Origin of the sequence: Streptomyces sp. So13.3 (assembly GCF_005860785.2) — a bacterium.
Taxonomy (GTDB): Bacteria; Actinomycetota; Actinomycetes; order Streptomycetales; family Streptomycetaceae; genus Actinacidiphila; species Actinacidiphila fildesensis.
In genome coordinates, this window is record NZ_CP048835.1 from 228,994 (window position 1) to 286,664 (window position 57,671).

49 protein-coding genes and 2 pseudogenes are annotated in these 57,671 nt (G+C 69.5%); 22 read left to right on the forward strand and 29 right to left on the reverse strand.

Annotation, left to right across the window (positions count from 1 at the left end):
- Positions 1–338: 338 nt before the first annotated feature.
- Positions 339–866 carry a helix-turn-helix domain-containing protein gene (locus tag C8250_RS01090; protein WP_138351659.1) on the reverse strand — a complete coding sequence of 176 codons (528 nt, stop codon included), beginning with the start codon at positions 864–866 and terminating at the stop codon, positions 339–341.
- A 101-nt stretch (positions 867–967) separates the two neighbouring features.
- On the opposite strand from C8250_RS01090, the gene C8250_RS01095 reads away from it, so the two are divergent.
- The gene (locus C8250_RS01095) at positions 968–2,374 is read left to right on the forward strand and encodes an MFS transporter (RefSeq protein WP_244808932.1); all 1,407 of its coding nucleotides are present in this window, start codon (positions 968–970) and stop codon (positions 2,372–2,374) included.
- Positions 2,375–2,695: 321 nt separating this feature from the next.
- Here C8250_RS01095 and C8250_RS01100 read toward each other — a convergent pair whose 3' ends face one another.
- Positions 2,696–3,388 (reverse strand): hypothetical protein, encoded by a 693-nt coding sequence (locus C8250_RS01100; protein WP_138351661.1) that lies wholly within the window; start codon positions 3,386–3,388, stop codon positions 2,696–2,698.
- A gap of 363 nt (positions 3,389–3,751) precedes the next feature.
- Here C8250_RS01100 and C8250_RS01105 point away from each other — a divergent pair, with 363 nt between their 5' ends.
- Entirely contained in the window at positions 3,752–4,276 is a 525-nt protein-coding gene (locus tag C8250_RS01105; RefSeq protein ID WP_138351662.1) for a transposase, read from the forward strand.
- A gap of 755 nt (positions 4,277–5,031) precedes the next feature.
- On the opposite strand, the gene C8250_RS01110 is transcribed toward C8250_RS01105, so the two are convergent.
- On the reverse strand, positions 5,032–7,989 hold the full coding sequence (locus C8250_RS01110; protein WP_138351663.1) for a transcriptional regulator: 2,958 nt from the start codon (positions 7,987–7,989) through the stop codon (positions 5,032–5,034).
- A gap of 112 nt (positions 7,990–8,101) precedes the next feature.
- Here C8250_RS01110 and C8250_RS01115 point away from each other — a divergent pair, with 112 nt between their 5' ends.
- The 4 genes and pseudogenes from C8250_RS01115 to C8250_RS01130 all read left to right on the forward strand — a co-directional run bounded on the left by C8250_RS01115 (position 8,102) and on the right by C8250_RS01130 (position 11,380).
- The gene (locus C8250_RS01115; RefSeq protein ID WP_138351664.1) at positions 8,102–8,299 is read left to right on the forward strand and encodes a hypothetical protein; all 198 of its coding nucleotides are present in this window, start codon (positions 8,102–8,104) and stop codon (positions 8,297–8,299) included.
- 766 nt (positions 8,300–9,065) lie between these two features.
- Entirely contained in the window at positions 9,066–10,028 is a 963-nt protein-coding gene (locus C8250_RS01120) for a hypothetical protein (protein ID WP_138351665.1), read from the forward strand.
- 63 nt (positions 10,029–10,091) lie between these two features.
- Positions 10,092–10,429: pseudogene (locus tag C8250_RS01125) on the forward strand (transposase family protein); the annotation flags it as partial.
- Between the two features lie 306 nt (positions 10,430–10,735).
- Positions 10,736–11,380, forward strand: a complete 645-nt coding sequence (locus C8250_RS01130) for a dihydrofolate reductase family protein (RefSeq protein WP_138351666.1) — start codon at positions 10,736–10,738, stop codon at positions 11,378–11,380.
- Between the two features lie 162 nt (positions 11,381–11,542).
- On the opposite strand, the gene C8250_RS01135 is transcribed toward C8250_RS01130, so the two are convergent.
- Positions 11,543–11,719 carry a hypothetical protein gene (locus C8250_RS01135; protein WP_187144679.1) on the reverse strand — a complete coding sequence of 59 codons (177 nt, stop codon included), beginning with the start codon at positions 11,717–11,719 and terminating at the stop codon, positions 11,543–11,545.
- A gap of 81 nt (positions 11,720–11,800) precedes the next feature.
- Here C8250_RS01135 and C8250_RS01140 point away from each other — a divergent pair, with 81 nt between their 5' ends.
- Positions 11,801–12,493, forward strand: a complete 693-nt coding sequence (locus C8250_RS01140) for a DUF899 family protein (RefSeq protein WP_138351667.1) — start codon at positions 11,801–11,803, stop codon at positions 12,491–12,493.
- Positions 12,494–12,633: 140 nt separating this feature from the next.
- Here the strand turns inward: C8250_RS01140 and C8250_RS01145 are convergent, their stop codons facing one another.
- Positions 12,634–13,755: an NADAR family protein gene (locus C8250_RS01145; RefSeq protein WP_138351668.1), complete on the reverse strand. Its 1,122-nt coding sequence runs from the start codon at positions 13,753–13,755 to the stop codon at positions 12,634–12,636.
- Between the two features lie 531 nt (positions 13,756–14,286).
- On the opposite strand from C8250_RS01145, the gene C8250_RS01150 reads away from it, so the two are divergent.
- Positions 14,287–15,249, forward strand: a complete 963-nt coding sequence (locus C8250_RS01150; RefSeq protein WP_244808933.1) for a helix-turn-helix domain-containing protein — start codon at positions 14,287–14,289, stop codon at positions 15,247–15,249.
- A 253-nt stretch (positions 15,250–15,502) separates the two neighbouring features.
- Positions 15,503–16,048 (forward strand): hypothetical protein, encoded by a 546-nt coding sequence (locus C8250_RS01155; RefSeq protein WP_138351670.1) that lies wholly within the window; start codon positions 15,503–15,505, stop codon positions 16,046–16,048.
- A 127-nt stretch (positions 16,049–16,175) separates the two neighbouring features.
- Here the strand turns inward: C8250_RS01155 and C8250_RS01160 are convergent, their stop codons facing one another.
- Together C8250_RS01160 and C8250_RS01165 are read right to left on the reverse strand one after the other, a co-directional pair.
- On the reverse strand, positions 16,176–16,760 hold the full coding sequence (locus tag C8250_RS01160) for a hypothetical protein (protein ID WP_138351671.1): 585 nt from the start codon (positions 16,758–16,760) through the stop codon (positions 16,176–16,178).
- Positions 16,761–16,980: 220 nt separating this feature from the next.
- On the reverse strand, positions 16,981–17,136 hold the full coding sequence (locus C8250_RS01165) for a hypothetical protein (RefSeq protein WP_187144680.1): 156 nt from the start codon (positions 17,134–17,136) through the stop codon (positions 16,981–16,983).
- Positions 17,137–17,187: 51 nt separating this feature from the next.
- Between C8250_RS01165 and C8250_RS42905 the strand changes: the two genes are divergently transcribed.
- On the forward strand, positions 17,188–18,543 hold the full coding sequence (locus tag C8250_RS42905; RefSeq protein ID WP_198358021.1) for a hypothetical protein: 1,356 nt from the start codon (positions 17,188–17,190) through the stop codon (positions 18,541–18,543).
- Between the two features lie 61 nt (positions 18,544–18,604).
- Positions 18,605–19,330 (forward strand): amidohydrolase family protein, encoded by a 726-nt coding sequence (locus tag C8250_RS01170; RefSeq protein ID WP_203218418.1) that lies wholly within the window; start codon positions 18,605–18,607, stop codon positions 19,328–19,330.
- 219 nt (positions 19,331–19,549) lie between these two features.
- On the opposite strand, the gene C8250_RS01175 is transcribed toward C8250_RS01170, so the two are convergent.
- Positions 19,550–20,872 carry a lipase family protein gene (locus C8250_RS01175; protein ID WP_138351673.1) on the reverse strand — a complete coding sequence of 441 codons (1,323 nt, stop codon included), beginning with the start codon at positions 20,870–20,872 and terminating at the stop codon, positions 19,550–19,552.
- Positions 20,873–21,403: 531 nt separating this feature from the next.
- Here C8250_RS01175 and C8250_RS01180 point away from each other — a divergent pair.
- Positions 21,404–21,706 (forward strand): hypothetical protein, encoded by a 303-nt coding sequence (locus C8250_RS01180; protein WP_138351674.1) that lies wholly within the window; start codon positions 21,404–21,406, stop codon positions 21,704–21,706.
- Positions 21,707–21,861: 155 nt separating this feature from the next.
- Here C8250_RS01180 and C8250_RS01185 read toward each other — a convergent pair whose 3' ends face one another.
- The 10 genes from C8250_RS01185 to C8250_RS01230 form a co-directional block, all read right to left on the reverse strand.
- Positions 21,862–22,686 carry an alpha/beta hydrolase gene (locus tag C8250_RS01185; RefSeq protein WP_138351675.1) on the reverse strand — a complete coding sequence of 275 codons (825 nt, stop codon included), beginning with the start codon at positions 22,684–22,686 and terminating at the stop codon, positions 21,862–21,864.
- 255 nt (positions 22,687–22,941) lie between these two features.
- Complete coding sequence (locus C8250_RS01190) at positions 22,942–23,784, reverse strand: hypothetical protein (RefSeq protein ID WP_244808934.1); 843 nt, start codon at positions 23,782–23,784, stop codon at positions 22,942–22,944.
- A 133-nt stretch (positions 23,785–23,917) separates the two neighbouring features.
- Positions 23,918–24,643 (reverse strand): DUF6882 domain-containing protein, encoded by a 726-nt coding sequence (locus C8250_RS01195; RefSeq protein WP_138351676.1) that lies wholly within the window; start codon positions 24,641–24,643, stop codon positions 23,918–23,920.
- A 164-nt stretch (positions 24,644–24,807) separates the two neighbouring features.
- Positions 24,808–25,212 (reverse strand): hypothetical protein, encoded by a 405-nt coding sequence (locus C8250_RS01200; protein ID WP_138351677.1) that lies wholly within the window; start codon positions 25,210–25,212, stop codon positions 24,808–24,810.
- Positions 25,213–25,256: 44 nt separating this feature from the next.
- Positions 25,257–25,427, reverse strand: coding sequence for a hypothetical protein (locus C8250_RS01205; protein WP_164292174.1), 171 nt, complete (start codon positions 25,425–25,427; stop codon positions 25,257–25,259).
- A 43-nt stretch (positions 25,428–25,470) separates the two neighbouring features.
- Positions 25,471–25,965: an OsmC family protein gene (locus C8250_RS01210; protein WP_138351678.1), complete on the reverse strand. Its 495-nt coding sequence runs from the start codon at positions 25,963–25,965 to the stop codon at positions 25,471–25,473.
- Between the two features lie 177 nt (positions 25,966–26,142).
- Entirely contained in the window at positions 26,143–27,255 is a 1,113-nt protein-coding gene (locus C8250_RS01215; RefSeq protein ID WP_138351679.1) for an alpha/beta fold hydrolase, read from the reverse strand.
- 139 nt (positions 27,256–27,394) lie between these two features.
- Complete coding sequence (locus tag C8250_RS01220) at positions 27,395–27,967, reverse strand: RICIN domain-containing protein (protein WP_138351680.1); 573 nt, start codon at positions 27,965–27,967, stop codon at positions 27,395–27,397.
- Positions 27,968–28,275: 308 nt separating this feature from the next.
- On the reverse strand, positions 28,276–29,265 hold the full coding sequence (locus C8250_RS01225) for a mechanosensitive ion channel family protein (protein ID WP_138351681.1): 990 nt from the start codon (positions 29,263–29,265) through the stop codon (positions 28,276–28,278).
- A 7-nt stretch (positions 29,266–29,272) separates the two neighbouring features.
- Positions 29,273–30,295 carry a hypothetical protein gene (locus C8250_RS01230; protein WP_187144681.1) on the reverse strand — a complete coding sequence of 341 codons (1,023 nt, stop codon included), beginning with the start codon at positions 30,293–30,295 and terminating at the stop codon, positions 29,273–29,275.
- Positions 30,296–30,885: 590 nt separating this feature from the next.
- On the opposite strand from C8250_RS01230, the gene C8250_RS01235 reads away from it, so the two are divergent.
- Complete coding sequence (locus C8250_RS01235) at positions 30,886–31,371, forward strand: hypothetical protein (RefSeq protein ID WP_138351683.1); 486 nt, start codon at positions 30,886–30,888, stop codon at positions 31,369–31,371.
- A 191-nt stretch (positions 31,372–31,562) separates the two neighbouring features.
- Here C8250_RS01235 and C8250_RS01240 read toward each other — a convergent pair whose 3' ends face one another.
- A complete protein-coding gene (locus tag C8250_RS01240; protein ID WP_138351684.1) occupies positions 31,563–32,963 on the reverse strand; it encodes a PLP-dependent aminotransferase family protein in 1,401 nt (466 codons plus the stop codon).
- A gap of 47 nt (positions 32,964–33,010) precedes the next feature.
- Here C8250_RS01240 and C8250_RS01245 point away from each other — a divergent pair, with 47 nt between their 5' ends.
- Complete coding sequence (locus C8250_RS01245) at positions 33,011–34,165, forward strand: MFS transporter (protein ID WP_138351685.1); 1,155 nt, start codon at positions 33,011–33,013, stop codon at positions 34,163–34,165.
- 106 nt (positions 34,166–34,271) lie between these two features.
- On the opposite strand, the gene C8250_RS01250 is transcribed toward C8250_RS01245, so the two are convergent.
- Together C8250_RS01250 and C8250_RS43195 are read right to left on the reverse strand one after the other, a co-directional pair.
- Entirely contained in the window at positions 34,272–34,874 is a 603-nt protein-coding gene (locus tag C8250_RS01250; RefSeq protein WP_138351686.1) for an RICIN domain-containing protein, read from the reverse strand.
- A 261-nt stretch (positions 34,875–35,135) separates the two neighbouring features.
- On the reverse strand, positions 35,136–35,432 hold the full coding sequence (locus C8250_RS43195) for a MarR family transcriptional regulator (protein WP_232485488.1): 297 nt from the start codon (positions 35,430–35,432) through the stop codon (positions 35,136–35,138).
- A gap of 71 nt (positions 35,433–35,503) precedes the next feature.
- Here C8250_RS43195 and C8250_RS01260 point away from each other — a divergent pair, with 71 nt between their 5' ends.
- Positions 35,504–36,253 carry a zinc-binding dehydrogenase gene (locus tag C8250_RS01260; RefSeq protein WP_244808935.1) on the forward strand — a complete coding sequence of 250 codons (750 nt, stop codon included), beginning with the start codon at positions 35,504–35,506 and terminating at the stop codon, positions 36,251–36,253.
- A 44-nt stretch (positions 36,254–36,297) separates the two neighbouring features.
- Here C8250_RS01260 and C8250_RS44405 read toward each other — a convergent pair.
- Positions 36,298–36,480, reverse strand: a pseudogene (locus C8250_RS44405) (aldo/keto reductase); the annotation flags it as partial.
- 234 nt (positions 36,481–36,714) lie between these two features.
- On the opposite strand from C8250_RS44405, the gene C8250_RS01270 reads away from it, so the two are divergent.
- The 5 genes from C8250_RS01270 (at position 36,715) to C8250_RS01290 (ending at position 41,688) form a co-directional block, all read left to right on the forward strand.
- Positions 36,715–37,992: an ABC transporter substrate-binding protein gene (locus tag C8250_RS01270; RefSeq protein WP_138351688.1), complete on the forward strand. Its 1,278-nt coding sequence runs from the start codon at positions 36,715–36,717 to the stop codon at positions 37,990–37,992.
- Complete coding sequence (locus C8250_RS01275; protein ID WP_138351689.1) at positions 37,989–38,915, forward strand: sugar ABC transporter permease; 927 nt, start codon at positions 37,989–37,991, stop codon at positions 38,913–38,915. The genes C8250_RS01270 and C8250_RS01275 overlap by 4 nt, the downstream gene beginning before the upstream one ends.
- Positions 38,915–39,745, forward strand: a complete 831-nt coding sequence (locus C8250_RS01280) for a carbohydrate ABC transporter permease (RefSeq protein WP_187145235.1) — start codon at positions 38,915–38,917, stop codon at positions 39,743–39,745. The genes C8250_RS01275 and C8250_RS01280 overlap by 1 nt, the downstream gene beginning before the upstream one ends.
- A 34-nt stretch (positions 39,746–39,779) precedes the next feature.
- Positions 39,780–40,967: a sn-glycerol-3-phosphate ABC transporter ATP-binding protein UgpC gene (gene ugpC / locus C8250_RS01285; protein ID WP_138351691.1), complete on the forward strand. Its 1,188-nt coding sequence runs from the start codon at positions 39,780–39,782 to the stop codon at positions 40,965–40,967.
- A gap of 442 nt (positions 40,968–41,409) precedes the next feature.
- Positions 41,410–41,688, forward strand: a complete 279-nt coding sequence (locus tag C8250_RS01290; RefSeq protein ID WP_244809771.1) for an antibiotic biosynthesis monooxygenase — start codon at positions 41,410–41,412, stop codon at positions 41,686–41,688.
- Between the two features lie 1,313 nt (positions 41,689–43,001).
- Here the strand turns inward: C8250_RS01290 and C8250_RS01295 are convergent.
- Complete coding sequence (locus tag C8250_RS01295) at positions 43,002–44,300, reverse strand: hypothetical protein (protein WP_138351694.1); 1,299 nt, start codon at positions 44,298–44,300, stop codon at positions 43,002–43,004.
- 194 nt (positions 44,301–44,494) lie between these two features.
- On the opposite strand from C8250_RS01295, the gene C8250_RS01300 reads away from it, so the two are divergent.
- Together C8250_RS01300 and C8250_RS01305 are read left to right on the forward strand one after the other, a co-directional pair.
- Positions 44,495–45,754: a hypothetical protein gene (locus tag C8250_RS01300; RefSeq protein ID WP_138351695.1), complete on the forward strand. Its 1,260-nt coding sequence runs from the start codon at positions 44,495–44,497 to the stop codon at positions 45,752–45,754.
- A gap of 270 nt (positions 45,755–46,024) precedes the next feature.
- Positions 46,025–46,417 carry a tetratricopeptide repeat protein gene (locus C8250_RS01305; protein WP_187144682.1) on the forward strand — a complete coding sequence of 131 codons (393 nt, stop codon included), beginning with the start codon at positions 46,025–46,027 and terminating at the stop codon, positions 46,415–46,417.
- A gap of 797 nt (positions 46,418–47,214) precedes the next feature.
- On the opposite strand, the gene C8250_RS01315 is transcribed toward C8250_RS01305, so the two are convergent.
- The 6 genes from C8250_RS01315 to C8250_RS01340 form a co-directional block, all read right to left on the reverse strand.
- On the reverse strand, positions 47,215–47,871 hold the full coding sequence (locus tag C8250_RS01315) for a 4Fe-4S single cluster domain-containing protein (protein WP_187144684.1): 657 nt from the start codon (positions 47,869–47,871) through the stop codon (positions 47,215–47,217).
- 1 nt (position 47,872) lies between these two features.
- Positions 47,873–49,150: a hypothetical protein gene (locus C8250_RS01320; protein ID WP_138351699.1), complete on the reverse strand. Its 1,278-nt coding sequence runs from the start codon at positions 49,148–49,150 to the stop codon at positions 47,873–47,875.
- 11 nt (positions 49,151–49,161) lie between these two features.
- A complete protein-coding gene (locus C8250_RS01325; protein WP_138351700.1) occupies positions 49,162–51,453 on the reverse strand; it encodes a protein kinase in 2,292 nt (763 codons plus the stop codon).
- On the reverse strand, positions 51,450–53,354 hold the full coding sequence (locus tag C8250_RS01330; protein ID WP_138351701.1) for an AAA family ATPase: 1,905 nt from the start codon (positions 53,352–53,354) through the stop codon (positions 51,450–51,452). The genes C8250_RS01325 and C8250_RS01330 overlap by 4 nt, the downstream gene beginning before the upstream one ends.
- A gap of 205 nt (positions 53,355–53,559) precedes the next feature.
- Positions 53,560–54,219 (reverse strand): DUF6338 family protein, encoded by a 660-nt coding sequence (locus tag C8250_RS01335; protein ID WP_138351702.1) that lies wholly within the window; start codon positions 54,217–54,219, stop codon positions 53,560–53,562.
- A gap of 7 nt (positions 54,220–54,226) precedes the next feature.
- The gene (locus tag C8250_RS01340; RefSeq protein WP_187144685.1) at positions 54,227–57,220 is read right to left on the reverse strand and encodes a CHAT domain-containing protein; all 2,994 of its coding nucleotides are present in this window, start codon (positions 57,218–57,220) and stop codon (positions 54,227–54,229) included.
- Positions 57,221–57,671 lie beyond the last annotated feature (451 nt).

Below are 57,671 nucleotides of genomic sequence, written 5' to 3' on the forward strand. Positions count from 1 at the left end.
ACGAGCACCCTCGGCCGGCCGTCATCCCCGACCCGAAATCGCCGAGCAGCCCGACATGATCGCCCGCCAAGTCCCAGCCGGTGAGGGCCCTTGCGCAGACCGAGCACAGCGCGTGGGTCAGCCGCCGTCGCATGAGGCGGTCAAGGTGTCGGTCGTACCGTAAGCGGACCTCGGCAACGGCCAGAGCGCCACCACAGGCAGCAACCACGCGTGCTACCGCGGGAGCCGCGATCGCGCGGACCAGGACGTGTCAGTGACCTGAGAGCGCTCCCCTTCAAAGGGGCTGCGCTGCCTATCCGGCCAATCGAGGCGACTCTCACGCCTGATCGCGGCCGAGTTCAGGAGCCTTCGATCGGCCCGGCCCGATCCCATCCAGGCGCCCGCACGTCGATCGTGAGGCGTCCCGACCCGGCCTCCCCACCGCAGGTCCGGCACGTCGACGTGAGATCGAGGTCGTGCTCGGCGTCGTGCTCGGAGCCGGGGCCGCTGCGATGCCGGAAGACGACCGGTGGAGTGTCCACCGCCCAGCGATCGCCCCAGGCCAGCAGCGTGTGCATCACCGGTGCGAGATCGCGGCCGGCTTCCGTGAGGTGGTATTCGAAGCGCAAGGGGCGCTCGCTGTAGGCGCGGCGCTCGACCACGCCCGCCTCTGCCAGTGCGCGCAGTCTGGCGGCGAGGCGGTCGCGGGGGGCGCCGGTGTTGCGGACGATCTGGTCGAAGCGCCGGTTGCCGTAGAAGATCTCGCGGATCGCCAGGAGGGCCCAGCGTTCGCCGACGAGTTGTAGCGCGGCGGCCGCGGAGCACGGCCGGCCGGGCACCTCGGGGTGCGGAACCGAACTCTCGCCCTGCTTTGTGTCGGCGGTCATGTCCCCATCCTCTCCTGCGTCCGTTGCGTTTTCAAACCCACACGACTAGCCTCCGATCCATGATAGTTGGACTTTCAAACCCACCAAGGGCGTCCCGAGCCGTGTTCGCGACGGTCGCGGCCGCGGTCTTCATGTCGAACCTCGACCTCTTCATCGTCAACGTGGCCCTCCCGGCGATCGGCCGCTCGTTCGACGGCAACGGCCTCGGCTCCCTCTCCTGGGTCCTCAACGGCTACGCGATCGTCTTCGCGGCGCTCCTCGTGGTCGCCGGCCGCGTCGCCGACCGCTCCGGCCACAAGCCGGTCTTCCTGACCGGGTTGGCGGTGTTCACCCTCGCCTCGGTCGGCTGCGCACTCGCTCCCAACGTCGGGACGCTGGTCGCGACACGGCTCGTGCAGGCCGCCGGCGCTGCGCTGCTGATGCCGACGTCCCTCGCGCTGCTGCTCGACACGACGGCGCCCGAGAAGCGCGCCGGGGCGGTGCGGGCCTGGGCGTCGATCGGCGGGATCGCCGCCGGACTCGGACCGGTGGCCGGAGGGCTGCTGGTCGAGGCCGGCTGGCGCTGGGTGTTCATCGTCAACGTGCCAGTGGGGATCGCGGCGTTCGCGCTCGGCGTCAAGGTGCTGCCGTCGCCCGCACGCGCCGGGGCGAAGAAGAGTCCGCTGCCGGACCTGTTCGGCGCCGCCCTTCTCACAGGATCGATCGCAACGCTCTCGCTCGGCCTGGTCAAGGCGCCCGACTGGGGTTGGACGAGCGCCGGCACCCTCGGCAGCCTGGCTGCCGCGGTGCTGCTCGGCGTCTGCTTCGTCCTGCGCTCGGCCCGCCATCCCGTGCCGATCGTCGAGCTGCCGCTGCTCCGGGTTCCGGCGTTCGCATCCGCCGCGGCCGCCCTGACACTGTTCAGCGTCGCGTTCGCCGGAATGCTGCTCGGCGCGGTGCTGTGGTGCCAGGGTGTGTGGGGCTACTCGGCTCTGGCAACCGGCTTCGCCATCGCTCCGGGTCCCTTGCTGGTCCCACCGGTCGCGTTGCGGATCGGGCCCGCCGTCGCCAGATTCGGTGCGGGCCGCATCGCGCTGGCGGGAAGTGTCCTGTTCGCGGCCGGCATCCTGTGGTGGGCCGCGACGCTCGACACCGGCTCGGCCTACGCGGCCTCGCTCCTGCCCGGCATGATGCTGACCGGCCTCGGCGTCGGCATGACCATCCCGGTCCTGACCGGAGCGTCGGCGGCCGCCCTGCCGCCGGCCCGCTTCGCCACCGGCTCGGCCATCACCTCGATGGGCCGCCAGATCGGCGCGGTCCTCGGCGTCGCGATCCTGATCGGCATCCTCGGCACCCCGGCCCCCGGACACGCTGTCGCCGCGTTCCAGCACGGCTGGTACGCGATCGCCGCGGCGTCCCTGCTCGCCGCGTGCGCGACGCTCCCGCTCGTCCGCAAGCCGCGACCGGCCGCCGCCCAGGCGGCCGATGTCGCAGAGGCCGCGGAAGCCACGAAGGCCGGCGCCGCCTGAGGACCAAGTCCCGTCCGTCGATGGACGGACGGGACTCGCACTCGCCCGAAGGCCGCCAATGGGGTCCCGAAAGGGGCCGCCGCTGGTAGGCGGTGTGGCGGCAGGGGCGTAGCAGGTGGAGTCGCGCGAGGTGGCCCGGCACCGCCCCGGATTGACCCGGTTGGCTCCCGACCCTGCTCGACTTGGTCCATGGCGTGGAAACCCGATCCGGTATGGCGGCCGGATGTCGAGGTGGCGTTCAACCGAACTGGGCAGGACGGGCGCGCTGGCGCGGTTGTGCAGAACCGGACCACAGAGCTTTACGCGGCCGGGCCCGGGCCATCAGATCTGGGTCGGTGCGCTTCCGCTGGGTGGGTCAGCGACATGGGTGGTCCGGGCCCGCCGCAGCGCTCCCCTCAGCCTGACCAGCGCGGCGGCGGTTCCGGCGCCAACGGGAACGACCGGCCAGTACGCGATGCCGTTCCCGAAGGCCGCGCACACGATGAGCACGAAGATCGCCACCACTCCGACGAGGAACCCGGACCCGCACGGCCCCAGCCGCTGCTGCCGCTCCAACCGCACCCGGCCGCCGAGGCCGGCCAGGTACGCGGCCGCGGCCGTGGAGAGGGCGATCAGATACCCCATGATCAACGGATACAGCACGACCAGCGCGATGTCCCATCCCCCTGGATGCCAGCCGGGCCACACGTCACATCCGTCGATCTCCACGACCCGCCCGTGCCACAGGCCCGCCTCGACCCGCTGTCCCTTGTGGAGGTCGTTCACGGAATCGTCCGGGACGCCGTCCACCGCCTTCGTCTCGTCACCGACCCGCAGCTCGATCGTGTACTTGGTGGTGAAGGTCCAGTCGCGGCTGCCCCCGTCCTGCCCTCCGCCGTCTCTCCCCCTCGTCGTATGGGACGTCAACTTCGTGATGGTGGCCTCGGCCGTGTGCAGCGTTCCGTTCGACCGTGCGTGCGCGACGCCCGTCTCCTCGTAGGTGCGCATGGCGAGCAGCAGGATCAGGGCAGCCATGACCAAACGGAACACCCAGCGCAGCACATGGCCTCGCACTGTCCTGGGCCGCCTCGTGCCCGGTCTCGTTTGCGACGTCGTGTCCCCGGTCTGCTCCTGCGTCATCGGCCCCCCTCGCCTTCCGGTCGGGGACGGACGAAAGCCGCCCCACCGGATCACACGCCGCACCGCCGGCCATGGTTGCGGTCGACCACCCGGTCGTGACCGCGTCACGGATGGTGGATGTCCCAGCCCCGTCGACCCGGTGGGTGAGGGGTTCGGGGTCGACCGGTCTGCGTCGCACTGAGCGGAATCCCGCGACGGGAGCAGCCGATACGCGCCGATCCGAACCGCACGTCCGGCTCCCGGCGGTGACCAAGTCCCGTGACCTCCGGATGCACCAGCGTCACCCGACTGCACAGCGAGTTGGTTGCCGAGCACGCTCCTGTCACGTACGGCATGGTCCGCGCCCACATTGCCACCTTGCGCGGGACTACGTCCGGGGTACCGACCCGACCGCCGACGGTGCGGCAGGTGACCGGCTGGCTCACCCGGCACCCCATGACCCTGACCGAGGAAGACCGCGCCGGCCTGAAAGATGTTCTGACCCGCTGCCCCGAACTGGACAAGGCCGCCGGACACGTCCGCGACTTCGGCGAGATACCCACCGACCGCCGCGGCTCCACACTGCCCACCTGGATCGACGCAGTCGATGCCAGCCGGCTGCCCGGCCTCACCGGATTCGCACTCCACCTGCTCCGAGACCCCGACGCCGTGACAGCCAGGCTCACCCTGGACTGGAGTTCCGGCAGCATCGAGGGCGCCGTGGACCGCATTAGGAAGATCAAGAGGCAGCTCGACGGGCGAGCTGGTTCCCACCTGCTCCGGAAGATGATCCTGCTGCAGTAGCGCGGCAATATCCTCTTGCTGATGCGGGTTGGGCGGGCTAGAACCTCGTGTGATCACTTTTGTGTGTGCCGCCTGCGCCCGCCCTCTGACCAGAGCTGTGCAGCTGTCCGAGACCCTGGTCAGGCCAGCGTTCGACGGTCGAATCGGACCCGACGGGTATCGTCGGGCCCCGGCCACGATGCACATGGGGCACTACGCCCTGGAGCCAGAGCCATGGGGAGCCCCGTTCCTGCCGACCGACGAACCCGTCGCGGTGTTTCCTGGAGGGCCAAGTGTCGGCGATCCTGACGGAGACGGGTACCTGATATCCGCAGGCCCCCGAAACACGATCGTTCTCCATCCCGACGACGCACCAGATCTGCTGCCCGACCTTGAGGGGGATCACGCAGGCTGCTGCGGCTGGACTGGCCAGGGCGGCATGAACCAGCTGTGCCCATGTGGTGCTGCGGTGGGAACAGAGATCAGCGAATGCAGCACCCCGTACGAGCTCCACCTCGACCCAGCACAGGTCCATGCGTGGGATGCCAGCATCGTCGGACCACAGTCAAAGTTGGGTGAGGCAGAACATTAGGCATGGATCCGAGGCTCAACCTCCCACATCATCGAACACCACGATGACTCTCCGCGATCGCTCCCCAAGATCTGTGCCAGAACCCAAAACTGACCTCCAAAGCCACCAGGTGGAGGAAGGCCCGAATACTGGATGTACTCGGGCTTCCGGCAACGCGGCGAGGTGCGGTGCCAGGCGTAGCGGGTCAGGCAATCTCCGAGAGAGACGGCCGACCGCGACGGCGCTTCCGCTTCGCCCGCAGTCCGTCCAGCAGCTTCCGCGCTGCCGTGTCGCCTCCGTCGGCGGCCTGTTGGGCGAGGCGGTCCGCCTCCTCGTGGTTGCCGGCTTCCTCGCGCATCCTGACGAGCCGGCCCAGCGCGTACGGATCACCTTCGGCGGCTGCCTCCTCGAACAGTTCCTCGGCTCCGTCACCGCCACACCTACCGGAGGCCCTCTCGCGCATGTCCGCGAGCTCGACCAGGGCTTGGGTACTGCCGGCCTCTGCCGCCTGTCGCGCAGCCCGTTCGGCGCCGTCGCGGTCCCCGGTCTCCTCGCGCAGGAGGGCGATCTCCTGCAGTGCCCTCGTCCGGACGCTCTCAACCCGGGCCGCGCGCAGAACGAGCTCCTCGGCCCGGTCCCGGTCCCCCGCCTTCTTCCGCTTCTCGGCCAGTCGGAACAGCGAGTAGGTCATGCCCGCGTCGGCCGCCCGCTGCGCGTAGTGCTCGGCGCCAACGTGATCGCCCAGGTCCTCGCGTAGCAAGGCCATCCCGTCCAGGGCCGCGACGCTGCCCGCGTCGGCCGCTTCGCGGAAGAGGTTCTCAGCTGCGACGACGTCGCCGGCCGCTTTGCGCACTGCCGCGAGCCGCCGCAGCGCGTCGGTGTCACCGGCGTCCGCGGCCTGCCGCACGAGCCGTTCCGCTTCGGCCCTGTCCCCCGCCTTCTCCCGCAGTGCGATGAGCGAGTAGAGGGAATAGGTGCAACCGGCGTCGGCCGCCTCACAGAACAGGGCCTCGGCCGTCGTGAGATCGCCGGCGAACTCGCGGTCCATGGCCAGCCGGCGCAGCACGCCCGGCTGGTCGCTGTCGGCGGCCAGCCGGGCGAGGACCAGTGCCTCCGCGAGGTCTCCGGCCCGCTCCCGGCTGACGGCGAGCTTTTCGAGGGCGTAGTCGTGACCCGCAGCGGCGGCCTGACGCAGCAGGTCCTCGCACCCGGCGGGGCCTCCCCTTTCCGCGCGCAGCATCGCGAGTTCGTACAGGACGAAGCCGCGGTTCGCATCGATGCCCTGCCGTGCGAAGCGTTCGGCCTCCTCGCATCGCCCGGCCCGTTCGCGTTCCCGGGCCAGCCGCAGAAGGCCGTCGCGGTCACCCGCCTCCGCAGCCCGCAGGTACAGAGTTTCGGCGGCCGCCCGGTCCCCCGACTGCTCGAACTGCTCGGCCAGACGGCTCAGGGATTCCGTGCTGCCCGCTTCGACGGCCCTGGCCAGCAGCCGGCGGGCCCAGAGCGCACGGTCGCGGTGGCCGGCGGCCCGGGCCAGGAGGCGCAGTTCGTCGGGGTCGCCGAGGTGCTCGTGCGCGGCCGCCCAGAACGACGTCGGGGGGCACAGCCGTCGGCGCGCGCCGGCTCCATGCTGCTCGAGATAATCCGCCAGTCGGCAGGCCGGTGCCGGCGGACCGTTCACCGCCGGTGAACCGCCAGGTCCGCCCGTTCCGTCCGGGCCCTCGCGGACCGTACGGGGGCGGGCCCGGCGTAGGGGGGCGAGGTTGCCGTGGACGGGCTCGCCCGTATCGGCGAGGGCTTGTTCGAACCAGTGGTCTTCGAGGGCGTCCCGCTCGTCGTCGGTGAGGTAGTCCTCGGCCGCCTCGACGAGGAACGCCAAGGGAACGTGCAGGCCGACGCCCAGGCGCCGCGCGTCCATGGCCGCTTGCAGCAGTGCGCGCGCCGGAGGCGAGGCGCTGCGATAGCGGCGCAGCAGCTCGGGCGCACCCGCCAGGAACTGGGCCAGCCGCCCGTCGCCCGCGTGTTGCAGGGCATGGGCGAGTTGTTCGTCGCCGGCGGCGGCCAGGGCCTCGGCAGCCTTGATCGACTTCCGGTCGAAGGCATCGGGCAGGACGATCTGCCGGTCGGCGAGCAGCTGTCGCGCCTGCGGGTGCGGGTCCGGCCCGACGCTTCCGGGAAGGACGCAATAGGCCCGGGAGTACGAGGACCACAAGGTGCCCAGGACCAGGACGGGGGCGCGGGCCGGGTCGGTGAGCAGCAGGTGCAGGGCTGCGGCGAGCCGTTCGCCCGTTCCGCTGCCGGCTCCGAGGTAGTGCTGGGCCTCGTTCAGCCACACCACCGTATGCGGCACAACTCGTTCCGTCTGTGCCAGTGCCGCCTCAGGATGCGACGGGTAGCGGGGGTCCCACACCAACCAGCCCTGTTCCGCGAGGGGTTGTACAGCTTCCCAGCACGCGCGGGTCTTGCCCGTCGACGAGGAACCGACCAGCACGGCCATCCGGCTGCGGCCGGCTGCCGCGGCGGCGACGAGATCGGCCAGCGCCGCGTCGTGCGGCCGGCGTACGTAGCCGGGCAGCCGGGGTTCCGTCCGCGGCTGGCGGTCGGTCCGGCGTGGCGAGTGGTAGTCGCTCGCGTGTCGTGGGGCGTCCACGGCAGGGTGGACACCGAGGTCGTGCGGACGGCACTGCGCGATGGGCCGTCCGACGACGCCGACCACCGGACGTTCGTCGGCGCGGGCGGCCTCGCGTTCGTCGGCATGGTCAGGCTGGTGACCAGCGCGCACCGGCCTTGGGCCGGCCGCCGGGAGCCCGGCCGCCGAGCGTCCAGCCGCTGGGAGCCCGGCCGCCTGCGTCACGCTCGCGGATGGCACCCCCGCCGCACGCGTGGCGAGGGCATGCAGCTCCATGAGGGGGCGGGGCTGGAGCCCGAGGGTCCGCGCCACCGCGTACACGGTCTCCGCCGAAGGTGGCGGTGCCGAGCAGCTGAAGGCCGCGCTGACGGTGGTTCGTCCCAAGCCCGCAAGCCCGGCGAGCGCCGACTTCGCGAGGCGCTTGGCGATCCGCGCTGCCTCCAGGCGCGCGCGCAACTCGGTCAGCGCGGCGGCCGGTTCCCGGAATTCCTCCGCGCTCACGCCCCCCGACCCGCCCTCGCCATGCCGACTGTTCATCGCTGTTCATCTTCGTCCGGCCGCACACCGCTGAACACGACTTTGCCCATATTGGGCTGCACCGCCAAGTCGGCGGGCGACTTCCACCACCACGCCGAAGGGGACCGCCACCGTGTCCGATCACAGCGCCCTGCTCCTCCTCACATGCGCCCTGACCATCCTGGTCGCCGCACTGACCGGGGCGGCAGCCGGCTACCTGGCCCGCCGGGACCACGCGACCTACCCCGCGGCCCTCACCCGCGGAGCCGCGGCCTTCGGAGCAACCCTCCTCCTGACCGCGACCGTCGCCTCGGCCCTGACCCACCGGTGAACCGATACCCCGCCCGACGCCCGCCCCCCGAGCGCCGGCGGGAGACCATCGGGCCGGACTGCGGCGGCTACGGCCCGCGCAGCCGCGGCTGGGGAGGGCGTCAGGCTCCGGTGTGATCCAGGCGAGGTTCACGCCCAGCCGGACGTTGTCCCCGTCGTCGGCCCGGGGGTCCGATGGATCGGCCGGCGCCGCAGTCCCAGATCCGTTCGACCGGCCCGACGTGGTGGGTGTGGGGCGGCGCCGGACCCGCACCCGTTGTGGCTCCCCGTCAGCATCGTCGAGAACATCCGCGGACCATGCGCCTTCACCGGCGGTACACCAAACACGCGACCCCGCTCAAGGAAGTCCCGGGGAGGCTCCCCGCGGGCCGGACCATGACCTTCCTGACGTTCGTACTCCCGGAGCGCAACCGCCTCCCGATGGACGCCCAGATCAGCCGTGGCGGCCGGGCCGTGTGCTCCAAGGCGTTCGAATCGAGTCCTGTCGAGCACTCAGAGCCGTCCCGTAACTGATGGCTACGGGTGAAGCGGCTGAGCGCCCCTCGAGTTGGCGGGTCGTGCACTCAGTCCCTTCACGTGGCGACGTTGCACTCCTCGTAGGGCTCGCTCACCGCACTGTGCGGGAGGGCTCGTCGTGGTGGTCCTTCGGTACTCAGTTGTCACTCGCCGCCTCCCCCACCCGGGGGAGGCAGATACGTCCGGCGGCGGACGTGGCCGGGCCGGTAAGGCCGGAGGCTGGGATTCCTGCTGATGGAAGGGGAGTTCGGGTGGAACGCTGGGATCGGGTCGGGCGGAACGCGGCGTATGCGGCGGCTCTGGCGCTGTCGCCGTACTTGCTGATCAAAGTCTCGTGGGTGGTCGGCTCCCTAGTGGGGGTGCTGCCGATCGGTAATGGCTTCAGTTTGGCGGAGTGGGTGGTGCTCAACATCGTCACGGTCGGTATGGCGGCGATCGGGATCGCTCTGGCCCTCGCGCTGGTGCGGCCATGGGGGATGCGGATACCGGGGGTGCTCGTCGCGTTCTGTTCCTGGGTGGGGTCGGGATTCCTCGTCTCGGTGCTGCCTTTCGTTCTCTTCAATGCCTTCCTGAGTGTGGGCGGTGACTCGCAGGGTGGCGGTGACGACCCGGCCATGCCGGTCTGGGAGGGCCTACTCGTCCAGTTCAGCTTCGTGGGAATGGGGCTGGGACTGGCTGTCGCCGTCCCGGCGTATCTGCGGCGCCGCTGGCCGGATGCGTTCGCCGGGCGCGTCGGTGACGGTCCGCGTACGCCGCCGCCGTGGGCGGCTGTCGTCGGCGCTGCGGTCGGCCTGGTCTGGCTCTACTGGGCCGCCGGAGGCACCCTGGGAATCACCCACCCGGCCGAGCGGAACACCGACGGCTACGTCTTGGCCGCTGTATGGGGATTCTGGGACCTGGCCGGATCCGCTGCCGTCTGGACGGTCGCCCGGGCGCGTCCTGCCGGGTTGCCGCGCTGGATCCCACTGGTGTTCGGGTGGGTCGGATCGGGCTCACTGTTCGCATGGAGCGCCTGGAAGGTACCCCTCATGCTGTACGTAGCGGTGGCCGATCCTGCCGATATCATGCCGCCGGAGAACCCCACCGTCGCGATGGTGCTGAATCTCTGCGCTGTGGTGGCAGGCGCGGGGATGATGCGGACACTCGTCCGCGCGCGTATCCGCGTCCCCGAGTCCCATGCCCTGCCCGAGGTTGTCATTGGGCTCAAGGGCTGAGTGCCTCAGAGGGGCGACCGGCCGCCTCCTGAAGCGCCCGGTCGAGGGTGGGACGATCTTGCTGTGATTGGTGTGATCACGGTATCGGAGCCGTCTTGGACTGCGCCGTTCGGCGGGTTGAGCCCGTGCCTGTTCGGCAGACTGGTGACCGCGCCGCGGCGGAAGGGTGCTGATGCGGTCCGCAAGGGCCGGCCGTGGAGTCTTCCCCTGGAGGACCGGGCACTGCTGGTTACGGCCTACTGGCGCACGAACCTGACGATACGCCAGCTCGCCCAGCTGTTCGGGGTGTCCAAATCGGCAGCGGACCGCACTATTGACCACCTCGGGCCGATACTCGCGCTCCGGCCCGCAAGCGGTTCGCAAGGGCCACTGTGCTCATCGTGGACGGTACCCTGGTCCCCATCGCGCGACCACACCATCGCAGCATGCGTACCCCGTTCCGGAACAAGGATCAACCGCTCCCCGCCAGCCGGACACAGTCCAAGGAAGCGAGTTGAAGAACACCTGCTCAAGCCTCGATGACCAGGTGGACCTTGGAAGGCTCCACCAGGGACACACCTCACGACGGTGAGCCTGCCCAAACCGCACAAACCTCACAGGTCGGTACGCTGGTGAGCAGAGTTTCTGACCGGTCACGAACGTAGCGATGAGTTTGCTTGGCCCGGGGAGTCCCACCACTGTTATCGCCCCCACCACAGGAGGAACCCATGGCGCAGCTCTTGAGAGTCCAGAACTTCGGCGTCTCGAGTGACGGGATCGGTGCCGGTGAGGACCAGACCCTCGAGAGGCCGTTCGGTCATGTCGATCCCGGGAGGCTGTTCGCATGGGCCGGTGCCACGGCGAGCTGGCCCATGCGCACCGACCCCGGGGGGAGCCGGGGCCTGGACGACTACTTCACGCGGGACTTCCCCCGCAACATCGGCGCCGAGATCATGGGCCGCAACAAGTTCGGGCCCCAGCGCGGGCCCTGGCAGGACCATGAGTGGCAGGGCTGGTGGGGTGACGAGCCGCCGTTCCACACCCCGGTATTCGTTCTGACCCACCACACGCGTCCTTCGCTCACCCTGTCCGACACCACGTTCCACTTCGTCGACGGCGACCCTGCCACGGTCCTCGAACAGGCCCGTGAGGCGGCGCAGGGCAAGGACGTCCGACTCGGCGGCGGGGCCACCACCATCCGGCAGTTCCTCGACGCCGACCTCGTCGACACCCTGCACGTGGCTGTCTCACCGGTGAAGCTCGGGTCCGGAGTACGACTCTGGGACTCCCCCGATGAACTGCTCGACCGGTTCCACCTGGAGGTCGTTCCCAGCCCGAGCGGGGTGACGCACCACCTGTTCTGGCGCAAGTGACCGGTCCACCACGACACCCCCTCACAGCTGTGAAAAGGTCCCAGCACGCAGTCGCCAGGGCGGGGTGTGCGGGGTCCTAGGAGAACCTGTCCCGGTCGAAAGGAGCATCCCGCAGGCAGCTCCACAGGTGCCGCGGCGGCAGGGGCGGGGGGACAGTGGTCTCTAGTCGGAGGGATTCGGGTGCCGCTCGCGGGCCGCGGTGGCGCTGACCTCGCTCAGGGCTGCTGCCACCAGGTCCCGGGCCCACTCCAGGCGAATGAGCAGATCTTCGGACGACGAACCGACGGGCGACTGGTCGGTTCGTCGTCCGGTGGTGGTGCCAGGGTCCCGGCGGGTCAAAGCGTCGAGGGGCGACCGATGAGTTTTGGCCGGACGGGGAGTCGGTACTTCCAGAAGGGCACCCGACCGCTCGGAGGAACCATGTCCACCAGCAACAACGCCTTGCCCCCTGTCGTCGACGCCTCCGCTTGGGAGAAGGAGCTGGCCGCTCTGCGCGTGCGGGAGAAGGCCGCCACCCGCGAGCTCGACGCCATCGCGGCCCAACGCCGCCGGCTGCCGATGGTGGAGATGCCCAACTACGTGCTGGAGGGGGAGGAGGGCCCCGTCCGGCTCGCCGAGATCTTCGGCGATCACCCGCAGCTGATCATCTACAGCCACATGTGGCATGAGGGCGCTGAGTGGCAGTGCGGGGGCTGCACCGGCTTCACCTCCCAGTTCACCCGGCTCGCGGGCGTCGAGAAGTTCGACGCCCGGTTCGTGATCGTCACCCAGGGTCCGATCGACGAGGCGCTCGCCTACCGGCGCAAGGTGGGTAACACCATGACGTGGTACTCAACGGCGAACAGCACGTTCGGCAGCGATATCGGTGCCCCGCCCAACGGCGGGTTCGCGGTCAACGTGTTCCTGCGCGACGGTGACACGGTCTACCGCACCTGGCACACCGACGGCCGCGGCACCGAGCAGCTGAGCTACCTGTTCGCCCTCGTCGACCTTCTGCCCTACGGCCGCCAGGAGGAGTGGCAGGACTCCCCCGAAGGTTGGCCCCAGTCACCGACCTACAGCCGCTGGGCGACACCGCAAGAGATCGCGGCGGCGTACGGCGGCGACCGCTGAGGCGCCGGGAGTTCAGGACGACGAGGGAGCGCGCGTCATCTTCCGTCGCCCGCCACCGCCATCACCAGTGCCGTCTGCCCTTGATGAGCCGTACCACGGCGCCTGTCACGGGGACTGGGAGCGTAAGCAGCGCACTCCGGTCACAGTCCCGAGATTCCGGTCCGCCGCGCATGCAGTTCGGAGCGGACGAGTTCGAGGAGGCGGCCCGTCCAGTTGCGGCCCTGGCCGGCGTTGTCGCCCCAGAATGCCGAGTCCGCGTCGTCGTAGATCACGGTTGTGTCGTCCGTTGCCAGGAGGATCTCGGCAAGGTCGGGATGCTGGTCGTACTTGGCGCGCAGCAGGCTGGTCATGACGGCGGTCCGTGCTTGCTCCCAACCCTCTCGGCGCGGTGCCGCGGTCGCGAGCTTGCGAGCTGTGGAGAAGGTGTCCGCCGTCACGATCATGGCTCGGGCTTCGGGTTGGGCGACTGACAGAGCCCAATAGGCATGGGCGACGGAGGGGTAACTGATCTCCCCTACGACGATCGAGGCAGGGTAGTCGTTGCGAAGGGCCTGCCTCCCCGGGTCGGCCACCGGTTTGTTCGGATACGAGTGGTAGAGCTTCAGTGCCGGAGCGTGCGAAGCTACCGGTCCGTCCGCAGGGACTCGCGTGGGCCGTTCGGCGATCCACCGGGCCCGGTCCTCGAAGTAGGCGACGGCTGAGTCGTAGTCCTCCTGTGTGATCGGCTGATCGAGCGGGATATAGGTCTCACCGCCGGGGCCGGCCACCAGGACCCGCAGCGGCCAGTCCTTCAAGTCCATGTCACCCAGCGCGTAGCGGCGCAACGACACCGGGATGGACAGGAACGCGGCGCGGGCTCCGGCCCGGTTCTCCTCTGTTCGGTCGGCAAGGAAGGTGTCGACAGCGGCGAGGCAACGGCCAGTCGAGTCCGGACGCCCGTTCAGCTGGTCGATGGTGTCCCCTACTTCGGCAACCACCAGTTCGGGAGTGAGCCAGGTGCGTGGCTGGCTGATCTTCCACCCGCCCAGATCGTGCGCGGATGCCTCGGCACCGTCGGGGATGCCGGTGGCCACCCAGCCGCTCCGGAGCTTGTCCTGGAACTCCTCGACGGTGACCAGGCCCCAGCAGTCGATGAGCCCGTCGGCGTAGATGAACAGGTCAGTGAGGAAGTAGGTCCCGCCGTTGCAGATGAAGGCGTGTCGCCAAGTGCCGGGTATGCGGACGCCGTCCGCGGTGCGATAGGTGATCCGGTTGCCGGTCATCCGGTGATTGTGCCGCAGGGATCACCGAGCGGTCGGTCATTTTCCTCCGGGATGGCAGCGCGACTTGCCAGGGACAGACCCTGCCGATGCCCGCGGCCTCAGCGCCTACGCAGGTTGCTGTCCCGTCACCTGCACATCGGGCAAGAAGTCGAACATCACCCGACGCTGGGTGAAGAACGACCATCTCAACCGCGGGCCTGAACTGCCTCAACCAGTCTCGGCCGGCGCGATTTCGGCGGCGGCGTCAGAGGTGGCCGACGGTTTTCAGGCGGCGGCGAGAAGGCGGGGTCCGTTCGTCGTGTTCGACCGCAACCGCCGGTGGGCGCGGCACCGGGATGGCTCCGTGATCCCATCCGGCCGAAAAGGGGAGCGAGTTCGGCCAAGGAGCCACTGTGGCCGTGGTGCCATTCCCGCGTGGTCGCAAGCTGATGCGGCAGGGACGATCACCGAGACGAGGACGACATGGCCTATGCGGAGATTGACACGGCCGGTCTGCCACCGGAGCACAGGTTCGAATGGTGGCGTGAGGTCGTGGGACAGGGCGTGGCGCCGACGCGGATCAGCAGCGACTGCGGTCCGGACTTCGCCGGTCACGCCGGATTCCTGACGCTCGGCGCTGCCCAAGTGACCACGATGACGTTCTCCCCGCTGAAGTCGCAACGGCCCGCGCAACTCGTCCGGCGCTCCGACCCGCAGACTCTCGAACTCACGCTGATCCTGGAGGGCGCGATGCGCGTCACCCAGGATCGTGGCGAAACGCACCTGTCTGCGGGTGACTTCGCGATGTGGACCTCGTCCCGCCCCTACAGCGGTCATGCCATGGGGAGCCCCGAGGGCGGCGTGTCTCGCGCTCTGATCCTGCACCTGCCCCAAGCACTCGTCCCCCTCCCGCAGAGAAGGGTCGGAGAGCTGTTCGCCCGCAGGATGCCCGCAGCGTCAGGGATGGGCCGGGTTCTCGCCCAGTACCTGCAATCCGTCGTCCAGGAGGCATCCGCCCTGGACGAGTCGAGCAGCAAACGCCTCGGAGCGATAGGCATTGACCTGGCGACGGGCTTTCTGGCCGAGCGGATCGGCGCACAGGAGCGGCTCCCCGTGGAGACGCGGCACCAGCTCCTGCTCTCCGCCATCGACACCTTCATCGACGACAACCTCGCCGACCCACAACTCAGCCTGGGCGCCGTGGCCGCGCGGCACAACATCTCCGTGCGGCTCCTGCACCACCTCTTCCGCAGTCGGCCGGAGACGGTGTCCGCAAGTATTCGGCGGCGACGGCTCGAACGGTGCCACGCCGACCTTGTCGCACCCGCCCTCCGCTTCCTGCCCGTGCGCGCCGTCGCGGCGAGATGGGGCTTCGTCGACGCGGCGGCGTTCAGCCGCGCATTCCGTACGGCGTACGGCCTGACACCCGGAGAACATCGCAATACCACGCTGCGCGCCAACGCCGCGCGCCGCGCGGATCTCCAGGATCCGGCCGTTGGCAGCGGTGGAAGCTGACCCCGAGCCGCCGACGAGTCGGACCCGTGCCGCCCGTCGGCGTCCGGAGTCCGGCCTGCGCAGACGGTCAACGCTTCCTGCGCAGGCGGCCAATGACGGCCGCGGCACGCCGGGAAACACTGGAGAGAAGCGAAACACCTGACAGCGCCCCTCAACATTCTCCGTCCGGGGCAGGCCAACCGCCCCGGCACCGAACGCGGCCGGGGCCACGACGAAAGCACAGGTGAGCATGAAGGCATGGCGCAGAACTCTCATGTCCGTCGCTACCGCGTCGCTGGCACTCGGTTCCCTCGTCGGGACAGCGAGCGCCACTACACCGGCGAATCCCGTCAGCAAGAGCCCTGTCAGCACCGTGGCATCCGCGCCGACATCCGCGCCGCCGAACACTTCCGCGCCCCGTCCCGGGAGCCGCATCACGTACAACCCGAAGGCGAAGCCAGGCTCCTGGGCCAACCCGATCATCGCGAAGGAGCGAAGCGGCCTCGCCTCCGGCTGCGGCGACGCGGGCCTGTACTGGTGCAAGGCATGGACGGCGGGTCCGGGCTGGTTCAAACTCGGCACGGCACTGGGCTCCGACCACCACGAGTGGGCCTTCACCCAGGGAATCTCCCAGCACTACTACGAGGTCTACATGGACCGCACTTGGGATGGCGGCACCCATTGGGACGGTCGGCTGAGCGTCGTCACCAATGAGCTCAGATGGTCCGACGCGATCTTCGACGGTCCGCCCTTCAAAACGCGAGCCTGCCTGTGGGACATGACCGACGTGATCCTCTACTGCAGTCCTTCCTGGCACTGACCCAGCCCTCGTGTACCGGTTCCACAGACTGTTCGTCCGCAAGGGACGAAATCGATGGGCGGCCCGCAGCCCAGAGCTGTTCACGGGGTCGGCCGCCGCACTGTTGCCCCAGGTCGTCGCGTAGTGGCTACTCGTCCGGGCCGACGCTCCAGGCCCAGTCGTGGATCAGGCCGAGCGCCCTTTCGGCGTCGAACAGGGCGGGAGGCGCGTATGCGTCCCGGTCCTGGTTCAGGATTGCGTGCGTGAATTCGTGGGCCGGGGCGAGGATCCGTACGCACTCCTCCATTGGCCGCGCAAGGTCGGGGACGCCGCTGCGCGCGGCGTCTCGCAGTGCGTCCAGGCCCGTTCGCAGCTTCGCCAGTCGCTCGGTGAGGGCGGCGTCGTCCACCTCGTCGCTGGGGTCCTCGGGCCAGCGGGTCGACCGGTACAGCGCCCGGACCACGCCGATATCGGCCGGGGCGAGGCTCTGCTGCCGTAGCGCGCGCGAACCCTGTGGGAGCACGGCCAGCGCGACGGCCTCGGCCATCGGCCGTGGATGCTGGGCCAGGGCGCGGCCCGGCCAGTGCCCGATGTACTGGGCGAGCGTGGGGTTCCCCACGGCGTCGTCGTCGATGCTGGTGAAGTCCCGGTTGATCGTAATCCACCGGTCCTCGTCGCCCTCCCCCAGCAACTCGACGGGGTGGTAGACATGTTCAGCGAGAAACTTCCACACTGCCTGGGTGATGGGGATGTCGTCCTGACACAACCTCCCGGGGAGGAAGAGCCGACGCGGCTCAGCACTTCGCCAGAACATCCCGATCGTGAGCACGAGCTTGCAACGGAAACACACAAGATCCGCCGAATCAGACATGGATGGCCCCCAAGGTGTCGCGTCACCGGCCCCTGACCGGCCCGCCGCATTCAAGCAGCGCCAGAGCCACCCCGGCCACCGGTTACTGACCCGGGAATGCCTTGTCTTTGTGCAAGTCCGGTGCTGGCTGCGGCTCCTGGTGGTCGGTGACGCGGTCGCCGTAGTAGCCGTCGAGGGTGTTGATGGCTTCTTTGCCAACGGCTCGCAGCACCGATCGCCCGGACACCACCACGATCACGGCCTGTCGGGCTGCCTGCCGGGCCACCACCGTCCACTCACGGAGGCAGCAATGGCCGCAGCATCCTTGTCACCGGCGCGAAGGGCCCTACGCGCCCTGGTGCTTCCCGGCGTTGTCTGCTGCCTGCTGGGACTGTCCGGATGCGGTAGCAGCAGCGACGGCGGTAAGCCGTCCCCGGCCCCGGCAACCTCCCGGCCCGCCACCCACACCACCACGGCGCAACCGCAGGCCGCGGTCTTCGATCCGCCCCGGACCTTCGAGGAGGTCACGCGCAACTCCCTCAGTGAGCGGGGCATCGGGAACATCATGCTGGCCGGCCCCTACGCGTACTCCCTCGCACCGGACGCCCTGGACGCGGTCAGGATCAATGACGGGGCGGACGCCGGCCACATCCGGCCGAAGAACGAGCAGCCCCAAACCCAACAGGGAACCGGGCGAGCCACCGGAGCCCCCTCCCTGATCCGTATCGGGTCGGCCACCGCCGCTGTCGGCGCCTTCATCACCCTGCCACCCGTCACCGGAACCCAGACGAGCACGCTGGCCGTCGAGGTACTGGCCCTGGACGCGTCGACCGCCCGCACCACCTGGTCGGCCACCTGGCCACTGGCCGACACCGACCTGCCCGACGGATTCCGCAGCTCGGGTGCCGGCGCGCCCACCGCGGAAGTAGCCGGAGCTGACACCGGCACCGTGGTGGTCGTCGTGCGGGCGGGAGGTGTCCCGATCACCTACGGAATCGGGATCAGCGAACGCACGGTCCGCTGGAAGCAGAAGAACTTCGCCGCCGCGCACGTCGAGGACCAAACCGCCGTCGGGTTCGCTTCCGCGAGCGGAACCTGGGCGGGCGCGACAGACCTGGGCGTCAGTGCCCGTGACAGCTCCACCGGTACCCAGCGCTGGTCCTGGGACGGCTTCGGCGGCGGGGAAGAGGCGCAGATGTCCGCCTTCGGGCCCGGCCGGGTGCTGGTCGCGCGGGCCAACGACCATGACGAGCGGGAACCCGAATTCCTCCTGACCCTCGCCGGCGGCAAGCGCGCCGCCCTTCCCGGCTCCGACGCCTACTTCACCAGTGCCGGCTCCTGCGTCTACGACCAGCGGTCGGTCACCGTATGCACCGCGTCCAATACCGAAGGCGGCTGGATCGCCGGGTACGACACCGCCACCACCCGCCAACTGTGGAAGATCCCCCGCACCGGGGCCTCCGGCACCCGCGTGCTCCACGACGCCACCGGCGCCTGGCACGGCACCGTCTACGGCACTACTGCCCAGGCCACCGATGTGGCCCTCGATGCCCGCACCGGACAGGACCGCACCCCCGCACCCGGTGCCGCCCCCCGGCTCGTCAACCAGTACGGCGGCGCCGCCGGAGGCGGTGACCACGTCACCCTGCTCCGCGCCACCAGCTGACCGGCACCCGGCCGGACCACCGGATGCGCCTCCAGGCCGGGTGCTGCCGGAGCGCGGACGCGTGGTCGTCGCGCACATCCACTCCGTGGCCGGGGTGGGCGAGGTCGTGTCCGCGGGCATCGACGTCGTTGCGCATGTGCCCGTGGACGGCGAACTGGACAGAGCCCTGGCCGAGCGGATCGCAGAGGCCGGAATCGCGGTCGTCCCGACGCTGGCCACCATCGAGAACGTCCTGGGCGAACCGGGTGGCGCCGCTGTCGTCGGAGACCCGCGACTCGCCGAGGCACTTGGGGACGCACAGGCGCGGCGGCTGACCTCTGGCGCATCGAGCTCGCGTGGGCAGGGAATGCCGCCCTACTCCCGTGCTGAGGAGAATGTCCGCCGCCTGGTCGACGCGGGCGTCACGATCCTGGCCGGCACCGACGCCCCGAACCCGGGAACCGTGTTTGGGGCAAGTCTGCACCGGGAGCTGGAACTGCTCGGCCGCTGCGGCATGACGCCCGCTCAGGCGCTGAACGCCGCGACCGCCGCTCCGGCACGAGTGTTCAACCTCGCCGACCGCGGGCACGCCGCACCCGGTCAGCGCGCGGACCTGATGCTCGTATCCGGCGACCCGTTGACCGACATCACCGCGACCCGAGCCATCGAACGGATTTGGCGGGCAGGCGTCCTCTGTGACCGACGTGCGTTCGTCGCCAACGCGGCCGAGACGGCAGACCTTGACGCCTTCGACGCCCGGGTTGCCAAGGTCGTGGCGGCCGTCCGAGAACGCCGGTACGGCCGATGACGATCTGGTGGTCAGCGCGGGTGGCAGTGGCTTGGCGGCCCGCGGCCGACGCCGCGCATACGTTGCAGGCCGTCCCAACTCTCGCATCGGCCGGTCTCCTGGCCGTCTCCGCACCGGTGTGCGGGGGTCGCTGACCCCGGGCACTCGCCCTTGACGTACGAAGGCTCCCGGCCGGTGTGATCCACCGGCCGGGAGCCTTCGTCGTTACGTCGCTTGGTGTCAGGCGCAGTTGGACGGAGCGGGACGGCCCGCGAAGCGGTCCGCGATCCAGGCCAGGTACTCCGGCTCCGCGACGTTGGGGATCGTCTGGTGCGTCGCCCCCTGGTACTTCGTGTACTCGACCGGCTTGTCGAAGCTGCAGGCCCGCTTCACGTACTCGTCGGTCGAGTTCGGGTTGATGACGGTGTCCGCCGTCCCCTGCATCACCAGGATCGGTGCCACCGAGGCGACCAGGCCCGCGGTGTTCTCTCTGAAGCGCTGGTGCCAGACCTCCGGCACCACCGTCAGCGGCTGGAACAGGGTGTCGAGCTGGCCGACGTTGCCGACGTTGTTCTGGATCACGTCCGCGAAGTGCTCGATGCACGCCACAGCGTCACCGCCCAGCGCTTGCAGACCGGCCGGCTTCAGCACGTCCGTGGCATTCAGCTCGGGGTAAGCCGCCAGGAAGCCCCGGTAGACGTTGGTGCGCAGAGCCGCGTTGTGGGAGGCGGAGGTGGCGTCGGTCGGGCCGGGGAGCACCAGGCCGCGGAAGTCAGGTCCCAGGTTGGCCGCGGGTGCCAGGGCCGCGATGCCGACCATCTGGGTCTCGGGGGTGTACGCGCGGTAGTTCTGGGCGATGAACGCCGCCGCGCCGCCGCCCTGCGACCAGCCCAGGACGGCCGCCTTGCGGTTCGCGTGGGTGGCGGTGATCTGGCGGGCCGCCCGGACGGAGTCCAGGACGTTGTTCGTCTCGGTGACGGCGACGGTGTACTGGTGCACGCCGGGGGTACCCAGGCCCTGGTAGTCGGTGCCGACCACGACGTCACCGGAGCGCAGGAACTGCGTCAGGGCCGGCACGCCGACGTCGATGCCCCAGGGGCTGTCGTAGGTGTAGTAGCCCACCAGGTCGGTGGCCGGGTTCGGCACCGCGGACGGCGCGCACTGCCGCGGTCCGCCCACGGTCCCGTGGGCCCAGGCCACGACGTTGCGGCCGGCGCGCGACGCGGGGGCATCGGGCCAGGCCACGATGCCCGAGACGGCCACGGGCTTACCGGTCTGGAGGGTCGAGCGGTACAGGATCCGGCAGGCGCTCGCACCCTTGGGGGCATCGACGCGGCGGGCCCAGATCAGGTCGCCGTGGTTGCCCTTGGGCAGCGGCGACGGCGGATCGTAGAACTTCTCGCCCTCCGGGCCGATCGGTACGCCCGGGGCACACAGGCCCTTCGCTGCCTTGCCGCCATCCGGGTTCGTGCTCGCGGTGGTGGCGGTGGCAACGGTGCCACAGCCCAGCGCGATCACCGCGGCCACACCGGCCGCAGTGATCGCCGATAGCCGTTGTCTCATGCTCAAGTCCCTTCACTCGATGCCGGACGAGAGACTAGAGAGAAGAAAGCATAATGTCACCAACTGTTACTATTAATACCTTTGGTGTCGCATAGATCCTGACCATCGACCCGGCACCCAGCCACACCTTCGGACGTGCTCCCCCACACCCAGCACCAACCCGGCGGCGCGCCCACCTGGGCACCTGGCTCAGCGCCGGGCACGGCCACGGCCGGGAAACAGTGCGGCGACAGTCGCTGCCACCACCACCCCGAACAACAACCCGCCCCAGGACAGTGCCCCGACAGGCCGGTGCGCGACCAACCCATACGCCAGCATGCCCAGAGCACCGCCCACGAGGAAGAACCCACCACTACGCATCGCAACCCGCCACCGCGGGCGAACCATCCCTGACGTCACGACACACATCATCCACCCCGGCAGCGCGCCATCTCCGACCGCAGGGCCGGCCACCCTCGGCGCCCGGGAACCTGGCATGATCATGCCCCGACGTGCACGTCGGTTCAGGGTCGGGGAAGGACCGGTATGCGCGTGGCTCTTTGGGTTCTGCTCGGCGTGGTGACGCTCCTGGAATGCGGCTGCGGCATCGCCGCTCTCACCACCGGCCGTATATGGGTCCCCTGGGCGCGGCACCGGGTCCTGCGGCCGAAACCCTGGGGATGGGCACAGCTCCTCGGAGCCGCCATGCTGAGCATCTACCCCCTGCACTTCGGCCTGGGGGTGAACATCCCGGTGATGGCTGTTCTGGCCTTCTCACTGATCCTCATGGTCGCCTCCACCGTGCTGAACCACTTCGCCCTCAAAGCTCCCCGCACTCCACCGCCTCCCGCCTGAGCCAAACGGCCCATCGACCGGGAGAACAGCGGCTTGGCACCACGTTCCGCGGCCGAGCATCACCGCAGACAAGCCGGCAGCAACTCCCACTCATCCGATCGTGCCGCTGGTGGTGTCCGCCGAGCGCTCGGCGGACACCACCAGCGGCACGGCGGTCAGGACTGCAGGAAGGCCAGCAGGTCGGCGTTGATGGTCTCGGCCTGGGTGGTGGGCATTCCGTGGGGGAATCCGGGGTACGTCTTCAGGGTGCCGTTCTGCACGAGCTTCGCGGACAGTGGCCCGGAGTCGGCGTAAGGGACGATCTGGTCGTCATCGCCGTGCATCACGAGGACCGGAACCGTGATCTTCTTCAGGTCCTCGGTGAAGTCGGTCTGGGAGAAGGCGACGATGCCGTCGTAATGTGCCTTCGCGCCACCCATCATTCCCTGGCGCCACCAATTCGCGATGATCGCCTCCGAGGGCTCCGCACCGGGCCGGTTGAAGCCGTAGAAGGGCCCCGACGGCAGCGCCCGGTAGAACTCCGAACGGTTGGCGGCCAGCTGAGCCTGCAGGTCGTCGAAGACGCTCTTGGGCAGTCCGCCGGGATTGGCGTCGGTCCGCACCATCAGCGGGGGCACCGCGCTGATCAGCACCGCCTTGGCGACCCGGCTCTCGCCGTGCCGGGCGATGTAGTGCGCGACCTCACCCCCGCCGGTGGAGTGCCCGACATGCACAGCGTCATGCAGATCGAGGTGCGCGGTCACGGCGGCGAGGTCGTCGGCGTAGTGGTCCATGTCGTGGCCGTCACCGCTCTGGGTGGAGCGTCCGTGCCCACGGCGGTCATGGGCGATGACCCGATAGCCTCGCCCCAGGAAGAACAGCATCTGAGCGTCCCAGTCGTCCGCTGACAACGGCCAACCGTGACTGAAGACGATGGGCTGCCCGGTACCCCAGTCCTTGAAGAAGATCTCGATGCCGTCAGGTGTCGTGACCGTGCCCATGCTTCGCCTCCGCGGATTCCACGATGTGGTGAGGTGCCGGAACATCATCTGACTGTGGTGCCATATCGATCCTGGGCCATGGGTCCGGATCCCGCGAACGCTGCTCGTCCCATAGTGGTCACGGAGATGACCAGGTCCTCCCCGTGCAAGCGGGGAGCAGGGGCTGCGGTGAGCTTGTGCTCGACGGCGTCCCACAGGGCTACCCGGCTTCCCTGCCGCACGGTCCAGCCTGGCCCGGCTTCGCTGAGTACCAGATCAGGCCCACCCCACCAGCAGGGCCTCGCCGACGACGAGGTGCTCCTGTGCGTCGCGGGCCTGCGGGAAGCCCCGTGGCCTGAGCTGCAGGCCGGCACCTGCGAGCGCTGCGAGCACCCGCGCCGCGAGTTCCGCGCGCTCGATCTCCGGGATGGTGCTGAGGTTGAAGAACACGTAGGTCCGTGTGTCGTCGTCCGGGGAGACCACGACCGGTCCCTTCGGACCATCGCAGGGGATCCCCGCGCCGGTGATCGCCCGGATCGTCCGGCTGAGGACCTCCGCCGCGCTCTTCACGTCGACTGCGCGTGCCGCGGTGTGGATCGCGACGCAGAGTTCGGTGGCGGCCGGTATCGCCGCGCTGACCGGGACGGTGAACGGCCCCGTCGTGACGGTGTCGGTTGCTGCTTCGTACCGAAAGCTCCAGAGGTCGCGGGCCACGTCACGCGGCGCGCCGACCTTGCGGGCTGCGGCCTGTGCTCCGCCGCCCTTACGGTGTGCCCAGTCCTCGAAGGGGGTCAGCCTGTCACGGACGTGCCTGATGTCGGACAAGGCGGCCTCATAACGCTGTTGGGCCTGTTCAAGGGCATCGACGACGTCCGGACTCATTCCGAGACCCTTCAGGGCGATCTGTTCGAGCTCCGCCACCCCGAGCAACTGGCGCAGCGCGACGATCAGCGTGCGTGCGTCGATCTGGCGAGAGCTGAACCAGCCGGTCGGCTGGTCATCGCTGTGCATGCGCTGGACAGTCAGGACGACAGTGGCCTTCAGCCAGCCCGCCTCCGACGCCACGATCGCGTACGGGTTGTCTGCTGGAGACCAGTCGTCCGGAAGGCTGTCGCTCATGGCAACAGTATGAGCCCCCTCAACCATCGGCCGCTGCGCTGATTCAACTGGAGCGTCGCTGATCAGGGACCAGCGGGTGTACGCGTCCTGACGCACGGCGCGTCGTGGTGCGTCGCTGACAACCACACACCCTTCAGCCCGCCGGCAGCCTCCCCACCGAGACCGCCGCCAACAACCCCTCCTCGGTGAACCGCACAGCCACGGTCATTCCGTCCTGCCCCTCCGCATGCAAGGACCCGTCCGCCACGGCCTCACGGACCGTGAAACCGTGCCGTGCGAGATACCCGGTCACAGTCTGCCGCGGGTCATACGGAAACTGCCGAACGGCCGCATCGAACATCCCGGTCACCACCCGCCGGTCGAACCCGGCTTCGGGCACATCCGCGTCGTCCACGACCACGAACGCCCGCGCGCCGTTGTCCAACAGGCAACTCGCGAATCCGCGCGTGCGCAACGCACCGAGGGCGACTGTCGCCAGCCGCTCCGCCGCCGCCAACGGGTCCGCAAACGCGGCCAGCTCGAGCCGCGGTTCGACGAACTCGTAGATGCCGTTGCGCTCCCCGAAATCCCGCAACCACACAGCCAGGCCCAGCCGTGACGCCCCCGGCGGATGCGTGCGCTCGTTGCCCCACGCCCACAGCCAACTGCCGTCATGGCCCAAGGAGCCCAGCGGCGACTGGTGCACGGTCACCTCGCCGATCCGCAGCATGCTCGTGTCGTAGCTCAGCGACCATGCCCCGCCGGGGGGCTGATACCGCGTATAGGTCGCCTGCTGCTCAAGCGCCGCAGCGGCGTAGTACGCGCCCGCGTCCTCAAACGCGCGACTGAACACATCGTCCGGCTTCAGCGGCATCGGCATCAAACGCACCCACTCTCAAATCCACGACATCGCGTCTCAACCTACCCACCGATCGCGCCCGCGGTCGGGCCCATCAACCCAGCACCGGCCCCTCACCGACCCTGCGGCGGGCCCGAACCCCCGGTACCCGCCAGGCGGGCCGCACCTGCGGCAGTTCACGTGGTTCAGCCCACCGGCCAGAGCGGCAGATCCGCGTGCCGGACTCGGACCCCACCCTTCGTGACGGGGGCGAAGGCGGCAGGTGCCATGCAGGACCCCACTGAATCCATGTGCTCGACAGCGCCAGTGGTCCAGTTCACCCCATCGTCCCAGGAGAAACCCACCCGGTCCCGCGATGCCTTCCCGGGCTTGTCCACGCCGCCGTCATAAACGCTCAACCCCAACCGCCTCCCCACCCAGTCCGGACCTCCGGCACTCACCTTGGTGATAACCGCCGTCAGGCTCGCGCTGCCGGGCGCGGTCACCAGGCAGTCGACCGCGCCTTCCGCGGTGTAGGTGATGTCCCGCTGCGCCGAGTAGTGGGAGATCTTCACCGTGCCGCGCGCATCGGTCGGCAGTCCGCCGGGCACACCGGGGATCGGTCTGCTGAAAGGGACGGCGTACGAGTTGAACGTCAGTGGGCGAAGGTCTCGAACCACATGATCGTGAAATGGATCAGCAGCGGCAGCGCGATCCGCACAGCGTCCCGGTCCTGCGATGCCCCGCCCTCGCGGTTGAGGCCGGTGACGACGGCGATGCCGTGCGAACCGTACGGGATCTCCGTATCCCGCCATCCGCTCGCCAACGCCCAGGCAACCTCATCAGAACTCAGGTGAACTAACGGGGCGTCAGCCACTCGTCGCCGTGCTGAACGTTGCCTGTACCGGTACTGGTTTGACGAGCGCCAGATAGACCGGGCAGCGCTCCTGCCAGATCTCGAAGAGCCCCTGCAACCTGTCCGCAGGCTCGGGTGAGACAACATGGATCTCGATCGTGACGTCACCCAGATCCGGGAGGGCACCAGCCATCCCCAGCAGTCCTCGCGCATCCACGCTACAACGGGCAACGGCGCTCACCTCGTCGAGCTGAAGACCGAGCTCGGGCGCGAGCGTGTCGTGTACGAAGACCACGGCGCACCCTGCGAGCGCGCCAAGAAGGTAGGCGGTGGGACTGGGTGAGAGGTTTCTTCCGCCGACCGCGGGTGGCAGATCGGCGTCCCAGTTGAAGGGCCCCGCTGAGAGGCGTGCATGCCCGTTGGCCAGCGACGCCGTCACAGCCGGAGTTGACTGCGCCGCGCTCGGCTCTGCCCGAAAGCGCTCCTTGCTGGCTTCGATCACATGCATTGACATGATCCACCTTCCCTCTGGCCCGTAGCTGGCAGCTTTCTGCTTCGCACGGTAGGAGCTGGGCCGTTCAGTGGGCATCCGAGCTGGCACGCACCGTCGTCCGTGCCCGCACCGGCGGGGGGCCGGTATGCACGTAGGACAGCTCCCGCGAATGCCCTGCCCGTGCTGCAGCGTTCACGCCAGGCCGCGGCGAACCAGATCCGCGACGGCAGCCGTCCGCCCCGCCCTGCCGCTGACGCCGAGTTTGAGATAGGCGTTGGACAGGTGCCGTTCGACGGTACGGACGCTCAGCGCCAGGGACCCGGCGATCCCGGAGTTGTCCAGCCCTGCCGCTGCCAGCCGGAGGACCTCGAACTCGCGCTCGGTCAGATCGGGCAGCGGAGCCGGAGACACCGTGGCCGGCACAGCCTCTCGATCGGGCTCGGCGAAGGCGGCTACCTCCTGTAAGAAGACGTGCCAGGCCGGCTCGTCAGCCAGCAGAATATGATTGCGGCTCTCCAGCGGTACCAACCTTGCGCCAGGAATCGACGACGCGATGATCCGGGCCTCGTCGAAGCCGGCCATCGCGTCGTCGCGCGAATGAAGAACCAGCGTGGGTACAGCGACCGCGGGAAGCAGATCGTTGACGTCGACCTTCTGACGCTCCGCGCACAGTGCGGCCGCGTTCTCCGTCGAGGTGGACATCCGCTGCAGCGCGTCGACCCAGCGCATCTGCTCCTCGGACGCCCCGGGGATCAGCATGTTGGTGAACACCCGGCGGAACAGGGAATCCGGCCTGGCCCAGCCCACTCGGATCATGCTCACGAGCGTCTCGAGAAGCTCCACGTCCTCCGGTGTCCGCGCGGCGGACGCCCACGTACCGGCCAGGATCAACCGGGTCACCCGATCGGGACGCCCGGCGGTGTACGTGATCGCGACGGGGCCACCCTGCGACATCCCGACCAGGGCGAAGCGGTCGAGGCCGGCCGCCTCGACCACGGCCTCCAGGTCGGCGACGCGTGCCTCGAGCGAATAGTCCTCGATCTCCCAGTCGGACAGACCGTAACCGCGTTCGTCGAACCGGATGACGGTGAAGAGCGCGCCGAGGTCCTTGAGGAAGTGGCGCCAGACGGGGCTCTGCCAGTCGAACTGTAAGTGGCTCAGCCAGCACGAGTCGATGACCAGCGGCGGGCCCTGCCCGTGAATCGCATAGGCGAGCCGGACCCCGTCCGGCGCGCGACAGAACCGGATCTCCTGCCCGCCTCCGCCGCCGGGAGGCGCCCCCAGATTGCCCGCTTGGCGTGGCATGGGCGAATCGTACCCCGACCCCGTGCCGCTCCGAACAGGTTGTCGACCGCCTCGCCGCTACGCCGGCGCACAAGGCCGAGCGGCCCGCCGGGCAGGCCGGCGGGCCGTCAGAAAAGGCCGAGGTCAGCGCCCTGCGGTCCTACTCCTGGGTCCATTTCTGGCTCTTGGAGCCGTTGCAGTCCCACACGACGATCTGTGTCCGGTTCCCGCCCTTGCCGCGGGTGTCGAGGCACTTGCCCTTCACCTGATTGGCCACGATCACAGCGCGAGGTTCGTTGGGCGAGACGATGACCTGCCACCGCTCGGAGCCGATGGAGTCGGGGTAGCAGAAATACTGCTGGATCGTCGTCCCGTTCACCACCTCGTCATCGTTGCCGGCATACAGATCCAGACATAGATTGCTGTTGAGGTTGCGCAGCGAGAACCAGCCCGGCGCCGAAGTCACCTGTTCCATGAGCCAGTTCTGGTTGGGATCGTGTGAGTCGCAGTCCCACTGGTACACCGAACCGGGCTCCTTCGACTGCCTCGCGTCCAGGCAGTTGTCAGTGACCTTGTTCTTGAGCGCGAACGCCGCCCCGATACTGCTCGGCCCAGGGGTCCTGGCGTCGCTCTTGACCGCACCGGCCGCCTGGGCGGCTCCCCCCGGAGCCATTCCGGCCGCGGTTGCGATCAGGCCGGCCAGAACAAGACCGGCCGCTCTCTGCTTTCGCATGTCCCCTCCTGTGTCCTGCGTACAGCCCTCACTGGGAGCTGCGATGCGTCTCACGGTAGGGACCGGGCCGTTCGCGGGGATCCGCGCGGGCACCCAGCCTGGCCACTGCCGGCGGCGGCCAGGTGTCGGGATACACGCAGTAGGCGCAGTAGCTGCCGTGGGCACCACGGAGTTCCGGCTCCCCGCCGCGGCGAACGAGCACGTAGCGGCGGAGCTGTCCGCCCCCACAAGTCATCAGGCACAAGATCAACAGACACGCCGCGGACCCGGCCGACCCACCATCCAACTGCCAGGCCAACACGCCGGTCTCATTCGGACGCGATCAGTTGGACGCGTTGGCGGCGCAGTGCGATCTCGACGGCGGGATTCGCGGGAATCGGCGGTCCCGTGAAGGACGCTGTGATGTCACACCTGAACGGAGCGCCCGCCACGGTCACCCAATAGATGACGTGGTAGGCGCTGTCCCAGTGGATGCGCACCAGCTCGGATCCGGTGCCGAATTCGGCGTCCAAATCGCGACGGGACACCGTGGGCGCGGCGGGCGTGATCCTCACGGCGAACAGCCCGTCGTACCAGTCGCCCGCCGTGACGCGCGACGTGCCCGCCGGTGCGGGCTCCAGCGCGGGCTCTCCGATCGTCTCGACCAGCTCGCCATGGAGCCCGATCGCGGTCAGCACCGTCGCGCTGTCCACGGCCGCCACCATGCACAGTCCCTGCGCCCAGGCGCGCAGTGTCTGGCAGTCGACCGCCACCAGGTCCTCCCCCTCATCCGGCTCCGCCGCAGTGCCCACAGCGGTGCCGGCCACGGATTCTTCCGCCGGTTCCATCGCCACGATGAGCTGGGCCCCGGCAGCGACATACACGCGGTAGGTGACGCCCGCGCCGACATGCCAGAAGGCGACCGGAATGTGGAACGACCGCTCCTGCACAGTGATCCACCAACCGGAGCGGCCCCGTGTCGCGACGCGTACCGGCCCCTCAAGGCATTCCACGACGCCGGAGCGCACGGCCCTGAGCAGGTTCCGTGCGGCGACGACGCCCAGCGCGAGACCGGCGGCGATGATCAGCACGATGAGGATCCACTGAATCGCCCGCAGCGGACGCGACGCGGCGAAATAGACGATGGCCACGAACGTCGCGACGAGCACGACGCTGAGCATCAGGTTCAGGACGATCCCGCGGCGCATCCGGCGGCCCTGTCCGCTGCCGAGTCGGCCGGCACGGTTCGCCTCGATGTCCTGCGGGCCGTTCTTGAACGCCCGCAACAGCTCCAGCCGGTGCTGCTCCCAGTCGGTCATCGGCGCGTCAGGACCATCTGTTGAGCTCGTCCACCTTGCGGGCGAAGTCCCGCAGGGTCATGACGTCGGGAAATTGGGTGTAGTACTTCCATTCGAACCTCTCGTGACGTACGTCGACCGCATCCATCCGGCCCTCCCGGGAGGTGTCGCACAGCGTCTCCAGCACCGCGAGGTCGAAGGGCTCCTTGCCGCGATCACACGCGTCGGATCGTGCCTTGGCCAAGCGCTTGTTGTGTGCCCATCGCGACTTGGCGCCAGTCCGCGCCAAGTATTCCATCGTCTCTCGTTCGGAGAGTGTCCCTGGGACGGCGGGCCGATCGCGTTCGAGGGGAGAAATCCAGTCGTGAATGGTGTCCAGCAGCTCCAGAACGGGTTCGCTGGTCGCCCGCTCGAAAGCCGCCTCCACCGCGCGCGTGGCCGGGCCGCCGCCGATCCATGTGAGCACCTGACGGTAGGCCACACTTTCGCCGTTCCAGAAGGCGTTGGTCAGCTGCGGATCCGGTGACCAGTCGACATCGGTGGCCAGGAAGTCGTACAGATGCCTGATGGAGTCATCGCCGTCCAGTGGGCTCCACGCCCGGAGGTAGGGATCCAGATCGATTCCGGCTGCCGCAATGCTGCACAGAACAGTGCCGACGGGCTGAGGGGCCGGGTACTGCTCGAGGGTCGTCTCCCACCACGCGTGGAGGAAGTCATCGATCGCCCGGGCTTCCTCGGCAGGCCAGTGGTGCCAGTCGGCCAGCGCGAGCTTGCCGAGGACGATCTCGGGGTCGGGGAAATCCGCGGCGCCGGCAACCACGCACTCCAGCATCCGGGGCAGCAGATAGCGCAGGTCTCCGGCCCCGCCCCAGGTGGTGATGGCCTTGGCTGCGTAGCCGGCCAGGTCGGCCGCCGCGATGGCGGAGACGGGTTCTTTCAGCAGGGAACAGCCCAGGTCCGCGTCGGAACAGTGCGGGCAGACCTCGATCCGCTCCGGGCGCGCCACCTGCCCGAAGACCTCGTACAGCCGTCGCTGGGCGGCGTCCGTCATGGTCATCCCCCACTCCGGGCCGCGGGACAGATCGAGCTCAGGACTTCAGTGAAACGTATGTGCGGCACGGGCCGCAGGCTCCTTTCCCGACATGACGCGAACAACCCGCCCCGGGACCTGCCCGTCACACGGGTAACAGGCCGCAAACCCACCGGCAGGCACGCACCTTCTGACCGCGGACCTGACCGCAAGCGCTCAGCTTCTGCCCGTGATCTTCCGCGCGCGGCGTGGCCCCAGCCGCCCGCCGCCGCTTGATCCCCAGCGCGGCTCACCCCGAAGAGGTCACGATCATCCGGGCCTCCAGCTCGGCTCGGCGAACCACGCAATGCTGCACCACTCCCCCTGGATCGGGTCCGTAGCGGCTGCGACCTGGCCCCAAGGGTGGCCGGTCACCGAAGTTCGACAAGGCCGACCACAGAGAACGTCACGCGGTCGATTGCGGCATCAACTGTCGCGCGGGCAGGGCTCCGTCCGCGCGCTCCGCAGGGCCGACGCTTTGACTGGAGCCAAAGCGACACCCGCTCCACCCACCGGCCGCCCCAAGCTGCTCCTGAGGGCAACACAGCGATACACAAGAGGAGTTCCATCACATGCGTATACGTTCGCTTCTCGGTGCGGCCGCCACGGCGGTCCTGCTGATCACAGGCCTCACCACCACGGCCGTCGCCCAGGTCCCGGAGACCTCCGGCAGCGGTCGGACCATGGTCATGCCCGCCGCCCCTCTCGACGCGGGCCCGCGGGCCGTGGCGGCAGCCTCGCCGTCGGTGTCGCCGTACGCTCCGTCCCAGCACTATCCGGCAGGCACCACCGGCGTCCCGTGCTCGAGCGGAAACTTCTGCACCGCGGTGTGGGACTACTCGACAGGAAGCTGGGAGGTGTTCCGTTTCGACCCGTGCGCCACCTACTCGGTGTCGAGCTGGGACGGCAACGGGTCCTACTGGAACCAGCAGACCGGTAGCCGTGCCACCGCAACGTTCTACGGCCAGAGCGGCAACCTGCTGGCGAGCGCTCCCATCAGCGCCACTCCCGCCGGCTACGACTGGTCTCCGGTCTATTCGATCCGCAACTGCTACTGATCCGCCCTGGTGACCGCTGGGGGCGGCCACCAAGGACAGGTACGTGGCCGCCCCGGTCCTGGTCCGGGCCATGACGGTCCAGGCGGGCGGTCAACTCCTCACGGACCGCAGTCGGCTTTCAGGTGCCGTACTTCAGTAGGGTCGGGGACTGGCGCGGTGGCTGACGCCCCGCTTCCAGTCCCCGCCAGTGGTCAGGGCAGCAGGTCGCCGACGGCGGCGATCCCTTCCGTGATGGCCCGCTCGTTGACGTTGCCGAAGCCCAGGACGAGTCGGGGTGGCGAAGTCGTCGGTGAGGCATGGTGGGCGCTCATGCCGTACAGGCCCACCCGGCGGGTCCGGGCCGCGGCGATGAGGATCTCCTCATCGCCGCCGGTACCGAGGTGGAGGACGGCGTGGAAGCCGGCTGCGAGTCCGGTCAGTTGTGCGCCGGGCGCGTGCTCGGCGAGCGCGGTCACCAGCGCCGCACGGCGGGCCGCGTACGTGCCCCGCATGCGGCGCAGGTGCCGGTCGTAGCGCCCGGACTCCACGAGTCGGGCCAGGGCGAATTGGTCCAGGGCGGGGGAACCCCGGTCGGCGAGCTGCTTGTTCGCCGCGATGCCTGCGGTCAGCGCGGGCGGGCACAGCACCCAGCCGATGCGCATGGCGGGCGCGAGGGACTTGCTGACGGTGCCGATGGAGATGACCCGGTCCGCGGCCAGGCCCTGGAGCGCGCCCACCGGCTCGCGGTCGTAGCGGAATTCGGCGTCGTAGTCGTCCTCGATGACGAAGGCGTTGTGCCGTTCGGCCCAGTCGATCAGGGCCAGGCGCCGCTCGGCGGCCATGACGACGCCGGTCGGCCACTGGTGAGCGGGTGTGACCAGTACCGCGCGGGCGCCGGTCGCTTCGAGCGCCCGGACATCGATGCCGTACTCGTCGACGGGTACGGGCACGGAGGTCAGGCCCGCGTGCGACGCGGCGGCGGAGGTCAGCGCGGGCGAGCCCGGGTCCTCGTAGGCCAGGGTGTGCAGGCCGGTGGCGGCCAGGGTGCGCAGGGCGAGGGCGAACCCTTGGGCGTAGCCGGAGCAGATCACCATGTGCTCAGGTTCCGCAGCCGCGGCGCGGACCCGACGCAGATATCCGGCCAGCACCTCGCGCGGCTGTGAGGGGCCGCGCGGGTCACCGTAGTCCAGGGCGTCGGTGGGCATCGCACGGCCCGCCTCGCGCACCGCCCACAGCCAGTCGCTCAGGGGGAAGGACGACAGGTCCGGAACGCCGGAGCGGAAGTCGGCGAGCAACCGGGGTGCAGCGGGCTGCGGCGGCCTGGGGACGGGCGTTGGGCAGGCGCCGGCCGCGACGGTGGTGGCCGCGCCGACGCGGGTCACGAGGTAGCCCTCGGCCTGGAGCTGGGCATAGCAGTCCTGGACCAGGCCGCGGGACAGGCCCAACCGGGCAGAGAGCTCCCGGGAGGACGGCAGGCGCTCACCGACGCTCAGGCGCCCGGTGCGAATGGCGTCCCTGATCTGACGCTCCAGTTGGGAGCGCAGGCCCTCAGCGCTTTCCCGGTCGACGATGAGCAACAGTTCCGGCGACAAACCGGACCACTCCAGCGGCATGGAAATGGAGCTTACCGGCGATCCGGTGGGATCCTAGCGTTGACGGCATGACCACCACCACACCCGTACGGACCCCCGCCGCCCGGCCACCGCTGGTGACCCGGCCGCTGCTGCTGCGCTTCGTGACCATGATCGGTGCGTCGGCGAGCTTCTTCCTGCTGCTGTCCGTCGTCCCGCTCTACGCCCAGGCGTCCGGCGGCGACGCGGGCCTCGCTACCGGGGCTCTGATGCTGGCCACCGTCTGCGGTGAACTGGCCACTCCGCGTCTCGTCGCGCGGTTCGGCTACCGGGTGGCATTGATGCTGGGGCTGGTGCTGCTGGGCGCGCCTGCGCTGGTATTGACCGCCTCCGACAGCTTCGGCTGGATCGTGGCGGTCTGCTTCGTGCGCGGGCTGGGCTTCGCGCTGACGGTGGTCGCAGGTGGCGCGCTGACCGCGGCCCTGATCCCGGCCGAGCGCCGCGGCGAAGGGCTGGCGCTGGCCGGGATCGTGTCGGGGGTGCCGTCGCTGGTGGCCCTGCCGCTGGGCGTCTGGCTGGCCGACAGCGTCGGTTTCACCCCGGTCTGCGTGGCCGGCGGACTGGTGGCGCTCGCCTCCGCCGTGGTGGTGCCGGGGCCGCCAGGACGACAGCCCTCTGCCGACCATGCGGTCGGAGTGGTCGCGGGCCTGCGCACAGGCGCCCTGGCACGGCCCGCCGTCGTGTTCGCGACGACCGCGCTGGGGGCCGGCATCATCGTCACCTTCCTGCCGCTGGCCGTACCGACGTCGATGTCCGGACTGGTCACCGCGGTGCTGTTCATCCAGCCGGCCGCAGCCACGGTGGCGCGGTGGTTCACCGGACGGATCGGGGACCGTCGCGGGGCCGCCGGGCTGGTCCTGCCAGGCCTGCTCCTCTCGGCGGTCGGACTGCTCGTCACCGCGCTGACCGGCAGCCCGGTGGCGGTGCTGGCCGGAGTGACGCTGTTCGGTATCGGGTTCGGCATCGCGCAGAACGCCACGCTCACGTTGATGTACGCACGGGTGCCCGAGTCCGGCTACGGCACCGTGAGCGCGCTGTGGAACTTCGCCTACGACGCCGGGATGGGAGTCGGCGCCGTCGGCTACGGCGCGATCGCCGCACACACCGGGTACCCGGCGGCGTTCGCCCTGACCGCCGCGGTGATGCTGCTCGCTTTGTGGCCCGCGTGCCAGGACCGTCGATGAGCCTGGGCGATCACTGAGGCGATGCCAGCGGGCCCTGGGCGAGGCGGACGGCACGCGTCCGACGGCGGCCCAGGATCCGGTTGCGTCAGGCCGGGCTCGGCCGGGCCTAGTGAGTTGTCCAAGCCTGGTTGGTGAAGCCGTTGCAGGCCCACAGTTGCACCCTGGCCCCGTTCGCCGGGATCTGCGTGGCGTCCCCGTCCAGACACTGACCACCGTTGACGTTGGTCAGCGTGGAGCCGTGCCAGGCCCAGATCTGGTTGGTGAAGCCGTTGCAGGCCCAGAGTTGCACCCTGGCCCCGTTGGCCGGGATCTGGGTGACGTCCCCGTCCAGACACTGGTTACGGTCGGCGTTCTGGATGGTGTAGAAGCCGGCCGGCCGCCCGACTGCGGGCGTCCAGAGCCAGGTCTGATTGCTCCGGCCGTTGCAGGCCCACAGTTGCACCCTGGCCCCGTTGGCCGGAATCTGGGTGGCGTCCCCGTCCAGGCACTGGCCGCCCTTGTTGTTGGTCATGGTCAGCCGGAAGACCAGGTGAGGCTGCACCGCGTCGGCAACGCCGCTCCGCGCCGTCGGGATCTGCGCCACCGACGTCACATCGACGACACGCGGTCCGGCCGAGGCGGTGTCGGTGCGGGCGGAGGCGGCACCGGACGTCACCAGTCCGGTGGCGGCCGTGGCTGCCAGCACCGCGAACAGGAATCGCTTACGCATGTCATTTCCCCCGTCCCCGGGCGAGCCCGGGACCACGTTCCGCCGCCGTGTGCCGCGGAACACCAGCAGCCAGGCCGCCTCCCGTTTCCCGGGTGGTGCCGGACCACAGGTAACAGCGTCAAACGCCAGGGGCGGTCTGTCGACGTCTGTTCCACTCAGCGGACCCGGGTGCACAATGCCTGACCCCAAACCCGTCGAAATCGCGGAAGCTACCTCCCAGGCCTCCTCCTCCGCGCCTCGATGACCATGGAGCGTCGGCGTTCACTGAGCCGCCTCACCGCTCGGGGCGGCGTTCAGGAGTTTTGCGGCCAGGGTGCGGATCTGGGTGTGCTCGGTGACGGTCAATGACACGGTCAGCGCGGCGAGTTGGTGGTCCATCTCGGCGGTGCACTGGTCGGTGAGTTGCCGGCCGGGCGCGGTGCGGCTGACCAGGACGGCGCGGCCGTCGTCGGGCGAGGGCAGGCGCTGGACCAGACCGCGTTTCTCGGCGCGGGTGACCAGGCCGGTCATGGAGGACTTGTCCAGGCCCAGGGTGGCGGGCGAGTTCGAGCATGCCAAATCGGCGGTCGCGCAGGATGCCGAGGAGGCGGACCTGAATGAGGGAGAGGTCGTGATCGGACGCGATGCGCGTGAGGGCACCCTGCACCAGGAACGACAGCTGGACCAGAGCGTCCACGGTGTCCTGCGGCCTGCCGGACCACTGGTCGTCCGCCGGGTCCGGGGTGTGGCTGGGGGTCATGGTGGCCGCCGCGATGAACCCCGCCATGTCGTCCTGGGTCGCACTGCGCCGCCGCGTCACTCTCCAGCCCGGTGCCACCGTCCTGGTCCTGGGCGCGACCGGCCACGCCGGGCAGCTCGCCGTCCAGATTGCCCAGCACCTCGGCGCCACCCACGTCGTGGCCGCCGGCCGCGATCCTGAGCGCCTTGCTCTCCTGCGCGGCCTGGGCGCGGACGAGACCGTCTCCCTGCTGGGCAACCCTCAGCAGGTCGCCGACCGCCTCGGCCGGGCCGACGGCGACGCGGACGTCGTCATCGACTATCTATGGGGTCCGGCCGCCGAACATGCCCTGCCCGCGTTGCTCACCGCCCGCACCGAGCGCAGCAAGCCACTGGCCTGGATCCAGATCGGCTCCATGGCCGGAGCGGACATCACCCTGCCCTCCTACCTACTGCGCGCGGCGAACCTGCAGATCATGGGGAGCGGCCAGGGCTCGCTCACCACCGCGGGAATCCTCGCCGAACTGCCCTCCCTCGCCGCCGAGATCGCCTCCGGCACCATAGCCGTCAACCCCCTCGCCCTCCCCCTCGCCCAGGTCGAGCAGGCGTGGAGCATCCCCACCACCTTCGGCCAACGCATCGTGCTCGCCCCCGCCAACTGACCATCCCCTCCTGCGGTAGGTAGGCAGTCCCCGCCGAACACCGCTTCGGCCTTGCCGCTCCGGTAGATGTCCGCGTGGTCGAACGTGTTGATGCCACTGTCCAGGGCGGCTTCCACGGCGGCTTCCGCGACCGCGATGTCCTGCGCGGTGTAGGGCTCGTCGCCCCAGCTGCCGCCCAGCCCCATGCACCCATAGATGAGCCGGCCGGTATCCGTCTGTTCCGCCATCTTCGTCACAGGGCCACCCTATGACCGGACCATCGTGAGGCCGCGGCGGTCGCTGTCCAGGGTCGTCAAGCGCAACGTCCTGCCTGCCGAGGTCGGCAGTCGGGTGCCACGAAGGCGCGGGCGCTGCGCCATCCGGTCGGTTCGGGCAGAAACTTCGGAAGTGTCACCGGCCGAATGCCGATCGTCTCCCTACCGTGAGCACCCCAGGAGGGTTCCCCACAGCAGGAGTGTGAGATGCGTAGGCGCCGGACCTTGCGCGCGCGGTGGCCGGCCGCCATTGCCGCCCTTCCGCTGCTCGCCTCCGCTCTCGCGGGGTGCGGAAGCAGCAGTAGCGGCGGTCCGGTGACGATGAACTGGTACAACTTCCCCGACGATTCCGGCGCGTTGCAACAGGCGGCCGAGCGGTGCAGCCAGGCTTCGAAGGGTCAGTACCAGATCCGGTACAACAAGCTGCCGCGGACGGCGGACGGGCAGCGGCAGCAGTTGGTGCGGCGATTGGCCGCTCACGACGCCGGGGTCGACATCATGGGCCTCGACGTTACCTGGCCCGCGGAGTTCGCCGAGGCGGGCTGGGTCCGGGAGTGGACGGGAGCGTTGAAGGCACGGGCGACCGCGGACACCCTGAAGGCCGCGGTGCAGACCGCGACCTGGAAGGACCGGCTGTACGCCGTCCCCTACAACTCCAACACCCAGCTCCTGTGGTACCGCGACGACCTGGTGCCGGTGCCTCCGAAGAGCTGGGCCGAGATGCTCGCCCAGGCCGACGCTCTGGCGAAGGCGGGCAAGCCGCACTACGTCGAGATCCAAGGTGCCCAGTACGAGGGACTGACGGTCTGGTTCAACACCCTGGTCACCAGCGCGGGCGGGTCGATCCTCACCCCGGACGCCCAGGCGCCCTCGCTCGGCCCGCCGGCCGTCGTCGCCGCCGGAATCATGCGCGCCACCGCCCGGTCCGCCGCCGCGGACCCGTCACTGTCCAACCAGATGGAGGACGAGAACCGGCTCGCCATGGAGTCCGGAACGGCCGCCTTCGAACTCAACTACCCCTTCGTCTACCCGTCGATGAAGGCCAACCAACCGAAGCTCTTCCAACACTTCAGGTGGGCCCCCTACCCCGGCGTGACCGCCGGCCGGCCGGCCACCGTGACCATCGGCGGCATCGACCTCGCAGTCGGCGCGTACAGCAAGCACCCCGATCTCGCGTTCCAGGCCACGCTGTGCCTGCGCAACCGCGACAACCAGCTCACCAACGCCCTCAAGGGCGGCCTGCCGCCCTCGCTGCGCAGTCTCTACCAGGCCGCCGAACTGACCAAGAGCTATCCCTTCGCCGCCGACGTGCTGAACGCGCTGGACACGGCGAGCGTGCGACCGCGGACCCCCGCCTACCAGAACGTGTCGATCGCCCTCGCGCACACCCTCTCGCCACCGGCCGGGATCCAGCCCGAGAGCACCGTCTCCGACCTCCGGGGCCAGATCGAGGACGCCCTCGGTTCCAAGGGGTTGATTCCGTGAGCACATCCACGAAGGCCGCCGCCGGGCACGGCCGCGCCGAACTGTCCGAGGGCGCCCGCCAGGAGCGCCGGCTCGGCCTGCTGCTCTGCGCGCCGGCAGTGATCGTGATGGTCGCCGTCACCGCCTACCCGATCGCCTACGCGGTCTACCTCTCGCTCCAGCGCTACGACCTGCGGTTCCCCGCGCAGGCCAAGTGGGTCGGGTTCGGCAACTACGGAGCTGTGCTGTCCTCGCCGTTCTGGTGGCAGGCCCTGTGGGTGACCGCCCTCATCACGGTGGTGTCGGTGGCGATCGAGCTGGTCCTCGGCATGGCGCTGGCGCTGGTGATGCACCGGGCCGTCTTCGGCCGGGGCACCGTCCGTACCGCCGTCCTGATCCCGTACGGCATCGTCACCGTCGTCGCCGCGTACTCGTGGCAGTACGCGTGGACCCCCGGGACCGGCTACCTCGCGGCGCTGCTGCCCGCGGGCAGCGCGCCGCTGACCGACCAATGGCAGGCCATCGGACTGATCATCCTGGCCGAGGTGTGGAAGACCACGCCGTTCATGGCGCTGCTGCTGCTCGCCGGCCTGGCGCTCGTCCCGGGTGAGACGGTCAGGGCCGCGATGGTCGACGGTGCCACCTTCTGGCAACGGCTGCGGCTGGTGATCCTGCCGCTGATGAAGCCGGCCATCCTGGTCGCCCTGCTGTTCCGCACCCTGGACGCGTTCCGGATCTTCGACAACATCTACGTCCTGACGGGCGGCTCGAACGACACCGGATCGGTCTCGATCCTCGGCTACGACAACCTGTTCACCGCCCTCAACCTCGGCATCGGGTCGGCGATCTCGGTGCTGATCTTCCTGTGCGTGGCGGTGCTCGCCTTCATCTTCATCAAGATCTTCGGCGCCGCGGCGCCGGGCGGCGAACCGGAGCGGCGATGATGTCCCACCGCGGGAAGACCCTGACCAGCTGGAGCGTCGTCAACCTCATCGTGGTGCTGTATGCGCTGTTCCCGGTCTGGTGGATCGTGGCGCTCTCGTTCAAGGACCCGAGCACCCTCAGCGACGGCAACTTCATCCCGCGCAAATGGACCTGGGCGAACTACCGTGGCATCTTCCAGACCTCGGAGTTCACTCGGGCGCTGATCAACTCGATCGGTATCGCCCTGATCGCCACCACGATCGCGGTCGTCCTCGGCACGATGGCCGCCTACGCGGTCGCCCGGCTCCGATTCCCCGGCAAGCGGCTGCTGATCGGGATGTCGCTGCTGATCGCGATGTTCCCACCGATCTCGCTGGTCTCGCCGCTGTTCAACATCGAGCGGGTGCTCGGGATCTTCGACACCTGGCCGGGACTGATCATCCCCTACATGACCTTCTCCCTGCCGCTGGCGATCTACACGCTGTCCGCGTTCTTCCGGGAGATCCCCTGGGACCTGGAGAAGGCCGCCAAGATGGACGGCGCCACCCCGGCCCAGGCGTTCCGCCTGGTGATCGCACCGCTCGCCGCGCCCGGCGTGTTCACCACCGCGATCCTGGTCTTCATCTTCTGCTGGAACGACTTCCTGTTCGCGATCTCGCTGACGTCCACCACCGCCGCCCGCACCGTCCCGGCGGCGATCGCCTTCTTCACCGGTAGTTCGCAGTTCCAGCAGCCCGCCGGATCCATCGCCGCGGCGGCCGTGGTGATCACCGTACCCATCGTGATCTTCGTGTTGCTGTTCCAACGCCGCATCGTCGCCGGCCTCACCGCCGGCGCAGTCAAGGGATAACCGGCCCACCCGGGCGGGACCAGGAAGGCAGACCGTGGCCGAGATCGTCCTCGACGGCATCACCAAGCGCTACCCCGACGGCGCCCTTGCCGTGAACGACTTCAACCTCACCATCGCCGAAGGGGAGTTCGTCATCCTGGTCGGCCCCTCCGGCTGCGGCAAGTCCACCACCCTCAACATGATCGCGGGCCTGGAGGACATCACCGAGGGCACCCTGCGGATCGACGGGCAGGTCGTCAACGACCGCGCCCCCAAGGACCGCGACATCGCCATGGTGTTCCAGAGCTACGCCCTCTACCCGCACATGAACGTCCGCGAGAACATGGGCTTCGCGCTCAGACTCGCCAAGACCGACAAGGCCGTCGTCAACGCCAAGGTGGAGGAGGCCGCCCGTATCCTCGACCTCACCCAGCATCTGGACCGCAAACCCGCCAACCTCTCCGGCGGCCAGCGCCAGCGGGTCGCGATGGGCCGCGCCATCGTCCGCGACCCCAAGGCCTTCCTGATGGACGAGCCGCTCTCCAACCTCGACGCCAAGCTCCGGGTCCAGATGCGCACGCAGATCGCCGCCCTGCAGCGCCGCCTCGGCACCACCACCGTCTACGTCACCCACGACCAGGTCGAGGCCATGACCCTGGGCGACCGTGTCGTGGTGATGCGCGGCGGCCTCGTCCAGCAGGTCGGCACGCCGCAGCACCTCTACGACGCACCGGTCAACCTCTTCGTCGCCGGCTTCATCGGCTCCCCCGGCATGAATTTCCTCGGTGCCACCCTGGGGAACGGTGTCCTGCGGACCTCGCTCGGTGACCTCCCGCTCGAGGACCGGGCGCGGCGCGTGCTGGAACAGGGGAACGTCTCCCGGGACCTCATCGTCGGCATCCGCCCCGAGGACTTCGAGGACGCCGCCCTGACCGAGCAGCGGGGGGCCGGGCTGGTGTGTACCGCCACCGTAGAGGTGCGTGAGTCGGTCGGCTCCGACGTCTACGTCCACTTCACCGAGGAGGGCGGGCCCGCCGGCTCCGCCGAACTCGCCGAGCTCGCCGCGGACTCCGGCCGCGCGGACACCGGCATGCAGGGACACCAGATCGTCGCCCGCCTCAGCCCCGCCACCCGCGCTGCCGAGGGCGAGCCCTTGGAGCTGTGGATCAACACCCCTCGGATCCACGTGTTCGACCCCGCCACCGGGACCAACCTGACCCACCCCGAACGAGCGGAGGCCTGACCGGCGGCGGCGAGGCGTCGGCGTGCGGCACTGGAGTTCCTGGGTGGGCCCCCGGTCCCGAGCCCGCGCCAAGCCATGGCTGAGCGAACACTATGAACACAAAGATCACCCGAACTTCCACCCGGACTCCTACGCCTCACGGGTCAATGCACGGCCGGGCGGACGCCACTGGCCGGCCATGACCGCCGCCCAGGAGAAGCGCTGGAGCCGCATCGAAGGCGTCGGCATTGCTCCCTGAGGTCTCCGAGGCCGGAGCCATGAGCACCGTCTACCAGGCCCGTTGGATCACCTGCACATCCGAGGCAGCACCTGTGCGCGGCTACTACTTCCCCTGGAAACGCATCGCATCCACCATGGGGCGCCCCCGTTCATGTGAGGATCGATCACGAGTCATTCCACCAGCCGACGTAACGTCGGGGAACGCAGGGAGAGCATCGTGAAGATGGGCATGGTAGCCAGCCACTATCCGCATCCTTCGCACCGCGAACAGTTCGTCTTACGCGTCCAGCGAGTCGCCGAGGAATTTGGGCGGACACCGGGATGCCTCTCAGCTGACTGCTGGGTGTCCGCCGACGGCGAGGCGGTGGTGTCGATTGTGCAATGGGAGTCCGAGGAGGCATTCGCTACATCGTTCGCAGCGGTCAAAGCGGCAGGGCTGGACATCGCCTACGACGAGCGCGAATCGCGCCCGCGCGAGATCGTCCGACTCATGGCGCCGTAACCCCGGTCCCCCTGGGTCGCTGTTCCAAATGAGCAGTCGGGGCGGCTCGGAGTGGCCGGCTGCCGGTCAGCGGTGAGCCTCCGAAGCGTTTGGACGACACCGGGGATCTCCTGTTCGGGAGCCCCAGTGGGGGTGCATCCGCGAGCCGCGCGGCGGGTTCACGCCGAGACTGGCCGGGCAGGCGAAATGACACGTTCCGGATACTGCGGATGGGAGTGGCGAGGCGGATGCACAGGGGATCGCGCCCACAGCGGGAAAGGCAGTACCCCGCGCGCCGCAGCTTCCTCGGATGCCCGAACTGCCTCAGCCGGCCATGCCATCGGTCACCAGCCCCATCGGCGGGCGCTTTTGATGCTCCCCGTACCATGACTGGTCGTTCACTCGCCGCTGGGCCATCCTGTGGCGCCTTCCCATGGTCCAAGGCGCACAAGGCGGCGCTGACGGCATCGCTCGTACAGGCCGGTCAGAGGTACCGCTCGCGCTGCTCGCTCTCGTTGGCCTGGCCGGACTCCGTGTCTGGGGACGAGAACACCGCGGCAGTTCTCGCACCGTCGCCTTCGGTGTGATGGCCGCATGAGTCCCTCCACCGGAGGGAACGCTACCGGGCACGCGCACTGAGGCGGCGATACGGTCGACCAAAGTCACCGGGGGGCAGCGATGCTGGAAGAGGCGCCAACCGCACTGGCTGCGGTGGGAGGCACTGCTGTTCCGCAGGCCGCGGGCACCGACGGGTCGACCGGGTTCCGATCCCGGGTGGCCCGGTTGTCCGGCCACGGGAACCAGCAGCGCGAGCGCACAGAGCTGGAGCGTCCGGACCAGAGGACCGCCGCTCTGGAGGTGGCGGGCCCCGACGAGGCGCAGGTGGTATGGAGGGGTCAGGAGACATCCTGGCGGAGCGGGACCGCATCGCCGCGGCCCTGTGCGGGCGGGCGGCCAGGACCGGTCACCCTCATGCCTGCCTTGCTCTGGCTCGATTGCTCGAGCAGGCCGGTGACCCGCAGGGTGCAGAACGGCTCTTCCAGCAGGCCATCGACGCCGGGGAGGCTGATGCCCTGACGGCTCTGGCGCGGCTACGCCAGGACGCCGGTGACCTGCAGGGCGCGGAACGGCTGTACCGGCAGGCCATCGAGGCGAGCCACGCCAACGCCTGGACGGACCTCGCGCTGTCCCGTGAGGGGGCCAACGATGCACAAGGCGCGGAACAGATCGTATGGCAGGCAGCGCACGCCGGCTGTCACCACGTCCTAATCGCCGCCACGGCCAGGGGGTTGGGCCGCCCCCAGGCAGAGGGCGGCCCTGCGGCACCGCCCCGGTCACGGGGCGATGATTACCTCGAAGGCTTCGCTGTCGATGATGCGGTCGGACTGTATCGCCCGCCCGTACTCCAGACCCGCGTCACCGTTGTCCTTGTTGTCGACATGGGCCCGGATGCAGGGCGCGTTGTAGGGCGGGGTGGGCTGGGCGGCCCGGTCGACGGTGACGTTCGCGATGTCCCACACGCCGCCGACCGCACGCGGGGTGATGTCTACGCACTGGTTCCCGTCGTTGCCGCCCTGCCAGGACCCGGCGAAGGGGTACTCGTCACAGGAGTCGTTGGGGACACCGGTGGCGCCCCCCACGAACTTGTTCGGCCCGCCAATGCCACAGGTCTTGTCACGCCGTTTGTCGTTCTTCGGGTCGAGAGGGTCGGTGAACCGGTTCAGCGGGTGGTCGTGGTCGCCGTACTTGCCGGTCAGGTTCTTCTGCGCCCACTCATAGGCGATGGCCGCCCCCCGGTACCGGGCCTTGCTGAACGTCACGTTGGCCAGGTGGCCCGGGACGATGCAGCCGGGCCAGCTGCCCGAGTCATCGTCACAGCGAACCTCGATGCCGTTCCACTCCGGGCGGATGTGCGTGGGCGGCCCCGACCCGTTGAGGATGGCCCCCTCCACGCGGTAGGTCGGCAGGATCGTCGTGTTGAAGCCCTTGCCCACGGACGAGCGGTAGCTCAGGGTGCCGTCCTTGCCCTCGTGGAGGCGGCGGAAGCGAACGGCCGCGCCGTCCCAGGCCGACGACCCGGACGTGCACTGGCCACTGCAGGTCGAGCTCAGGGCCATCGTGACGGGGGGCATTTTCTCCGTCATCTCGACGACCTCGGTGATGATGTCCTCCGACCACGCCGCCTGAGGCTGGGAGTCCATGGACGCCGCCGCCGCGACGAACACCGTGGCGTGGTCGGCTACGCTCCCGTCCTTGCCGAGGGCCTCATAGATGACCCAGTGGCGTACGCAGTAGGCCTTGCGGCTGGACTGGCGGGGATCGGTCCCGGTACACATCCCCAGCCCGGGATTCGGCTTGGGATCGGCGGCCTGGGCGCGGGCCGCTGGTGCGAGGGCGGCGGAGGTGGGGGCGGCGGCACCTGCGGGGGCGGTGTCGGTGGTCCTCACGCACGTCCAGGCCGTGCCCTGGCGCTGGAGCGGGGTACCGGGGGCGGTGGCCACGCACGTTCCGTGACCGGGCGGGGCCGCGCTGGCGGGCGGAGCGGCGGTAGCGGGGGCGGTGCCTGCGGCGCACAGGGATGCGGTGAAGACCAGTGCGGCTATCGCCGACAGGCCGCGTCTGAGGTGTTTCAAAAGGTGATCCCTTCCGTCGGTGGCCCCGTGGCGGGCACACCGAAGGTATGGAACCTGGCAACTCCCGTTCATGCCAACCGAGAACGCGACAGTTCTTGATCGCAATTGGCCAGTTGTGGTATGGACCTGCCGCCCTCGGCGGCGCTAGTTTCCCTCACACTCGCCTCACAGACCACACACAGGGGGAAGCAACGATGCGCCGCACAAGAAACCGCCTGGGCAGAGGGCTCGGAGCGCTCATAGCCACCGCGACGGCCGCCGTGGGCCTGGCCGCCACCCCGGCCGCCGCTACCCCGGCCGCCTCCGGGCAGACGATCCAGCCCGGCCAGACCTGCACCGCAGCCGATCTCGGTACCCGCCACCCGGTCATCAAGTCCACCGAAGTGTCCCCGGCCATCACCCACTTCAAGGGCTGGTACGTCACCCAGGGCTCAACCGGTACCCAGACCATCTCCACCAACGTCCAGGAAACCATTTCGGTCTCCGTGGGCGTCAACGGCAGCGTTCAGGGCAGCTTCGCCGTCGAGGCCCTCGGCACCGTCGGCGCGAGCCTCGGCCTGAACGTCCAGGTCAACTACACCACCACCAGCAGCACCAACAAGTCCATCACCTGGGACTTCTACCAGCCCGGCTACTACGGGCTCTACGAGGGCACCAAGAAGGTCACCGGCACCTACGGCAGCCTCAACTGCAACCGCACCCAACAGGGCGACGGCAGCTGGGCGTTGAAGTGGACCGAGGGCCCCGACACCGGCAGCTACACCACCTTCACCACCCTCGAGGAAGGCGCGGTGCGCTGCGAGGACAAGGTCCCCGCCAACAGCATCATGCGCAAGGCACAGGACCTCCTCGACTGCGGCTCGCCCGCCGCCATCGCGAAACACCCGGCTGGGCCGGTCCCCTCGGCGAAGGCCGAGGCCGCCAAGGCCGGGCACGAAGCAGCCGCCAAGGCTGAGAAGAGCGTGAAGGCCACCGGGAGCCCGGCCCCCAACACGCGGGCCGCCCTGGACTGCCAACCCGCCGTCTACAGGATCGACGTCCCCGGCAAGCCCCTGAACTGGAGCGCACCGCTCCTCGCCAACGACGGCATCCGCCTGCGCGAATCCAACTTCTTCAGCGCCCACCTGGACAACTGGCGCCTGTGCAACGTCACGGAGAACAACGGAGTCATCGAAGCGTCCCTGTGGAACTGGGGCAACGGCGGATGCGCGACCGTCCCGGCGAACATCGCCAACCAGGAGCAGGCCTACCTGACGACGGCCACCTGCGGGGAGGACGACCTCCAGCGGTTCTACATCTACCGCGACGTACCCGGCAGCTCGAAGATCGGTCTACAGAACAAGTACACCGGCTCCATGATGGGCCACGACCGTTACGCGGACGGGGAGTTGATCCGCCAGTACTCCAGCGGCCGGCCGGACGGTACGGGTACGTACACCCTGACCGCAGGCTGACCGCCCCCACTCCGTGAGCGCGGCCCCACACGTGACCCCCGGCCGGTTCCGTGCGGGGCCTTCCGCGTCTCTACCCCGAGCCCGACCTCGGGGACCGGGGCCCGCGGCTGAACGTCCCCTGCTGCATGCGGCGAACCCCTGCCAGGGTGGTGCGCGCTTCAACCCGACGACAGAGGCGAGTCAAACCGTGCGTATACAAGGCCTGTTGGCAGTGGCCAACGAGTTCTCGTCTCGGTTCGTCACCGGCCCATCAGACAGGCCCTAGGGGACTTGGCGCGATCGCGCCAGGAGGCCGGCAACCTTCAAGGAGCGGAGCGGCTGCACCAGCAGGCCATCGACGCCGGATGTTCCGATTCCCTCGGTGACCTTGCCGGGTTGCGGGAGGAGGCCGGTGACCTGCAGGGAGCGGAAAGGCTGTACCGGAGATCTGCCGACGCCGGTTACCACCACGCCCTGGGAGAACTGGCGCGATTGCGTTGGGAGGCCGGGGACCCGCAGGAAGCGGAAGGTCTGCACCGGCAGGCGATCGATGCCGGATACGCCCAGACCCTGTTTGACATGGCGGCGTTCCGGGAGCGGGGAGGTGACGAGGAGGGTGCGCGGCGGATGAGGCGGTTCGGACTAGCAGCTGACGGATCGCCCGCAAAGCCATGGGAGACGTGAACAATCGTCGCCATCTCTCGTACGGGCGCGGGGACCGGCGCGGCGTCCCGCGCCCGTTCGTGCCAGGTGCCATGCCCCGACCCGACCACTATGTGAGTTCCGCGGCCTGTTCGGCATCCGCGCCCTCGGCACCAGGGCTCACTGGGAGTCCGCACCCGCTGATCTGTGTGCTTGCGCGGGCGAGGCGCTTGCGTAGAGCCGGACCCCGGCCCTGACGTTGGAGGCCAGTCGGATCACGCTGCCGTCGTGGAGCGGGCGTATCTCGCCTGCCGGCACCGGTTCTTCGTCGGCCCAGGTGCCGTTGGCGGATCCTTCGTCACGAAGCCAAGCAGCACCTTCCCGGGTCAGGCCGACGGTTGCGTGCGTACGGGAAACGTTGTCGAAGGCTGCGAGTCGGGGAGACGCTGACGTGTGACGGGGGTCCCGTCCCAGAGTGACCTCCTGTCCAGGCTGTACCGAGACGCTTCCGGTGGTGAAGCTCAGGTGCAGTGTTGAAGCGCGGGGTTCCAAAGTGGTGCGCAAGGCATCGCCGGCATCCGAGCGTGTGGAAGGCAGTTCCCTGACGCACTTCATGCAGACCGGGTCGCCCGGGGCGACCGGTGCTTGGCAGTACGGGCAGGTAGTGTGCTCCGGCATCGGTGCCGCGGTGGGACCCGCTTTCCCCGGCGGCAGGACCGGCATCCCGGTGGTCACGCCGCCGGGGACCACGAGGACCGTGCCCTGTGTGGTGAGCATGGCCGAGCATTCCGGGCAGGCCACCTCGTCAGCGCCCACATCGGATCCGCATCGGGCGCAGGTCAGGCGCTCCATGATGTCCCCGTCCATGCCACGCCTTTGGCCTCGGCGGCGGCCTTCCATCGGGCCAGGTCTCCGGATTGCGGGATCCCGATCATGCGCAGTTCGCTGCCGTTCGTCGTTGCCTGGATGCGGCGTTGTGCGTAGTGGGCGAGCGCAACGGGGCCGTAGCGCTCGTGGCCCAGCGGAGTCAGGGTGAGGACCTGCTGGTTGTCGGAGCCGCGCAGCGGACTGCCAGTGTTGCGGCGGGCCACGTAAGGGCCCGTTACGACCGCGTCGCACAGCGCCAGCGCCGCCTGGTGGCGGGCGCCGTCGCGCAGTCCGGCCCACGCGTAGCCGGAGAAGACCAGCAGATCGCACCGAACCGCGCTGGAGGCGGCGAGTTCCTTCAGGCCCGCCAGGAGTTCGGTGAGCGGGCCGCTCTGCTGGAAGGGCTCACCGCCGGACACGGTGATGCCGTCCAGCGGACCGGGGAGCCGGCTCACCCAGTCGAGCACCGCCCCCACCTCCACCTCGGAGTCCGGCTCGGGCTCCCACGTGTCGCGGGACATGCATCCCGGGCAGGCCAGCGTGCAGCCCTGGACCCACACACCGGCGCGGACGCCATGGCCGAGCACGCTGACGGGATGGTGCAGTCGGTTCACCGCGATACGCGTCATGTCATCGTCCTTGCTGCTCTGCATGGCCGGTGTCGGTGGTCTGCTGGTCGTGGTCGCTGGTCTTGAGAGTGTTGGTCATGGGTGTCGGCCGTGTCCCGGGGGCGGTCAGAGTACGGACGGCCACACCCACGCCCTGCTCGGCCAGCTGGCTCTGCAGGTGTTCCAGGCTGCCGCACCACTGCTCCTCGCGTTCGACGTCGGCGCGTGCGCTGTTCATACTCCGTGTGCCGCCTGTACGGACCACCACGGCACGCAGCTCACGACTGTCGTCATCAAGGACCATGCGGACCTCGTGTTCACGCCAGGACGCATGGGAAACGGCGAACGCCCCCTGCTCGACGGTGACGGTGGAGAAGTCCCCGGAGACCTCATAGCCCATCTCCTGCAGCGACTCGATGAGTACCTGCCGTACGTGGTGCTGTTCCGCGACGTCGCGTACCGTCTCCGCCCAGTGCACGGCCGCCTGGCGCAGGGCAGATTCCAGGGGTTGTTCGGCGCGTACGACCGCCTGAAGGGTTTCCCGCAGCGAAGCGGCCTCCTGGTCCTGGACGTGGCTGAGGACCTGGAGGAACGCGGCGGCGTCCTGGGCGTCTGCCATCCGCCGCTGGGACTCCGCCCGGGCCAGATCCACGCGCCTGCGCAGGTCGTCCAGTCGGTTACGGGCTTCGATGGCCGTGGTCGCGGCGCCTACGCGAGCCGCTGCCGCCGTGATGCGCAGGCGTTCCGCATGGGGCACCGCCGGCGGCAGACGGCGTACGGCCCGTACCGCGGATTCACGTTCATCGGCCGCGGGGTCTACGGCATGCTCGTTGCGGTGGTGGTCGCGGGCGGGCCCGGTGGCGGGGTGGGGTGCCGCGGGAGCCGGACGTTCCCCTTGGGCCGGTCCGGTTGTCAGCCAGGCGGCGGCTTGCCGGGCGTCCTGCTCCATCAGCAGGTTCTCCGCCACGGCCAGGGCCTGGTCCGCTGCCGCGCACCAGGCGCGCAGTTCGTGGATCTGCTGGCGAGACAGTGCCAGTGGCCCCGGCAGCCGATGCGGCAGGTGCCCGTAGGCGCTCAGGGCTGCGCCGGTCACCTCGATCCGGGCGTTGCGGGCGAGCACTTCGGCGACGGCCTCCTCCCAGACGGCCTCCGCGCACCGCTGCTGGTCCCAGTGGTGCTGACGCCGTTCCATGGTCGCGCCCACCGCTGTCAGCCCTGCGCTCAGGGCGACCGATACCGCCGCGCCTGCGGCGTATCCCAGAACGGCGCCGACTGCCAGCGGCGCCGCGAGGCCAATCACGGACCCTCCGCTCATCGCTGGCTCACGACCCTGGCGTACGCCGCGGCGTAGCGGCCCCTCCACAGCGCTCGTCTTCGTGACAGGGACCGCAGGTGATAGGTCAGCAGCACCGCGTAGATCACGGCGGGGATGGTGACGAGCACGGACAGGACGACGGGCGCGAGGATGATGACGAGGCAGCCGTAACCGGCGCCTCTGTGCTGGCCTGCGCGGCGGAATCCGCTGCCCGCCTGGCTGAAGAGGGTGTATCCGCGGGCGTACTCCGCGCCGACTTCCCGTGCCAGGGCGACCTCCAGCACGATCTGGATCAGAAGCATGACCACCCCGATGACCAGGCTGGGCAGCGCTGTTTCGGCGGTGTCGAAGGCCTGGGCACCAAGCATGGCCAGGACCACCATGCCCAGCCCGTACAGGGCCAGCGATCCCACCGCTCGTACGGTGGCCGCTGACACCGCGTCGGTGGAGGTCCGTTGGGTCTCCAGATACGCCCAGTGGGCTGCCTGCGCGCGGCGGGTGGCTTCGGCCGCGGCGATCCGCCGCTCGGTCTGCTCGGTCTCGGCGAGCGCGGCCGGAACGAGTTGGCGCAGCGCGACCAGCGCCCCATGACCGCCGCCGGCCTGTCCACGGGCGACGGTGAACCAGCCGACGGCGGCCGTCCTGGTGGAGACCTGGTCGAGTTGCATCCACAGCCCGGTGGCATCCTCCTGGGTGCCCAGGAGCAGACACAGCAGCGGAGCGAGCACCGTGCGGGCGTCCGGTGCGGCCGACAGCGTCTGCTGGGCGGCCGGGGGAACCGACTGCCGCAGTCCCCCGAGTACCTGCCCGCTGCTTTGGTGGTCCGCGTGCCAGGCGGTGTTGATGCGGCCGAGTTCGGAGGATGCCGGGCAGGCCGACAGTTCCGCCAGGAGGTTCTGGTGCCACAGGGCCTCGACGAGTTGGAGGTTGTCGTCGGCGGCGGTCGGTGCGGCCAGAGCGTGCCGGGCGATCACCAGGAGGTTTTCGCGGTCGATGCGCAGTCCGCGGCACATGGCCGGGGTCTGCGGAGCGAGCGTGCGGAGCAGCCGGAGGACCCGCGCATCAGGACCCAGGGACGGGTCGGTGAGCTGGTGATCGACGAGGTCCTGCAGCTCCTCCACGTCGTACTGGTCGGGGTCGTCGAACTGTCGGAGCCACCTACGCAGCGCGCGCCATCCCTCGGACGGCTGGTGGGCGGGCCCCATGCCGGTGAAGTAGCTGCGGGCCGCCGCGTTCCACACATCCTTCTCGCACAAGGCGGTGGCCAGGTCTTCCGGCGTGGTGTAGCGGACCGAGCGCAGGACCAGGGGCAGGGTGTCCTTGGTGCGGTGCGGTCCGGCGGGCGGTGCGGTGTAGGCGACCACGGGGCTTCCACCGGCGAGCCAGCTTTCGACCTGGGAGGCGCCCCACCGGTCTTCGGGATCACGGGTGAGCAGGCCGGCGCACAGCATCCGCAGACGGGGATCGGTCACGCCGTCGAGGTCGATGCCGCGGAGCATGACAGCGGCGTCGATGGCCGGCTTGACCATGTCCTCGAAAGGCCTCTGGCCCAAGAGGAGTTCGCGGGCCATCATGCCCAGTGCCCACCAGTCGCGGGCTCGCGAGGTCTGGCCGCCGCTGCTCAGCAGCAGTTCGGGGGCGAGATAGGCCAGGGTCCCCGCGGCCGTGGCCTCGGCCCGGGTCTGATCGAGCACCCTGCTCACGCCGAAGTCGGAGAGCGCGAGGTCCAAGGGGCTGCGGGACCGGACGAGAACGTTCTCCGGTTTCAGGTCCTGGTGGATGATGCCGACGCCATGCAGGGCGGACAGCGCCGAGGAGATCTGTCGCACCATCTCGGTGACCAGCGCCGCTGGGTCGCCAACTGCGGTGTGTCCCACGAACTGAGCGAGGTTGCCGCCGCGGACGTACTCCATCAGTTCGAAGTCGCGCTGCCCAGCCTCACCGGTCTCCAGCACCCGCACGATATAGGGGTTGGCCAGCCGTGGGATCTCAGCCCACACCTGGCGCGACGCCTGCTGGCCGCTGCGCCGGTAGATCTTCGCGACGAGTTCACGACCCTGGTCGTCCGCGACGACCATCAGGTTCGCTTCCGCTCCCGCGGCCGGGAGTTCACTCAGCAGCCGGAAGCGGGCAGCCAGTTGTCTCGGAAGGACGGTGAGCATCTCCGGTTCGGCGGACGGCTCCGAAGGTCCCGGTTCCAGGCGCGTACGCAGCGCCTCGGCGGGGACCTGCGGTGTGTTCTCCAGCCGGGTCCGCAGCGCCTCGCGAGGGTCCCGCGGTGTGGTCATCGCAGCGTCACCTGCCAGCCTGCCGAACGGCGCGCGACGTCGGTGATGCACTGCTCGGGCGCCAGATGGTAGCCCTGCGCGAACAAGGCCCGGGCCAGCGGATTGATCAGCGCCATCTCGAGCACCGACCCGATGCCCCGGCCGCCGAAGGCGATGTCCGCCGTGGCGGCTGCCAACAGCGTCTGCCGGGCTTCGGGGGCGAGGGTCAGCTTCACCTTCCGCTCCTTCTCCACCAGGGTGAAGATGCGCTGGATGAGCTGGTCGAAGATCTCCTGGGCGGCGACGGGGTCGATGAAGTTGAACACCACGATGTTGTCGCCCAGCCGGTTGAGCAGTTCCGGACGGTTCAGCTCCTCCGCGATGTGCTCCTTGACGGCCGCGGAGATCCGGCTGACGAGGTCCTCTCGGGTGTCATCGGGGGTGACGTTCTGCACCGGCATGCCCCGCTCGTCGATCACGGACATTCCGAGGTTGGAGGTGAACACCAGGACGGCTTCGGAGAAGTACACCGTGGAGCCGGTGCTGTCGGTGAGCCTGCCGTCGTCCAGGATCTGCAGGAACTTGTCCAGGATCCGCGGGTGGGCCTTCTCGATCTCGTCGAAGAGGATGAGGCTGAACGGCCGCTCGCGGACGGAGTTGGTGAGTTCACCGCCCGCGTCGTGGCCGATGTACCCGGGGGGAGCACCGATCAGCCGCGCCGCGGAGTGTTCTTCGGAGAACTCGGTCATGTCGAAGCGGATGTAGGCCCGCTCGTCCCCGAAGATCAGCTCGGTCAGCGACTTCGCCAGTTCGGTCTTCCCCACCCCGGTGGGCCCGGCGAAGAACAGCACCCCGCGCGGTCTTGAGGCGTTCGAGGCGGCCTGCGCACCCGAAAGTCCCATGACGGAGCGGATGATGATGTCGACGGACTGCCCGATGGCCTCGTCCTGGCCGCGGACCCGTCTCCCGATCCGCTCGGCGGCGGTGTTGAGGCGCTCCCGCAGGAAAGGCTTGCTCCACGGGTTGTCGGAGATCCCCACCCGGTAGCAGCGTGCCGCTGCCTCGATCGAGTCGACAGCGCCTTCGCTGGTACGTGCCAGCCGGACGATCTCCATCATGCTGCGGATGGTCAGGGACTCGGTCTGCTCGGCGAACCGGTAGGCGATGTCGTCCGGGGCGCTGCCGCCGGGCAGCTGCGAGGCGAGCCCCTGGGAGAGCAGTTCGGCGGCCATCTTGCGGTCCCCGAGGTCAGGAAGCGGCACGGCGATCCGCCGCACCGCCATCGAGTCGGCGGTGAACCAGGCCGGGAGGTCCCGGTCGTTGTTCGCCACCCACAGCACCGGGTTGTAGCGCGGGGTCGCCTGGCGGTCCGGCAGCCGCACCGGCTGCGAGGTGTGGGAAAGCTTCTCGCACGCGGCGAAGAAGTAGTGTTCCTCCGGGGAAAGTTGGCGGACGTCACGTACCAGGCGCGAGGCGTAGTCGACCATGATGCCGACCTTGGTGTCCTTGCTGCCGGCCACGGCGCGCACCACACCCAGGAGGCTGTCCAGACTCAGGGGCCTGCCGTTGCCGAGCGAGACTCCGGCCAGCGCCGTGGCGCTCTCCAGGACCGCTTCGTCACCGGAGGGCAGCACCTGAAGTCCGTCGACGGGATCGGCGACCAGCAGGAAGCGATAGCCCAGCGGTTCCATCAGCCACCACAGGGCCTCCCGGACGTCGGGCAGTCGCCAGGACGCCTGGTCGGGCACCAGATAGCGGTCGCGGATGTTGCCGTACAGCACAAGCTGCGGATTGGTCAGGAAACAGGTGCTGGTCTCCCGGAGCCAAGCGGGCACATGGCGCCCCGCGTAGCGGTCGCCGTCTGCGGGATCGCCCTGGCCGGAGTCCTTGGCCAGGAGCGGAGCCCGGGCGCCGGTGGTCATGTGGCGGACCCCTCGTCGTCGGCGTCGTCGGGTGCCTGGGGCGCGGGCACCGTGGGCGGGTCGGATACGGTCACCGAGGCCGGCAGCCCGGACATGTTCGCCGCCGTGGGTCCCGTGGGGCTGTGTCCCCCTCGTCGGAGCACCACGCGGCGGCGCCGTACGGGCCCCTCCTCGGGTACGGGCGGCCCGCTTGTCTCTTCATCGTTCATAACTCCCCCTCACCGGACATCACCTCGGCGTAGGCGATCTCCTCCCACCGCATCAGTACGCCGACATCTCGGAACTTCGGCCGGCCGTCCACCAGGCGGATACGTCCCGTCGCCGGGTCGACCTCCACGGTTTCGGCCAGGTAGAGGTCCTGGTCGTGCGGAAACCCGGACGCGTAGGAATGCGGACCACGGCGGGCCGGGGCGAACGCGCCGGCGAACCATCCGCCGTCCCCACCGCCGGGATCCTTCAGCCGGATCCGCAGCCAGATACTTCCCTCCTGGGAAAACACCTGGTCCCAGGCGCGCGGGGCGGGTGCCGGGCCGGTCAGCCAACGCGACCAGGCGCGCCGGCGGCGGGTCGCGACACCCACCGCGTGGCCGAGCACAGCCGGCAGCAAGGCATACACGGCGACGGCCGGCCACAGCTCCCACGGGAAGGTGCCGGCGCGCAGCGACCCATGCCGGTCCTGCTGGACCAGCCACCACGACAGCGGAGCGAGTAGCAGATGGAACAGCACTGACACGCCCAGGAACCGCAGGACACGGTCCGAGACTCCCGTGCCCCACGCACCCGCCTGCTTCTCCAGTTCCCAGGTGTACAAGGCCCCGGGCATGATGCCGAGCAGCGTGGCGAGCAGTGCCTCCAACGAGTCCATGGGTCCCTCAGATCCCCAGGCAGACGAAGGCGGCCCATACCAGCGGGCTGCTGTGGTCCCTGGTGCTGAGCCACTCGGCGTCAGCCGTCGCGGCCGGGTCCCCGGGGGCGAAGTCGAGTTCGGGGAACGCCGCGGCCTTCTGCCCGTTGGTGCTGTCCCGGATCCACACCATGGCACTGCGGACCGCCGCGGGAAGTGACATGCCGTCGCTGAGCCAGTGCCGGTAGGTCAGCGCCATCTGCGCGGCGGCCGGTGCGTCCTCCAGCGGCCACAGCGCGGCGAGGACCGCTGCAAAGCCGGCCTGGAAGAAGCCCGTCGCGAGCCCGACGACCTCCTCCGGCAGGGTCTCGTCGAACCGGCCGCTGTCACAGGCCGACAGCACCGCCAGCCGGGCGGAGATGGACGGCATCGCGAACATGTCCCGCACGGTCAGGGACGCGTCGCCGGCCAGGCTCAGTCCCCCGTCCAGGGGCCGGTCGGGGTACGCGTGGGCGTGGCAGGCGAAGTGGCAGATCTGCACGTCGACCAGGGCTTGCTGGACGCCCTGCCGGGTGGCCGCGGCGCCGTGGAGTTCAAGGACCCGCACGCTCGGCGGCAGGACGTCCCGGATCCGCTCGATCTCGGAGACGGCGCCCGGCAGAAGTACTTCGCTGCTGGGGCGTGGATCGCGTACGGCGAGGACTCGGTGGACCGGCGCCGGAGTGCGGGCCACCGCGATGCTCAGGGTGCGGGCGCTGGGGGCCATGGCCACCGGCAGGTCGTCGATGACGAAGCGCCGCCCCGTCGGCGCGCTGGGGTCGGGGTATGCGGCGGCATGCAGCGGCAGCGTCCCCAGGGGGCCGTCGGGTATCAGGACCATGTCCGTACCGGATCCGACCGCCTGAACCACGGGCTCCATCACCGACTTCCACAGTCGGCCGGTCAGTTCGTCCATGGACCGTTCTGCTGCGTCCCGGTCGCCGTGCTCGACGTCCCGCTCGAGGGCGAGGCGGAGAGCCGCCACCGACGACTGCTCGAAGTCGGTGGTCAGCCGGGGAAGCGGGACAGCCGTCACTTCCGTACCCGGACCCGTGCGCGTACGTGCGGCGGGGGGAACGGCCGCGGTGCGGGGAACGACCAGCGCCACGCCTCCCCTGTCGGTGGCCGCCAGGTAGACCAGCGTGCTCCGGCACGATGCGGCCGTGCCCGTCAGGTCCGCCAGGGCGGGCGGGCGGAGGAACGTCCCGAAGCCCGGCAGTCTGCGGATGTCCTGGACGACGTCGTCCATCTCGTCCAGCCGAGCCCGGTACGACTCCCGCGCACCGTCGATCACCGGTGCGTCCTGCGGGCCGAACAGCAATCGGCGTTCGACCGAGGTCAACCGTTCCGCCGCCCGGCGGAAACGGGATACGAGATTGTGGTAGTCGCTGTCCATCAGGCTGAGCAGATCGGGGTGTTCGCGCTGCATGACCTCTCCGAGCATCAGCGCCCGGCCGGTCTCGAGCGCGATCGCGGCCGCGGCGCTCTGGCCCACCGCGACAAGGGCGAACGCCGTGCGCGCGGAGAGCCGGTCGGCCTGGCGCAGAGGTACGGCCTTGCCCTCCCGGCCCAGTTGGAGCGCGGCGATGTCGTACAGCAGCGGTAACGCGATGCGGCCCGCCTCGGCGACTTCGTCCATCGCCCCGCGCCTCCATGCCCACTGCGCCCATCCCCTGGCGGCCAGATACACCGCGGCCCGATCGGAGTCCGCGTCGTTGCGGCAGATCTCCCGGCACAGTTCGGTGCCTTCTCGCTGGTGCTCGGGCATTCCGGTCGTCTGCGCACGTGTCTGCAGCACGTCGGCCAGGCAGCCCAGCGCGCCGGCGTGCAGCGGCGACTGGGGCGGTATGTCGCTGACAGCTCCGCGCATCAGGGCCACCGCGGCATCCAGGCCGTTCGCGTCGCCGGTGGAATGGGCGATGGCCAGTCGGGAGTAAGCCAACCGTAGCCTCGCACCGATCCTGCTGCGGTAGTCCATCGGCAACTCGAGTGCGGAGCTGAGGAGTTGGTCGGCCATGGCCGGGTCGGCCGCGTACCGGCCCGGATCGGTCATGTAGCGGTCCATGAGCAGCATGCCGTGCAGCGCCATGGCCCCTCCCCGGTACGGTACCGGCGTATCGGCCGTGCGGAGTCCCCGCAGCAGTTCCAGCGCCCGGGTCAGATCGGTGGCGATGTCTCCGGAGCCCGCGGAGGGGTGCGTGGGAGCGGCATCCCTGCGCGCGTAATGTCGCATGGCCAGGGTCGTCGCCAGATTGATCACGGTGGGCCCGCGCCGGACAGGATCGTCACCGCTCTGGTCGACAGCTCGCTGCTGATCGTGGATTGCCTGGTCCACATCCGCCTGCCGGGCATCCGTCAGGTATTCGTACATCGCGACCGTCGCCTGGATGTCCGCTCCGATCGCCGCGCTGGCGGCAAGCCGGGAGCCGGGGACGGTGGATCCATCGGGTGGACTTCCCAGTTCCCTCGCCCGGGCGAGATCCGCCGGATCACTGCGGTCGGTATAGCGGTTGACGAGGGCCTGTGCCAGATGGGTGGCGGCCCAGCCCGGAAGTTCCGGGGCGGACGGGTCAGCCTTGCGCCGTATCAGATCCTCAAAAATCCCGATGGCCCGGTCGAGACCTCCGGGGTCGGGCCGTACGACCTGGTGCCGGGTCGACAGCACGATCGCGTAGTTGCCGCGCAGAACGTCACCCCGACCTGTGCGCGGCAGAAGTCCCAGCGCTCCGCCGAGGAGTCGTTCCGCCTCATCCAGCTCCGACACATCGCCCTCGGCGGTGAACATCTCGTACAATCCCTGGGCCAACTGCCCACAGGCCAGAGCCCACTCGTGGCTCCCGCGCCGCGTCCGCGCAAGCCCGCGCCGCCACAGGGCCACGGCATCCTCCAGATCACCGCGAGTGCCGCGCGCCGCCAGCATCATCGCCAGGTTTCCTTGGGCGGTGTCCTGTTCGGGATGACCGGGCGGCAGGAGTCTGAGCACCGTACGTAAGTGCTCTATCGCGGTGTCCAGATCCTGCCGGTCGCCCTGACAGCGGTGACGGGAGTACAGCGAGATCGCGAGATTTCCGAGCGCGATACACCGTGGCTGCAAGGCGGTGCCGGCAACTCGCAGAGTCCGCACATCCGCGGCAACCGCTCGGTCCACGTCATGGCACGGAACGAAGCTGTCTCGCGGAGGGATGTCTCCAGAAACACGCATACGTCAACCGCCCCCCGAATGGCGCGGCCGACAGTCAGCCACCTGAGAGCAGGCTACTGACGATTTCAAGATCCTTATGTCTTACGACATTTCTTACTACTTACGGTTTCAGCAAGATTTGCCCCACTCGCTGAGGCGTTCGAATCGGAGCAGGCGCCATGGGGTGCCACACGACGGGACGCTTACCCGAACGAGATCCCCACCTGTTACCCCGCCGGCGCGGAGAACTGCC

Excerpts from the sequence above, each read along its gene's own strand:
- C8250_RS01090 (WP_138351659.1), bottom strand. The coding sequence starts at position 866 with ATGACCGCCGACACAAAGCAGGGCGAGAGTTCGGTTCCGCACCCCGAG.
- C8250_RS01100 (WP_138351661.1), bottom strand. The coding sequence starts at position 3,388 with ATGGCTGCCCTGATCCTGCTGCTCGCCATGCGCACCTACGAGGAGACG.
- C8250_RS01110 (WP_138351663.1), bottom strand. The coding sequence starts at position 7,989 with ATGAACAGTCGGCATGGCGAGGGCGGGTCGGGGGGCGTGAGCGCGGAG.
- C8250_RS01130 (WP_138351666.1), top strand. The coding sequence starts at position 10,736 with ATGGCGCAGCTCTTGAGAGTCCAGAACTTCGGCGTCTCGAGTGACGGG.
- C8250_RS01140 (WP_138351667.1), top strand. The coding sequence starts at position 11,801 with ATGTCCACCAGCAACAACGCCTTGCCCCCTGTCGTCGACGCCTCCGCT.
- C8250_RS01145 (WP_138351668.1), bottom strand. The coding sequence starts at position 13,755 with ATGACCGGCAACCGGATCACCTATCGCACCGCGGACGGCGTCCGCATA.
- C8250_RS01155 (WP_138351670.1), top strand. The coding sequence starts at position 15,503 with ATGTCCGTCGCTACCGCGTCGCTGGCACTCGGTTCCCTCGTCGGGACA.
- C8250_RS42905 (WP_198358021.1), top strand. The coding sequence starts at position 17,188 with ATGGCCGCAGCATCCTTGTCACCGGCGCGAAGGGCCCTACGCGCCCTG.
- C8250_RS01175 (WP_138351673.1), bottom strand. The coding sequence starts at position 20,872 with ATGAGACAACGGCTATCGGCGATCACTGCGGCCGGTGTGGCCGCGGTG.
- C8250_RS01185 (WP_138351675.1), bottom strand. The coding sequence starts at position 22,686 with ATGGGCACGGTCACGACACCTGACGGCATCGAGATCTTCTTCAAGGAC.
- C8250_RS01190 (WP_244808934.1), bottom strand. The coding sequence starts at position 23,784 with ATGAGCGACAGCCTTCCGGACGACTGGTCTCCAGCAGACAACCCGTAC.
- C8250_RS01195 (WP_138351676.1), bottom strand. The coding sequence starts at position 24,643 with ATGCCGATGCCGCTGAAGCCGGACGATGTGTTCAGTCGCGCGTTTGAG.
- C8250_RS01210 (WP_138351678.1), bottom strand. The coding sequence starts at position 25,965 with ATGCATGTGATCGAAGCCAGCAAGGAGCGCTTTCGGGCAGAGCCGAGC.
- C8250_RS01215 (WP_138351679.1), bottom strand. The coding sequence starts at position 27,255 with ATGCCACGCCAAGCGGGCAATCTGGGGGCGCCTCCCGGCGGCGGAGGC.
- C8250_RS01220 (WP_138351680.1), bottom strand. The coding sequence starts at position 27,967 with ATGCGAAAGCAGAGAGCGGCCGGTCTTGTTCTGGCCGGCCTGATCGCA.
- C8250_RS01225 (WP_138351681.1), bottom strand. The coding sequence starts at position 29,265 with ATGACCGACTGGGAGCAGCACCGGCTGGAGCTGTTGCGGGCGTTCAAG.
- C8250_RS01230 (WP_187144681.1), bottom strand. The coding sequence starts at position 30,295 with ATGACGGACGCCGCCCAGCGACGGCTGTACGAGGTCTTCGGGCAGGTG.
- C8250_RS01235 (WP_138351683.1), top strand. The coding sequence starts at position 30,886 with ATGCGTATACGTTCGCTTCTCGGTGCGGCCGCCACGGCGGTCCTGCTG.
- C8250_RS01240 (WP_138351684.1), bottom strand. The coding sequence starts at position 32,963 with ATGCCGCTGGAGTGGTCCGGTTTGTCGCCGGAACTGTTGCTCATCGTC.
- C8250_RS01245 (WP_138351685.1), top strand. The coding sequence starts at position 33,011 with ATGACCACCACCACACCCGTACGGACCCCCGCCGCCCGGCCACCGCTG.
- C8250_RS01250 (WP_138351686.1), bottom strand. The coding sequence starts at position 34,874 with ATGCGTAAGCGATTCCTGTTCGCGGTGCTGGCAGCCACGGCCGCCACC.
- C8250_RS01270 (WP_138351688.1), top strand. The coding sequence starts at position 36,715 with ATGCGTAGGCGCCGGACCTTGCGCGCGCGGTGGCCGGCCGCCATTGCC.
- C8250_RS01280 (WP_187145235.1), top strand. The coding sequence starts at position 38,915 with ATGTCCCACCGCGGGAAGACCCTGACCAGCTGGAGCGTCGTCAACCTC.
- C8250_RS01290 (WP_244809771.1), top strand. The coding sequence starts at position 41,410 with ATGGGCATGGTAGCCAGCCACTATCCGCATCCTTCGCACCGCGAACAG.
- C8250_RS01300 (WP_138351695.1), top strand. The coding sequence starts at position 44,495 with ATGCGCCGCACAAGAAACCGCCTGGGCAGAGGGCTCGGAGCGCTCATA.
- C8250_RS01315 (WP_187144684.1), bottom strand. The coding sequence starts at position 47,871 with ATGACGCGTATCGCGGTGAACCGACTGCACCATCCCGTCAGCGTGCTC.
- C8250_RS01325 (WP_138351700.1), bottom strand. The coding sequence starts at position 51,453 with ATGACCACACCGCGGGACCCTCGCGAGGCGCTGCGGACCCGGCTGGAG.
- C8250_RS01330 (WP_138351701.1), bottom strand. The coding sequence starts at position 53,354 with ATGACCACCGGCGCCCGGGCTCCGCTCCTGGCCAAGGACTCCGGCCAG.
- C8250_RS01335 (WP_138351702.1), bottom strand. The coding sequence starts at position 54,219 with ATGGACTCGTTGGAGGCACTGCTCGCCACGCTGCTCGGCATCATGCCC.